This window comes from Streptomyces sp. NPDC001914 (genome assembly GCF_042891215.1).
Taxonomy (GTDB): domain Bacteria; phylum Actinomycetota; class Actinomycetes; order Streptomycetales; family Streptomycetaceae; genus Streptomyces.
In genome coordinates, this window is the sequence record NZ_JBIASW010000004.1 from 325,211 (window position 1) to 381,729 (window position 56,519).

The window sequence follows — 56,519 nt, forward strand, 5'->3', positions numbered from 1 at the left end:
GGTGTCGGGGGACACGGACTTGAACCTCCCTCAGGGGGTTCCCACCGTACCGGCGAGCGGGGAGCGCCGGTACGCCCGGCCGGTGACCAGCGCGATGCGGGGCGACGCCGCCGAGCGGCGACCGGTTGCCCAGAGGTCAGCAGCCGAGAGGCGCATTCGCATGCGCGGTTTCAGCGCCGCGGCGTAATCCTCGCGTCGCCGGATGGAAAGATCCGCGTCCGTTCTTCCATCGCTGTCTCACCTTGGTGTCTGTGCCGAGAGGCCTCGGGTGAACGGGGTGACGGGGCGCTCCAGGGTTTCGCCGTCGACGGTGATGTCGGCCGCCTCGTTGTAGAAGCACAGGAGGTTCTTGACGGGGTGCACCGCCGGCAGGGGATCCGGGTAGCTCCAGACGATGTTGGCCGGGACGGCTGCCGCGTCCCGCAACGACCAGTAGTCGGCCGTGCCCTTGTAGGGGCAGCCGGTGTGGTGGTCGGTGGGGACGAGCAGTTCCGTGCGGACGTCCTCGCGCGGGATGTAGAAGCGGGTCGGCAGGGCCGTTTCGAAGAGCAGGACCGGGCGGACGGTGTCGGCGACGAGCGTGCCGTCGATCTCGACGCGCACGTGACGGCTGCTCGCCATGGCGTCCACCCGTTTGTGGGGGTCGCGGGGGTGGATGAAGATCTCTTCCTCCTCCTCGTACCAGTGGTCGAGGCCCCGGCCGACGCGGCCGAACCACTCGAAGGAGATGTGTCCGGCGAGGTCGGCGGCGGGGAACGTCCAGGCCGCGTTCTCCACGAGCTCGCCGTCGAGCTCGAGGTCGTAGAAGACCCGCGATCCGGTGTGGGTGCCCGTCGCGGGGTTCCTCGCGGGGCGGAGCAGGTCCCCGCGGACCTCCTCGCGCGGGAAGGCGTACAGCGGGACCGGCACTCCCGGCTCCCACACGAGGACGGGGTGCCTGCTGTCGACGACGGTCACCTCGCCGCGCCGGCCGCGTACCCAGCGTGCGCTGGGTTCCCACAGAAGTCCTTCCGGGGTGGTGCGGACGGCTCGCTCGGTGGGGAATGTGCTCATGGCCGGTTCTCCTTCGGGTCCATCCGCCGTGGCCGCCGGAGCCGTTCGGGCCGCGTCGGCGACGGCGGTATCCAGTCATCCGGCCCAGCACTCACGGGTCTGCTTTTATCGGACTTGTTCAGTATCAATAGCCCACCGCGATGTCGCCTTCGGATGGTTGCCCGTGCACGGCAAGCGCGGGTTTGGCATATTGCGTACGGAGGCTGACCGCGCCGAGGTCCCGGATCGGCATCGACCTGCACGGAGCGAAGAACGCTGACACGAAGCCGCAGGCTTCTCGCACTTCCTGGGGAGAACAGTGCGCAAGGTAAGGGTCATGCGTCGTCTCGTCGGCGAGTTGGTCGCCGGTGTCGGGCTGCCCGTGCCCGCGGAGCCGGACGCGCTGTTCGACGCCTTGATCCCCCTGATCGGCGCGAGGACGGGACGGGAACTCGTCGTCCTCCGCAAGGAGTTCCCGCACCGGACGGCCAGTGGCCTCTGGCTCGATCTGCCCGACCGCGACATCATCGTGATCGACGAGCGGGCGACCCCGCTCCATCAACTGGCGATCTTCTTCCACGAGGTCTGGCATCTGCTCGACGGTGCCTGCGGCAGCCACGCCGTCGGCCGGTCCCTGGCGACCCGGATGCTGGCCACCCGGCCGGACCTGCCCGAGCTGGACGAGACCGTGCGCAGGGTTGCCGCGCGCACCGAGTTCAAGCACAACGAGGAGAGGGCAGCCGAGATGTTCGGCCTGCTGGCGGCCACGCGGTTCCGCGTCTGGCTGGAGAGCGAGCCCGGCAGCATGCCGACGGAGCGCGGGGACATCGCCGGACGCATCAACGCGTCGCTGGGAAACCGCCGCCGGCAGGTCTGAGCCCGTGGACTCCTTCGGCTACTACGTACCCGCCGCCGCCCTGTGGATCTGCTTCGCCGTGAAGCTTCCGGATCTGCGGAGGGCCTGGCGTGACCCGCTCGTCCGCTCGGTCTGCGTGGTGATCGCCGTGGGAGGCGCGGGATTCTTCTTCGCCGCTCCCCCGACGATCGCCGCGGTGAACGACATCAGCGGGATCCCGAACGCCTCGAGTCTGCTGGTGTACATCATCATCAGCGGATTCAGCGCCGCCTGCCTGCTGCTGATCGTTCACTGGCGCGGTGGCTCCACCGAGCACGTGCGGCGGGTCTCGCGATGCTGGCTCCTTGGTTACACGCTGGTCGTCGCCGTGCTGGTCGTTCTGTTCGGCCTGGGTGACGCTCCGGTGGAACGCCGCACGGACTTCGACACGTACTACGCGTCAGCGCCGTACATCGGCGAGATGATCATGCTGTACCTGATGGCGCACATGACCGCGGCTCTCGTCACCACGGTGATGTGCTGGCGCTGGGCGCTCCAGGTCCACGGCTGGCTGCGTGCGGGCCTGTGGATCCTGTGCGTCGGCTGGCTGCTGAATCTCTCCTTCAGCGGCCTCAAGCTGGCGGCGGTGGCCGCCCACAGAGGCGGCCGGGACTGGGACGTGCTCAGCACCACCTTCTCTCCGCTCCTCTCGGCCATGGCCGCCCCCTTCGCCATCGTCGGATTCCTGCTGCCACTGGTGGGGCCCTGGGCGGTCGCCACCGGACGGACCCTTGCCACGTACGTACAGCTGGGGCCGCTGTGGAACGAGCTCCGTGGCGCAAGTCCCGGCACGTCGCTGGCCGCGCCCATCCGCTGGTACGCCTCGCCCCAGGTCCACCTCACCCGACGCGAGGCGGGCATCCAGGACGGGCTGAGTCTCGTACGTCCGCAGCTCGACGACGACGTCCGCGCGGGCGCGCAGTCGGCCGCCGAAGCCGCCGGCGTCACCTGCCCGGAAGCCGTCCTCATCGGTCAGGCGGCGATGATCCGCGCGGCCTCGCGGGCCACGCACGAGGGCCGCACCCGGGCACCCCGCGTTCCCGGGGAGTCCGCCGTTCCGACCGCGCGCGCAGCTCTCATCGGGGTGTCCCGCGCCCTGCGGAACTTACCGGTGGTGGCCACGGTCGGTACGGATCCGGCGGCGCCGTCCCGTCCTGCCGTCCGACACGTCGAGGATGGCGAGAAATCACCCACATGAGCTCTTCCGCCGCCCCAGCCCCCGCACGCGTCCGGGCCGCCGTGAGCCCGTGGTCGCGCCCTGCCCGGAAGGACCGTGAGCGGTGAACGGCGGCGGTCTGGTGTTCTACGTCCCGGGTGCGATCCTGCTGATCGCCGTCGCGGTCAAACTCCCCTCGATGAGGGGGAGATGGCGGGACCCCGTGATCATGCCCAGTGGAGCGATCCTGCTCATCGGGTCCGCCGTCTGCGTGCTCTCCGCACCCCCGACGATCACCGCCGTCAACGCTTTCACCGGGATATCCAACTTCTCCGGACCGCTGGTCTACTGCGGCATGTCCGCGCTGAGCGCCTCCTACCTCGTCCTGATGATCGCGTGGCGGGGCGGGCCCCTCCCCGGACTCAGGCGGCGGATGCTCCAGGTCATCGCCCTCTACGCGTTGGTGATCACCGGGATCGTGGTGCTCTTCGGGCTGGCCGAGGCGCCCGTCGAGCGCACGCGGGACCTGGACACCTACTACGCCAATACGCCGTACATGCGCGAGATGATCCTGCTGTATCTCGTGTTCCACACCCTCGCCACCGTCACCCTGACGTGCATGTGTCTCGGCTGGCTCCGGATGGTCACCGGAATCACGCGCACGGGCCTGGCCCTCATCGTCGTCGGCAGTTGCTTCGACCTTGCCTACCAGGCGGTGAAGTACACGGCCATGGCGGCCCGTTGGAGCGGACGCGACTGGGACTTCCTCAGCACCGACGTGTCGCCGCCGCTGGTCGCGCTCGCCGGCGTCCTTGTCGCCTCCGGCTTCGCGCTGCCCCGCCTCGGCCCTCCGCTCGCGGACAACGTGCGTGCCTGGAACCGCTACCGGCTCCAGAAACCGCTCTGGGCGGAGCTGCGCGAGCTGCGCGGTTCCGCGACGGCGGAGTTCCGCTGGTGGACCTCTCCCGTGGTGCGACTGACCCAGCAGGAGATCACGATCCTCGACGGCGTCCTGGCCTGCGGGCCCTACCTGGACATGGACATCCGTGACGCCGCCTACGCCGAGGCACTTCGCCAGTCGGCCGCTCCGGCCGGGTCCGGGCCCGCACGACAGACGGTGCTGGAGGACGCGAGGGTGGTGGCGGACGCCGCCATGCTCGCCGCCGCCCGCATTTATGTGACGGCACGTCACAACACCTACCTCGCAGCCGAGGCGGGTCTCCTCAAAACCGTGGAGCGACCCCACACGAGGGTGCGGCTCGCCCGCGCCATCGGGACCTCACCCATCGTCGCGGCAGCCCGCCGACGCGCGGCGCTGCAGGACGTGCGCCAGGAGTGATCCCAACAACCCTGCACGTGAAGGTACGTTGTCCCCCCACAGCTCGAACTTCTGTGCTTCTGGCGGCAACCGTCTGTCAGGAGCCCTCCCGGCCGGACGGCCGCCAGAAAGGGTGCTTCCGCCAATGCCCGAGAGAACGTCCGGTCGTCGGCCTGCCGCTCTCGTGATCGGAGGAGGTATGACCGGCATGCTCGCGGCGGCCGTACTCTCCGACCACGCGGATGTCACGGTCATCGAGTCCGACGTCCTGCCCAGGCTGCCCGCCCCGCGCAAGGGACTCCCCCAGGCCCGCCACGCGCACCTGCTGTGGTCGGGCGGGGTGCGGGCCCTGGAGGACCTGCTGCCCGGCATCACGGACCGGCTCGTCGCCCGCGGTGCCCGCCGCGTGCCGATCATGTCGGGCATGGTCAGCAAGGCACCCTCCGGGCAGTGGTTCCGGCGGTTCGAGAACGCCCACCACGTCAACCTCGTGTGCAGCCGCGACCTGCTCGACGCGACGATCCGCGCCGAGGTCCTCCGGCGGCCCCGCGTGAACCTGCGCGAGCGGACCGAACTCCTCGCCCTCGAGGGCAGCGCGGATGGCGTGACCGGGGTACGCCTGCGTGATGCCGAGGGAGCGGCGGCCCTCTCGGCCGACCTCGTCGTCGACGCCACCGGACGCGCGAGCCGCGCACCGGTGTGGCTGACCGACCTCGGCCTGCCGCCGGTTCAGGAGAAGGTCGTCGACGCCGGGGTCGGCTATGCGAGCCGGATCTACCGGGCCCCCGCGTCCACGGGCGAGGACTTCCCCATCGTCAACGTGCAGGCGGACCCCACACGGCCGCCGGGCAGGGGAGGCATCATCCTTCCCATCGAGGAGGGCAAGTGGCTCGTCACGCTCTCCGGCAGCCGAGGAGGCCGGCCCAGCCGCGACAACGCCGAGTTCGTGGCCTTCGCCCGCTCACTCCCCCATCCCGTCATCGGTGACCTCCTCGCCGGGGCGGAACCGCTCACCGACGTCGTCACCACCCGCAGCACGGCCAACAAGCGCCGCTACTACGAGAAGCTGCCCGGCTGGCCGGCCGGCTTCGCCGTGCTGGGGGACGCCATCGCCGGATACAACCCGGTGTACGGACACGGCCTGACGGCGGCCGCGCAGGGTGTCCTGGAACTCAGGAAGGTGCTCGCGCGGCATGCCATCGCCTCCCCGGAGACGGCCAGGCACATCCAGCGTCGCGCGGCACGCCCGGTGGGGCAGGCCTGGGACCTCGCCGTGGGCCAGGACGCCCTCTACCCGGGTGCCACGGACGAGGCGCCGAGCGGACTGGAACGAGCCGCCGCCAGATTCATCGACCGCGCCGTCGACGCCGGGGCGCGCGACCCCCAGGCCCTGCGGGTACTGCTGGACGTCATGAGCATGGAGCGGCCACCGGTCCGGCTCCTCGCGCCCGACATGCTCTTCCGTGTCTTCCTCGGCCGGAAGCTGCCCCTGCTGGACGGCCCCCCGCTGACCGAGGCCGAACGGAAGGCCGCGGGTCTCTGATCCCTCTCGGGCGCTAGTGTGATCATCATGGCTGAGTGGGATCTACGGCCGGCGTCGCTCCGAGACGTCGAGGCGGTGGTCGAGTTGCGTGCCGTGGTGATGCGGCCGGATCTGGAGCGGCTCGGGCGCTACGACCCGCACCGGGTGCGCCAGCGGCTGCGGGACGCGTTCGACCCGTCCCACACCTGGGTGATCGAGGTCGCCGGCGCGTTCGCCGGGTCCGTCGCCCTGCGCCCGGCGGAGGACGCCCGTTGGGTCGAGCACTTCTATCTGGCACCCGAGCTTCAGGGGTCCGGTATCGGCTCGGGCGTACTCGGCGAACTCCTGGAGCGGTGTGACCGCGCCGGTGTCCGGGTCCGGCTGAACGTACTGCAGGGCAGTCCGGCCCGGCGGCTGTACGAGCGCTGCGGGTTCACCGTCGAGTCGGAGGATCCGGTGGACGTGTTCATGGTGCGCGAGCCCGGGCCGGTGGGCGAGCCCGGGCCGGTGGGCGAGCCCGGGCCGGTGGGTGGGTCCGTGCCAGTGGGTGGGTCCGTGCCGGTGGGCGAGCCCGGCTGACCGAAGCGGCCACGTCGGGCCCGTATGCCCGTCCCGTCCCCGACCGGATCCCCGACCGGATCCCTGGCCGGGTCCCTGGCCGCATCCCTGGCCGGACAGGCGTCCGGCCTGTGCCGGGCCGTCCGGCACGGAGCAGGCCGTTCGGCTCCCCCTCGGTAGGGCCGACCGGCCCTACTCGGTCCCGTCCCGGGGAGGGACCATGGCTGGATGTCCCAGGAAGACACATTTCACGAACTCGACCGGCAGGAGTGCATCCGCCTCCTGGCGAAGGTTCCGGTCGGCCGCGTGGTGTACACCCGGCAGGCCCTGCCCGCGGTCCTTCCGGTCAATTTCTGTCTGGACACGGACGACTCCGTGCTGCTGCGCACCTCGTCGGAATCGGAGCTCGTCCGCGCGATCGACCGCGTCGTGGTCGCCTTCGAGGCGGACGAGTTCGACGCGGAGACCCGGTCCGGGTGGAGCGTGGTCGTCACCGGCCGCGCCACCGTGGTGACCGACCGCGCGGAGCAGGAGCGGTTGTCGCAGGCCGGCCCGGCCTCCTGGATGCCGCTGCGGAGCGCGGTGTTCGTCAGGATCGAATCCGAGATGGTCACCGGACGCGAACTCCGGGGACCGGCGTGACGCGCTGACCCCGGTCGGGCCCACACCTACGGCCACCCGCCTGTGGCCTCGCCACAGGCCAGCCCCCTCGTGTGCCACCTCATCGCTGCGACCAGTCAGCCCCCTGTGCCCTGTCACCACTGCGACCAGCCGACCCCGCCTGCGCCATCTCACCGCCGCAGCCGGGCCCCACCCGCCCCCTCGTCCCGCCCACCGCCGGCGCCAGGCCGGTCAGATCCTCGTTCCGCCTCGCCACCCACAGACCTAGCTCCCCCTCGACCCGCAGCCCCCGGAACCCGCCTCCGCATCCGGTACGGGCCCCGCGTCGGCGCGGGGTGTGTGGCCGCCGTCGGTGCCGTAGCCGAAGCGGATCAGTGCCTGCGGGCGGCACCGCCGCTTCTCCCCGGCCGTCGCAGCCCTGAGGTCCGGCCACTCCATCGCCTGGTGCAGTACCGAGGTCCGCACCCCGTGCCGGGTCGCCGTGAGCAGGACGCGCTCCAGTGCCTGCCCCGCCCTCAGCCAGTCCTCCCGCCAGTCGTACGCGGTCCACAGCAGGCCCACCTGGGCGTGGCGCTCGAAGCGCAGGGCGGGCAGTCCGGGCACGGGCAGCCCGGCGGTGAAGTCGCGGACCGGCATGCGGCCGGACGCGTCCCGCGCACCCAGGGCCGTGACCGGGATGCCGTACGAGCCGTCGCCGCCCGGCGCGGTGATCCAGGAGCGTTCCTCGTCCGCCCGGGCCGGGTCGGCGGCGTTGCGGGCCTCGGCGGCCTGCGTCAGGCGCAGCAGGCGCCGGGTCCCGATGATGTCCGGCACCTCCAGGTGCGCGCCCTCGGCCCGGGCCGAGCTGATCATCTCGTAGGCGATCGGTTCGGGCACGGGGCGGCCGGTGAAGGGCATCCTGCTCGTGTGGCGCCGCTGGACCTCGTCGTACAGGTCGCGCAGCGGCAGCCGCGCGTCCGCGGCCGGCGTCGTGAGCTCTACGGTGGCCAGCAGGTCCGGATCCTGCGGAACGGGGCAGAGCACGACGACCGGATCCCAGCCGAGGTGCTCGGCGGCCACGCGGAGGTTGAAGACGGCCGCCCCCACCGACAGGTGCTGGGCGCGCAGCCGGGGATCTGCCCTCGGCAGCCGTCGTGCACGGTCGAGACGGACCTTGATCACGCCGGTGTCCGGATCCAGGCCGAACCGCCAGGGTTGAGTGTTGTGGATCGATGGCGCCGCCACCGCCGCGGCCAGCAGGGTGCGCACCGTCGCGGCGTCGACTTTCCGGGTCTGCATCGAGACTCCTTCGCACGGTGGATCGGTCCCTGAAGGCATGGTGCCCGATGGGTCCGCCGACGCCAGCGTGCAACGGGAGCCGCACCTCATCCGTCGGCCGACCGGGTCCGGAACAGGGGCCGTTCGTCCCCGATCCTGCCGGACGCAGGGGCCCGAACGACGGTCAGGCAGGGACCGCCGGACCAGATACCCCGAGATCGGCGCCACCTAGTGTCACGGCCATGGAGAACGATCATCGAGTTGGCCGCTCGGCGGACAGCGCACCGGCCACGACCGTGACCCGCGCGTCGGGCACCCACCGGCGAACGGGCCTGGTGATGCTCCTGACCGGAGTCATCGGCTGGCTCGCCTCCTTCCGGCTGACGGTGGACGACTGGCGTCTGCTACGCGATCCGGCCTACGTGCCCCCGTGCAACATCAGTCCGGTCGTGAGCTGTGGCAGCGTCATGTCCAGCTCTCAGGGCAGCGTGTTCGGATTCCCAAACATGCTTATCGGGCTGGCCGCCTTCGCCGTGGTGGCCGCTCTGGGCGTCGCCGTCCTCACCGGCGCCCGGCTGCACCGCGGAGTCTGGCTGGCGCTGAACGCCGCGACCTTCGCCGGGGTGGTGTTCGTCCACTGGCTGATTACGCAGTCGCTGTACGAACTGAACAAGATCTGCCCCTACTGCGCCGTCGTATGGGTCGCCACGATCGCGCTCTTCCTGTACGTCACCTTGCACTGCCTGGAACAGGGCTTCCTGCCGGCGCCGAGCCGGGCGCCGGTCGTCCTCCGGGACACACACGGCATGCTGCTGGGCGCCTGGTACGGGGTGATCGCGCTGCTGGTTCTGACACGGTTCTGGCCGTACTGGAGCAGCCTGTCGTGACCGGCGACCGGGACACCGCGATCAGGCCTCAACCGCGGTGCCGACGTCCTAACGGCCGGTTCGTTCGGGGATCTCCGGAAGAACCTTCTCGGCGATGCCGAGGAGGGCACTGTCGTTCGGGAGGGCTCCCGACTCGCTCCACACGGTGATCTCGCAGTAGCCGCCTCGGTCGTCATGGTCCAGGGCCACGGACAACGTCCTGGCCAGGGGCCCCTGTTGGACCGGACCGCCGGATCCGCCGTCACCCCCGAGGTTGATCTCGAGCTTCATGGTGTGGTCCGAGGAGAGGACCGCGGACCGGCCGCGTACCTTGAGCGTCTTGACGTCGCTCTCGTTCCCGAACTTCATCAGCTTGACGTACTGGTCGATGGACAGGTCGTTGTACGTGGCCGAGACGTTCACCGTGTACGTGTCGAAGCCGACCTCGGTCTCCGGCACGGCGACCTTTCCATCCGTCAGAGGTCCGGTGTTGTTGCTGCTGGAAGCGGTGGTCGCCTTCTCACCAGGGGTTCCAAGAAGCTCGGCCAGGTAGGGCCTGTTGACCGCCTTGCACAGTTCGTCACCGGTCACGGGCTTGGGCTTCTTCTTGAAGGGCTTCGGCAGTTCCTCGTGGGTCTCTTCCGGACACGAGGCGGGCTGCGGGGTGTTGTCGCCGGACGGCGCGAAGCGTGGGGCCAGCCACAGCGCCGCCCCGAGCGCACCGAAGATGGCCAGGGCGGCGACGGCCTGGCCCCATGCGTTGTGGTCCTTCTTCGGAGCACCCGGACCGGGACGCGCCCCCGGCGCGGCCTGGACCTGTGTCTGTGTCTGTGTCTGTGTCTGTGTCTGAGACGTCGCCTGCGGCTGGGCCGGAGCCACACCGTCGGCCACCGCCCCGTCCCCCGAGGCTGCCGGACTCGGGTTCCGGCGCGCACGCAGGGCCCGGATCACCCCGTGGACACGTATCGCGGTGAAGACGAGGAACACCACACCGAGACCGGCCGCGACCAGATCATGATCGGTCACGGCGAGATACATGATGCGTATGCCGAGAACGGATCCGATCGCGATGAGCAGCGGCTCGCGGACCCAGAACGGCAGGAGACGGATGAGGAAACCGAGCATCCGGCGATCTCATCAGGCCAAGATCACATGCGCCATGACGGAGGCCACAATTCCGGGCATGTACAGGACGAATCAAGCGGGAGTCACCGAGAACGAGCAGCACGTGCGGCTCGTGGAGTCCGGCGGTGGGATGCTGGGATCATTACGGACGTGACAACGCCGCGGAACCCTCACGTCGGACTCGACGGCCTCGGCGCGGCGACCCGTACCCCCCGAAGGAGACACCACGCCGTGGACGGCAACGTCTGGGACACCATCGGTCAACTCGCCCGTCGCTTCGAGGAACACGACACCGCGCTCGGCCTGGCCCGGGAGGAGCAGTGGAGTCTGCAAGTGCTCAAGATCGCCGAGGAGACCGGGGAGGCGTCCCAGGCGGTCATCGGAGCGCGTGGCACCAACCCCCGCAAGGGGACCACGTCGTGGGAGGAGGCTCACGCGGAGGTCGCCGACGTGGCCATCACGGCCCTGGTCGCCCTCGCCCGCATGCGCCCGGACGACGCCGCGGAGTACCTCGACCGTCATCTTGCCGCCAAGTCGGAGAGGTTCCTCTCCCTCGGCCCCGCGGCGGTGCCGGCCTCGACGGAACTCTCCTGAGCAACCGCCGGGCGACGCCGGCATGAGCACCCGCCCCAGGTATCAGGAGGGCGTCAACCCGCGGCGGCGGTGAGGGCTCCGAGCGCGCTGGACTGAGTGCGCCAGTCGGTCTGGTTGGGGAGGGTGCCGGCCCAGCGTTCACCGAGCGCGTTGAAGGAGCTGCGGTCCTGGGCCCACAGTGTGTCCGCCTGCTGCTGGACGTAGCTCTGGTAGGTACTGGAACCGGTGGCCTTCGCCAGGTCGGCGAAGTTCCGCATGAAGATGCCCTTGAACTGTTTCTGGTTGTCGTCGCAGGACGCCGAGCCGACGTCGCAGGACTCGGTGAGCACGCCGCCCCGGGTGAGCGGCGGGCTGCCGATGGCGGCGTCGGCCAGGGTCCGGGCGGTGGTCAGCAGCGCACCGTCCCCGGTCGACTTCCACAGCTCGGTGAAAGCGCCGATCGCCAGTCCTTGGTTGTAACTCCACACGGTGCCGCCGTTGTTGGCGCAGGTGGAGGTGAGCCCGTCGTTCACCAGCCCGGAGGAGTTGATCATCCCGCTCGACCTGTACCAGGCCGCGGCGGTCCTGGCTCGCTGAAGCCATACCGTGTCGCCCGGGATGCGCTGATGGAGCGCGGTGGTCAGCCAGAGGTACTGGCCGTTCGTGACGGCGTTCTTGTAGGTGCGTTCCCGGTCCCACCACACGCCGCCCCCGCAGGTGCCGGGGTCCCAGTACTGCTGGACGTAGCCGGCGATGGTCACGGCCTCGCCGAGATAGCGGGAGTCGCCGGTGTAGTCGTACGCGTCGATCCAGGCGATGGCCCACCAGCCCGAGTCGTCGATGGAGCGGCTGATGAAGTGTCCCTCGATCGCGTCCGAGCTGCGGACGCCGGCGGCGAAGGCGCCCTTGTTCTGCTCGTAGGTGCGCGCGACGGCCCAGTCGTAGTCGTGCGTGCCGGTCGTCCTGGCGAAGTCGACGAGCGCGGTGAGGGTGGCGGCGGAGTTCCACCAACTGCTGGGCCACCAGCCGTTGTAGGGGTCGTACGAGGACATGAGCGCGTCCGCCGCGGCGCGTGCCCGGGTCGGCACGGGCCTGGCCCACGCGGTGCAGCTCCCCTCCTGGTGGCCGGCCTCGCGGCCGCACGCGCGGACCGCACCGCCGTAGAGCAGGCCGCGCGGATCGCGGGTGGCGTACATCGTCGTGCGGGTGCCTGCGGCTCCCTGCGGGACGGCGGTGCGGCCGAGGGAGGAGCCGTCCGGCCAGGTCGAGCCGCCGTTCCACGAACGGTCGAGCCAGACTTCGTCGCCGCCGGCACCGGACTCGACGCTCGCCCAGGCCATGGAGTTCTTCTGGTCGACGTGCAGGCGGATCGTACGGCCGTAGAGGGTGGTGGACGGCACGGGCTGGTCGTCGCCGGCCGCCTGACCCGCGTCGGTACGGTCGCAGAGCCTGTCGCAGACGGTGGGGTAGGCCCAGGCGGTGCAGCCGACGGCGGCGGCGTCGCCGCAGGCCCGGACCAGCCCGCGCCGGTGGTTGCGGGGATCGGTGATGTTGTACATCAGGGTCCGGGTGCCGGTCCAGGTTCCCGGAATGGCGGCCTTCCCGAGGAGTCCGTCCCAGGTGGCGCCGCCGTCCCAGGAACGGTCGAGCCACACCGAGTCGCCGGTCACACCGGCGTCGATGCTGGCCCACACCATGTCGTCCGCGTCGGAGACATGCAGTTCGAGGCGCCGGCCGTTGAGGTTCTTGGTCGGTACCGGGAAGCTCTCCTGCCTCGCCAGTGAGGGGTCGAGCGTGTCACAGGCGAGTGCGCACACCTGGGTGGCGGCGGCCGCGGGCGACGCGGCCGGGACGACTGCCGCGCAGGCGAGAACGGCCGCCATGAGGAACCCGATGAACCGTGAGCCGACAACGATGTCGGCGCTGCGCAAGGACACCGGAACTCGCCTCGATTTCACGATGGAGGATGCCGGGGACGGCGGGCGTTGTGCGGGGCCGACGACCCTGTGGCGAGCCGTGCGGGCGGCGGTCGGCGTGGTCCGTACCTTCCTCGGGGCAGTGAAGCGACATGGCGCGTCCCTGTCAATGCGGCCAACAAGGCTTTCCCGTGCGGCAGTTCAAGGTGGCGGCGACCGAGACCTGGACCCTGCACAGACCGCCCCCGTCACCGTTCGAGCGCGGGTCGCCCCGGCGAACCCGACCGTCGTCGAGCTGAACTGCGGGAACTCGGGGGAGCCTTGCCCGCGCCGAGGCCAGACGGTGCGCGCGCCGAGAACGCCTTACCATCACCTCCCATGCTCACCATGATCTCCACTGTCGGGCTGGCGTTCCTCGGCTACCTGGCGACGTACGCCAACGGCCTGCGCCTCACCCAGCGGCAGGCCCGACTCGACCGGGTCAACGCGCAGTTGAACCACTTCTACGGTCCCCTGTTCGCGCTGATGGAGTCCAACAGCCGGATCTACGACACCTTCTCGGCGACGTACGCCCGCGAGGACGGCCGGGACCCGTTCGACCACGACATACCACCGACCGAGGGGGAACTGGCCCAGTGGCGCACCTGGGCCACGAGCGTGTTCATCCCCAACATCCGGGCGATGCGGGACGTGGTGGTCACCAGGGCGGACCTCCTCATCGAGGAGGAGATGCCCGAGGCGCTGCTGCAGCTCTGTGCGCATGTCTCCGGCTATGAGATCACCGCCGCGCGCTGGGCGCAGGGGGACTTCGCGGAGCATCTGTCAGTGGTGCACTTCCCCGGCCGCGGGGTGCGGGAGTACACCACCGACCGGTTCACACGGCTGAAGAGTGAGCAGGCCAGGCTGTTGGGGAGCGGTTCCCGTCGGTCGCGCCGATGACGGCGGGCAACCCGCGGCCGATCGCACTAGGGTCGTGGGACATGACCGTGCTGCAAGGCGCCACCGTCACTCTCCGGCCCACCCTCCCGGACGACGTCCCCGCACTGGCCGCCATCCGGGCCACGCCCGAAGTACGCGCACGATGGCGGGGCGGGGACGATCTCGCGGCGGAGATCGCGGCCGATCTCCAGGACCCCGACACTCGATGCCTGACGGTGGAGGACGGCCGGCGGATCATCGGAATGATCCAGTGGCACGCCGAGGAGGATCCGGACTACCGGCACGCCGGCATCGACCTCTTCCTCGATCCCGCGGCGCACGGCAGGGGCCTGGGCACCGACGCGGTACGGACCTTGGCCTGCCATCTCATCGACGTCCACGGCCACCACCGCCTCACCATCGACCCGGCGGCCGACAACACCGCGGCGATCCGCTGCTACTCCAAGGTCGGCTTCCGTCCGGTCGGCATCATGCGGCGCTATGAGCGTGGCCTGGACGGCAGTTGGCACGACGGCCTCCTGATGGACCTTCTGGCCGACGAGGTGGTGCGCTGATCGCCGAGCGCCGACGACCGGACTGTACAGGCGCCCACGACCCAGGATAGCGTCGCACTGACGAGAATTCTCGTCAGTGCGACGCTATTTGTTGTTCAGGGGGAGCCATGACACAGGCACTGCTCGCCGGGCGATATCGGCTCAAGGACGTGCTGGGGCGCGGCGGCATGGGGGTCGTCTGGCGCGCGGAGGACGAGCGGATCGGCCGGCCGGTCGCGCTGAAGGTGCTGCCGTCCGCGTACGGTGTGCCGGCCGCGCAGGAACGGCTCGCCTCGGAGGCGAGAGCGCTCGGACGGATATGGGACCCGCGCGTGGTGGCCGTACTCGACTACGGGCAGGACACGGACGGGACCGTGTTCGTGGTCATGGAACTGGTCGCCGGACACACGCTGGACCGGGCCGCCGACGGTGCGTCGGTGCCCCTGATCCTGGACTGGGCCGGACAGATCTGCCGGGCGCTGGAGGTCACGCACGCGGCCGGGCTGCTGCACCGCGACATCAAGCCGGGCAACGTGATGGTCACCCCCACGGGGACCGTCAAGCTCCTGGACTTCGGCATCGCCCGGTTCGTCCGGGAGCCAGACACGGCACAGCCGCTCACCCTGGCGGGCCAGGCCGTCGGAACGCCCGCCTATATGGCGCCCGAACAGCTCGGCGCGCCCGGGACGACCGACGGCAGGGCCGATCTGTACGCCCTGGGCTGCGTGCTGTACGAGCTGCTGACCGGAGCCAGGCCCGAGTGCGGCGGCCTCTACGAGAGGAAGCTGCCGCCCCCGCCCTCCCTCCACTCCCGCGAGCCGCTGCCTCCCGAGGTCGACGGGCTCGTCCTCGCGCTGCTCGCGCCGGACCGGGCGGACCGGCCCGCCGACGCGGGAGCGGCACGTTCCCTGGTCGGGGCCGCGATGGACGCGTGGATCAGGACGAACGGTCCGGCCGGACCCGGGTCCGGCGCACCGGTGCGGTCCGAGGAGAACGGCGGTGGCGCCGGGGGCGTGCCTGGTGTCCCTTCCCCGTACGACCCGACCGTCCTCCTGGACGTGGAGGCGCCGTCACGCGGGCGAAGCTCCACGGCCCGGACCCGGGTCATGCCGATGCCCATGTCCGGTCTCGACCGCGTTCGCGAACTGGCCGACTGGCAGCGTGGACACCAGGAGGCCTGCCGCGACCCTCGCACGCCCGCCGTCAAGGAACTGCGCCGCCTCGTTGAGGAATTGGCCTACCTCCCCGGAGACCTGCTGGCCCGCGTCGACCTCTCCGACCTGAACCTCGACAGCGCCGTCCTCATCCGAGGGAGGCTGGCCGGAGCCCGGCTGGCGGGCACACAACTCTCCTTCGCCCTCATGCCGTTCGCCGATCTGCGGGAGGCACACCTCAGCGGCGCGGACCTCGCTGGCACCTACCTCGGCTCGGCGGACCTGTCGGGCGCGGACCTGTCGGGCGCCCAGCTCTACACGACCCACTTGACGGAGGCGAACCTGGCAGGGGCGCGCCTGACCGAGGCCAACCTCCTGTCCGCGATCCTCTCCGACGCCGACCTGTCCGGCGCCGATCTGCGCGGCGCGGTCCTGCACGGCGCCTCGCTCCGCGCGGCACGTCTGAGGGGCGCCGACCTCTCGGGCGCCGATTTGCGGGGCGCGGACATGGCGGGTGCCGACCTGAGCGGTGCGCACTGGTCCGTCGAGACGTGCTGGCCGTTCCCGTCCCCCGCCCTGCGAAAGCTGTCGTACACCTCCCAGGCACCGGGCGGCTTCGTCCTGCCCGACCCCTGCACGTCACCGAAGCTGCGCCGACTGCTGGACGGCGATGTCAGCAGGTCGGTCTAGCATCGGCGCATGGCTCTTCGGAAGCAGGCCCTACCGCCGAGACCGCTCAAGGCCGGCGATGTGGTGAGCGCTTATTCACGCCGTCTTGAGAATTGGACGGCGGCGCAGATCGTGCGACTCGACGCCGATTCACAGACGGCGGCCGTGCTCGAGCTGGACTGGTCGGGCCCCGAACCGTCGTCCGTGGCCGACCTCGGCGACGTCGCCCCGCTCCGGCTGACCCACCACTCGTGGAACGGGGCCCTGTCCTACTGCAACCACACATGGGTTCTGCCCCGCAGTCACAAGGTCATCGGAGTGCTGCCCCTGCTCCATGACGAACCGTCGAATTCCTGGGCCTTGACATGGTGTCTGGGTGACCAGCTCACCCGGCAACGACGTTGGGACAACGGCCTCCGCAACGAGGCGGTCGAAGCCTGGAAGTCGGAGTACACCGGGGAGGCGGTCAATGAGTTCCTCGACCGGGAGACAGCACCGCGGTCGGAGATCACGCACTTGACGATCAGGGACATCGACTCCCTCGACTGCACCCGGCTCGTCCGGCGCTTCCCCGAGGTGGTCACGCTCAACCTGCGCGGGCGCATGGGTCTCCTGTCCGCCGCGGGCGAGCTGAACAAGCTCTCCTCCCTCCAGGAGATCGCCGTCGCCGACCTGTTCGGGATGGCCGGGGAAGACCGTCTTCGTCCGCGGTGCGTGCCGAAGCTGGAATCGCTGGACGTCTACAGCATCCCCGCCGCGTACGCCTCGGCCACGCGCAAGGCCTGGCGGAAGGAAGTCGCGGCGGGCACCTATGTGTCCGTCCTCCGTGCACGTAAGCCGGAATGGGTCGAGGAGAATCGGAACAACCCGTTGCGCGACTGGGACGGGCGCGAACACATCGGCGCCGCTGTCTACAAGCGAGCCGTCACGCAGTACAAGTCGACACGGAAGGCGGTCCTCCAAGTGTTCGCCGAGGAATCCTCGGTCGTCCGCTCGACACGCATGGCGGAGATCGGGCGTGCCTACGGTGAGACGTTCAACCAGCTCGACCGCCGATCGGGCTGCATCGAGACGGTCGAGCGCGAGGAGCTCTTCGACGCCCTCGATCACCTCATGAACGAGGTCGAAAGACTCCACGGCGGCAGCTCCGACGGCGCCCGCGTCGACCTCGTCTCAGGAGTCGAGTCCGTCCGGGACTGGTAGCACGCAAGGGGCTCGGGCGCGCTCCTGACGGGCTTTGGGCCACCTGTGGCACCACGACCGCCGCATCCACGCGGACTCCGTCGGCTTCCGCAGGACATCCCCCGTCGATGCCGCTCAACGTGCCGAGTCCGAGGGAGCCAATCTATGCGTACCGCTCGAACAGGGCGGCGATGTAGTCCTCGAGTCTGCTGGTCAGAACGGTCGGGGTCAGATCTGTGCGGCCGAGTTCGTGCCAGGGGACGGCGACCTTTTCCGCGTCGGGGGCGAAGGCCAGGGCGTCGATGAGCCGCCAGTACAGGTGTGCCGCGCTCCGGTCGGCCAACTGCCCTCCCGCGGCGAGGTAGCGGTCCGCGAAGCTCATGCCCAGGGGGACACCGTGCAGCAGGGTCAGGGCTGTCGAGCAGTGGGCCACGTCGAGGTCGGCCGGTCCCCACGAGGTCTCCACCCAGTCGACGACACCGCTGACGCGTACGTCGTTCCCGTCGCCTTCGAAGAGAACATTGCCGGGGTGGAAGTCCCTGTGCAGGAAGCAGGGTCGGTGACGCGGAGGATCCTGCCGGATGACGTCGACGGCCCGGTGCCACAGCTCCGGCCGCGCCGTGGACTCGGGGAGCGTCACCCGCTCCGGTGAGGTCCAGGCCTGCCAAGTCCGCGGCCGTGCCGCCGCGGGGACCTCGATCCGATGAACGCGCAGCAACTGCGCGGCCAGCAGATCCGCCCGGCGCTCGGCACCTCGGTCGTCCAGACGCACGGACCCGGGGAGCAGTGACATCAGCAAGGACGGGTGGCCGCAGTGCGTGCCGGACGGGTCCACGTCCACGAGTCCGGCCGCGGGCACACCCGTGTCCGCGAGCAGACGCAGAACCGTCGCTTCGCGGGACAGCAGGCCGTCCGCGTGCCGCAGGTAGAAGGGCTTCTCGAAGGACCGCAGGACGAGGGCCCGTTGGCCGTCCGGACCGGAGATCCGGAGCCTGCGCATGTGCGAGGTCCAACCGCCTCTCAGACGCTCGGCGGCTACTATCCGCTCCCCCGGGGCGAGTCGCTTCTCCACCCACGACCGCGTCGCGCCCCATCCTCGCGCCTCGAGTCCGTCCCCGGCTCGACCGCTGCCCTCATCCTTGATCACAACGGGAAGGCTACCGACCTCACCGGCGGCGAACCCCGGCAAGCGCCCTTCGGCCTGGAGGTCGCGGAGGTCGGGCCGTGTGACATGAGGTCAGGCGTCGTGAGGGGCGTGCGGTTCATTGGAGAGCAGGTCGTCGGCGTGGCCGTCGAGTGCGTGCTGCATGTCGGCGGAGCGGGGCACCATGGTCTTCTCGTAGGCCCGTACGGCGTCGTCGACGGTCTCGTGGCGGGCGATGGCCAGGGCGAGTTCGCAGGCGTCGAGCATGGCGAGGTTGACGCCGACACCGAGCGGGGGCATGAGGTGGGCGGCGTCCCCGAGCAGGGTGACGGTGGGGTCGTGTTCCCAGGTGTGAGGGACGGGGAGTGCGTACAGCGGGCGGTCGACGTAGAGGCCGTCGTTGTCACTGAGCATCCGCCTCAGCCGGGGGGACCAGTCACGGTAGCGATCGAGGAGGACGTCCCGGATGCCGACCGTGTCCTCGACGCCGAGGCCGGCCGCGGCGATCCAGTCGGCGGGGGCGCGCTGGATGACGTAGACGCGGATGTGGTCGCCGCTGCTGCGCTGCGCGAACAGCCCGCGCTCGCCGTCGGCCGCGGCGGCACTGCCCTGGCCGACGAGTGCGGCGATGTCGGGGTGCCGGTGCTCGACATCGTGGAACCACGCCTCCAGGAAGCTGATCCCGGTGTACTGAGGGGTGGCGTCGGACACGGCGCGGCGCACCTTGGACCAGGCGCCGTCGGCGCCGATGACGAGATCGGCCTCGATGCTCGTGCCGTCGGTGAAACGCAGCAGGCGCGGCCCCTGGGAGGGACCGTCGACGGACCTCAGGGTCTGGCCCCAGCGCACGGTGCGGGGCCGGAGGGAGTTCAGGAGAAGGTCGCGCAGCTGTCCGCGGTCGATCTCGGGCTTGAAGCGCTCGCCCCGCTCCGGGAGGTGGTGGAAGCCGATCGTGCCCGCCGCGTGGTCGAGTTGGCGCATCTCCTGCCCTTCGGGGCGGGCGAGGCGGAAGAAGTCGTCCAGCAGTCCGGCCTCGCGCAGGGCGATCTGGCCGTTGTCCTCGTGCAGATCGAGCGTGCCGCCCTGGTTGCGCGCCTCGGGGCCGGTCTCGTGGTCGTGGACGGTGACGTCGATGCCGTGCCGCTGGAGGATGCGGGCGCAGGTCAGACCGCCTGGACCGGCTCCGATGACGGCGATTCGGGGGGTGCGTCGTTCGGTGTTCATGGTGGTGCTCCATTCGCGGGAAGGGGATCGACCGTTGGACACGGCGGATCGCTCCGTTCGGAGGGGAGAGGGTGCGCATGCCGGGCCGGGCAGTGCCTCGCGGCCACCACACCAGAAAAGCACACCGGATACATAAGTGCAACGACTCAACTTTTTAATCGAGTCAACTAGTGGTGTAGATTAGTTTCATGCCCGAAGCCAGTCGCCGGAGCGATGACGCCCCCGCCCCCGTCGGACGCCGCGAGCGCAAGAAGGCGGCCACCCGCCAGGCCATCGCCGACGCCGCCCTGCGCCTGTTCCTCGAGCGCGGCTACGACGACGTGGGCATCCGCGAGATCGCCGACGCGGCGGACGTGTCGACCACCACCCTGTTCAAGCACTTCCCCGTCAAGGAGGCACTGGTCTTCGACGAGGAGGCCGACATGGAGGCCGACCTGCTGGCCGCCGTACGCCGGCGGGCTCCGGGCCAGTCCATCCCGAACGCCCTGCGGGCACACGCGCTGCGCCACCGCAGAGCGGGTGCCGACAGTGATCCCCGCTTCACGACCTTCCTCGACCTGGTGAACAACACCCCGGCCCTGCGCGACTACCACCAGGCCATGTGGCTACGCCACACCTCCGCGCTCGCCGAGGTGATCGCGGAAGAGAGCGGGCTTCCCGCCGGCGATCCGGCCTGTACCGCCCTGGCCCACTTCGCCCTCGAAGCACCCCACGCCGCCCGCGGCCACGACGACCCTCACGAGGTCATGACGAGGGCTTTCGACCTGCTCGACCGCGGGTGGCGCGATCTCACCTGAGACGGGGGCGGCTGCATCAACCCGGGGCGAGCCTCATGGCTGCGCCTGCCCGGTGGCCCGGCGCTCCGGTTCGTTCAGCTTTCCGAAGGGGACGTGCACGCTGGGCGTGCTGCGGGCCGTGCCGGTCACATGGCCGACCTGGTCGTCGAAGAAGATGTGCGGCTTGAGAACCTCCATGATCGTGCTCTTGTTTATGCCGCCGAGGAAGAAGGCGTCGTTCACGGTCACGCCCCAGTTCTTCAGGCTGCGCACCGGGCGTTCGTGAGCGGGGGCGGCGCGGGCGGTGACGAGGGAGACGTGCACGCGCATCCTGTAGCCGGCGTCTTGCGCCCGTCGTTCTTCTTCGCGCCGCTGGAGCCGGTTGACGCCCGCGAGGAAGTCGCGCAGCGGGCCCGGATCGTGCGGGGTGGCGGCGTTCGCCGATTCATGGAAGCGGAAGTCCTCGATACCGCCCGCCTGGTAGATCTGCTCCGCGGCGTCGTCGGCGAGGACTCCGTCGAAGTCGAAGGCGATGCGCAGGTCCTGGTCGTCGCCCTCGTCGGCCGCGGACGGCCCGAGCACGCGGCCGGCAGGAAGACCGAGCGCGACGGCCTCGCGGACGTCGTCCTCGTTCGCGGAGAGGAACAGGGACATGTTCAGGGCGGGCATGAAGGGGTAGGGCGAGCGGCCCTGCATGAAGACGGCCCGGGAGATGGGCAGTTCGTAGGACTGAATGGACCTCATGACCCGCAATCCGGTGTCGGGGTCGTTGCGGGACAGGATGATGACCTCGACCAGGGGGTCATCGGGTGAGAGGTCGTTCAGTGACAACAGCCTGCGGATGAAGGGGAAGGCCACGCCTTTGCCGAGCCTGTCGTCCAGGTGCTCCTCCTGGTGGGCGCGGTAGACCTCCTCCCCCTGGTCACGGAAGACGGCATCCGCCTCCGCGAGGTCGAACAGTGCGCTGGAGGCGACACCCACGACCAAGCGGTTCTCGAGTCCGTAGACGGCCACGTCGTACCCCCCGGCACCGGTTCGCACACGCCCCGAAGATGCTAAATCACCGCGCTCCACGCGGCGAGGGCCGACGGCGAGCCCGGTGATGCGAGCCGACGCGCAGGCGTGCCGGCCGGCGCCATGGATCACGGCGTGAGCCAGGCGTCCCGGCCGGCACGATGGATCACGGCGTGAGGAGGCTGCCGGGGTGCGATGCCCGCCGACGCTGTGCGAGCCGGGTGAGCAGGCTTGTGCGCTGCTCCTCGTCCGTGGCCAGGGTGAGCGCCGTCCACGCCATGGCCAGACCGCCGTCGAGGACGGCCCTGTCCGCTCCCGCGCTGGTGCCGTAGCGGGTGAACTCGGGGTTGTGCATGATCGTGTCGCCGCAGTCGTAGCCGATGGAGGGGTGGATGGTGGGGACGACATGGGAGACGTTGCCCATGTCGGTGGACCCCGCTCGCAGCGAGCTCGGGGTGTCGTCGATCACGCGCCCGAGGCCGGCGGCGGCGGCCCGGTAGGCGGCGGAGAGGGCCAGGTCCTGTCGCAGGTCGGCGTAGTCGTTGCCGACGGCTTCCAGGGCGAGTTCGGCGCCGGTGGCGTGCGCGCCGGCCTCGAAGCAGGCACGTATGCGGGCCTGCAGTTCGGCCAGGTCTTCCGCGGTGGCCGCGCGGCAGTCGTAGTCGGCGGTGACGTGTGCCGGGATGACGTTGGGTGCGTCGCCCGCGTGGGTGACGACTCCGTGGACGACGCCGTCGGGGATCATCTGCTGGCGGTACGCGCTGATCGCCACCTGCGCGACCAGCATGGCGTCGGCGGCGTTGACGCCCCGGTGCGGCATGGCGGCGGCGTGGGCGGCACGGCCGGTGTAGCTCACCTTCCAGCTGCCGATGGCCAGGGACGTCATGCCGACCGCGTCCGCCGGTGCGGCGTGCACCATCATGGCGGCGGCCACGTCGTCGAAGGCTCCCGCCTTCAGGAGGTCGACCTTGCCTCCGCCGTACTCCTCGGCCGGTGTGCCCAGGAGCTTCACGGTGAGGCCGAGTGCGTCGGCGACCGGTGCCAGGGCGAGAGCGGCTGTGACGGCCGCGGCACCGTTGACGTTGTGTCCGCAGGCATGGCCGATGCCGGGGAGCGCGTCGTACTCGGCGGTGAGCGCGACGACGAGGTCTCCGGTGCCGGCGGTGGCCTCGAAGGCGGTCTCCAGGCCGTGGGCGCCGCGTCGCACCTCGAACCCGGAGGCTTCGACGAGGTCGGCGATCTTCCGGGCCGACTTGTGCTCCTCGTAGGCGAGTTCGGGTTCGGAGTGCAGGCTGTGGCTGAGGGCGATGACGTCGTCCCGGCGTCGGGTGACGACGGCGCGGGTGTGTTCGCGCAGGGTTTGCCGGCTCAACTGCGTGTCCTTTCTCGGGGATTGTCAGGCGGGGCGGGTGGCGGGCCGGTAGAGCAGGGAGGCCGCGGCACCGGCGAGGGACACCGCGATGCACACGCTCCAGCAGGTCGCGTAGGCGGAGTAGCGGGGCAGGGCGGCGCCCGCCGGTGTGGCGGCGGCCGTGACGGCGAGGACGCAGGCCGCTCCGAGCGAGCCGCCCACGTTGATGAGCAGTTCGTTGATGCCCGAGCCGACGGCGGTCTGCTCCTTGGGGACCGATTCGACGGCCAGGGTCCGTGTGGCCTGCTGGAGCACGCCCGCGCCGAGACCTGCCACCGTCTGGCAGATCAGGTAGGGGGTCAGGGAGTCGTGGAGGGCGAGAGTGGACAGATAGCCGGCGGCCATGAGCAGGGAGCCGGTGACGAGGGTGGCCCGGTCACCGATCCGGGCGGCCAGCGCCGGTGAAGCCGTCGCCGCGATGCCGGTCGCGGCCAGTGCGGGGATCATCGCGAAGGCGATCTGCAGAGGGGACAGTCCGAGACCGTAACCGGCCGTCTCCTCGGGCGTCCCCATGAAGATCGCCCCGGCCACCTGAAGGCCGATCATGCAGAACGAGAACGTCGTCGTCACGATGGCCACCACGGAGACGTTGCGGCGCCGGAACAGCCTGACGTCGATCATCGGGTCGGTGGTGCGGGTCTCCACCCGTGCCCATACGGCCGTCACCAGGGCGCCGCCGGCCAGGCAGCCCAGGGTGCGCGGGGAGGTCCACTCCCAGCCCGGCATACCGCCCTGTCCGAGGCCGAGCATGATCGCGACGAGACCCGTGCAGAGCAGGATCCCACCGCGCACGTCGAGGTGACCGCCGGGACGCTCGGTCGTCTCGGGCAGCAGGGGCCAGGTCACCAGAAACGCGATACCGACCGCGAACGTGGGCACCCACAGGGCCGCGGTCGGGGTGTCGACGGAGTGGGCGACCAGGCCGCTGGCCACCCCGCCGACGCAGATGCCGCCCACCAGTGCCGCCACCATCGTGCCGATGGCGCGCCGGCTCTCGGCGGCGCTGCGGCGATTGCGCAGGATGCCGACCAGCAGCGGGAAGAAGCCCGCGAAGGCGCCCTGGAGCACCTGGCCGATCATGAGGGTGCGGAAGGATCCGGCCAGCCCGACGACCACCGAGCCGGCGAGCACGACGGCGATGTTCCAGCGCAGCACCCGGCGGTGGCCGTGGAGGTCACCGAGCCGGGAGAGCAGCGGTGTGAAAGCGACGCTGGCCATCAGGTTGGCGATGCTGATCCAGTTCAGGTCGGCGGCGGTGACGTGCAGCACGTCGGTCAGGCTGCGCAGGACCGGCGACAGGAAGCCCTGCGTGATGCCGCTGGAGAGTTCGACGAGCACGATCGAGACCAGGACGGCCACGGTGGACACGGGTGCGTGCGGGGTCGTCGGTGTGGAACGGGGTGAAGGTCTGGTGACTGCCTCGGGCATGGGCCCTACCTCTGCGGACGGCCGGATGTCGGCTGGCGGATGCTGTCCGGTAATCTGCGGTTCCTCACCGGAACCAGGCAAGAAGCGGCCGGAAGAATGCGCGGATCGGGCATCGACGTCGTCTGGCCGGCGGATTCAGGCAAGGGAGGGAGCGGGATGGCGGAATCCGACCCCACCGGTCGATCGTTCTTCGACCGTCAGGACCTGGCGATCCTGCAGTTCCTGGCCCAGCGGCCCCGCGGTTCGTTCGCCGACGCGGGCGCGCAGGTCGGTCTGCACGAACGCACCGTGGCCCGGCGGCTGGAGCGCATGCTCAGGACGGGGCAGGTGCGGTTCATCGGCGGACTGCTGGGCGAGTATCTCGGTGAGGGACTGGTCGTCGAACTGGCCGTCCGCTGCGCTCCCGGTCACTTGGACGAGGTGGCCCGCGCCATCGCCGCGCGGCAGGACGCCCGGTCGGTGGAGGTGGCCACCGGTGATCTGGTGGTCCTCGCGGAAATGCTGGTCGCCGACGAGAACAGGCTGATCGAGCTGGTCGACCGGGTGATCGGCTCCATGCCGGGAGTCCTCGACATCCATTCCGCGCTGGTCGTACGGCTCCTGCTCACCGCGGTCGACTGGGCGCCGTACGAGTCGCGGCCCACGAGGATGCGCGAGCTGGCGATGGAGGGGCGACGCCCGCCCGCCCCGATCGACGTGGACGACGTGGACAGGGAACTGGCGGCCCTGCTGGCCGAGGACGCCCGGATGTCCACAGCCGGCCTGGCGACCCGGTTGAACCTCGGGGAGTCGACCGTCCGCCGACGGCTCAACCGGCTCCTCGCCTCGCACGTCTTCCACCTGCGGCTGTTCGCGGAACCGAGCGTGCTGGGCTACCCGGTCGAGGCGCGCTTCCGGCTCCGGGTCGACCACACCCACCTCGACGCCGCCCTGCGCCACCTCGCCGGCGACCCCTCGATCCGGCACCTCGTCGTCACCACCGGAAGCGCCAACGTCCTCGGCTACAGCAGCCACGCCACCGTCGCGGACATGGACGCCTTCCACGCCCGGGCGTTCTCCGCCCTCCACGGCGTGCGGGAGGTCCAGACGGCCTTGTTGATCCGCACCTACAAGCGAGCCGGACACCTCGTGACCAAGATCCCGGTGGCGTACGCGCCTTCACCGCCGCTCCGTTGAGAGCGACGGGGCGCGAGCGCGTGGCCTCCGGTGCTCACCCCTCGTACAGGCCGACACCCCCGCCGCTCGCCGCGCGCATCAGGACGTCCGCCAGCTCCATCGGGGCGGAGAGCATCGGGTAGTGGCCGGTGGCCAGTTCGAAGAACGTGACGCCGGGCTCGGCGAGCTTGGCGAACCGGGGCAGACCGGTGCCGTGCAGGGTGCGGGCGAACTCCACGCTGAGACCGTTCGCGAGGCAGAGGACGCCGGTGGTCGGGAGCTTGAGCCAGGCGCCGGTCAGCTCCAGCGGCTCCGTGATGGTGCGAACGGGCTGCGGGGTGGCCAGCCGGTGGTAGCGCTCCAGCTCCGCCGGGGGGACGGCGTGCAGCGCCGGGATCTCCTCGGGCACCGGGACGACGCCGTCGACGGCTCGGTCCAGCAGGTCGAGCTGTGGCATCTGCGCCATCAACGACTCACCCGGCTCCGGGAACCCGGTGTCCACGAACACCACCCGGGCGACCTGGCCCGGGCGCCGGTCGGCTGCCGCGAGGGCGGGGAAGATGCCGTAGCTGTGCGCCACCAGCACGATCCCCGGGCCTTCCGCATCGAGCAGCGCCGCCACGGCGCCGGTGTGCTCGGTCAGTCCGACGCCCGCGGGGTCCTCCCCCGCCCGCTCGGCCATGCCGGGCAAGGTCACCGGAAGCGCCCGGTGCCCTCGCCCGGTCAGCTCGGCGGCCACGGCACTCCAGGCCCAGCCACCCATGAATAGTCCCGGGACCAGCAGAAACGTCGCCATCACAGACCTCCTTCGAACCATCGCGTACGGTCGGTCAGGACCGTAGGACCTCCCCCTGGGGGAGATTCCAGCCGTTTGCGACGCGCGGGCCGGACGAGGCGAGGCCCGCCGGACCTCGCTCCGCGGAACGGGGTCCGGGAGCGATCTCCGGACGGGCGTTCCCGCGGACAGGGTCAAATCCGGTGGCGTCGGTGATGTCCTGTTGCTTGGATGCCCGACGTGACTTCTGCAGACTTCGAGGATCATCCTGAGCGGGCCCTGCTGGACCGGCTCGAGGAGTACTACGACGCGGTCCCGCGCCACGGCGCACGTGCCGAGGACGTCGGGCCGCTCACCCTGTTCGTGCGGGAAGGCCGGGGCTGGCCGTTCTACGCACGTCCCAGGCGGGGGTGGTCCGGACCGCTGGAGACCTCGGACGTGCAGAAGGTCCGTGCGCGTCAGCGGGAGTTGGGGATCCCGGAGAGTTTCGAATGGGTCGCCGAGACCACGCCCGCGCTGCGGCCGGCGGTCGAGGAATCCGGACTCGTGGTCCATGAGCATCCGCTGATGGCGCTCGATCCGCACACTCCGGCAACGCCGTCGGAGGCCTCCCCCGGCACCACCTCGGTGCGGATCATGGACGTGGACGATCCGCTGCTGACCAGCGCCCTGGCCGTTCCTCACCTCGCGTTCGCCGACCCCGGAACCGCCGTCGGTCTCGTGGGGACGCCGCAGTTGGCGGACGCGATCGCCGCCTGCGTCGCCGACGGATCGGTGGAGCGCGTGGTGGCGCGCATCCGGGCGGGTCTGACGGTGGTCGCCGCGGCCGTCGAGGACGGGGCGGCCCTGTCGTCCGGACAGCACCAGCCGCTCGCGGGCGTCAGCGAGATCGTCGGCGTCGGAACGCTTCCCTCGGCCCGCCGTTGCGGCCTCGCACTCGCGGTCACCAGAGCGCTGGTGACCGACGCCAGGTCGCGGGGAGCGGACACCGTCTTCCTTTCCGCGGGTGACGACGACGTCGCGCGGATCTACGCCCGGCTCGGCTTCCGCAGGATCGGTACGGCGCTGATCGCCGAACCGGCCGAATAGCTCCCCTCCGCCCGTCCCGCGAAGCCGCTACCCCTCGCCGGCGCTTCCGGGCTCCGTGCGCCGGAGCGTCGCCAGCCAGGTGGCGGTGGCGTCGGGGCGGGCGAAGCGCAGGGTTTCGAGCGGGGCGAAGCGGGGATCGCGGGTCAGGCTCTCGATCTCCTGGCGTCGGCCGGTGTACTGGGACCAGGACCACCGGACCGGATGCTCCGGGCTCAGCCACCCCCGCCAGGTCTCCCGGTTGCCGCCGAAGAGGACCTCGCGACGGGCGGAGCGGCGCAGCGAGCGGCGCACCACACGGGGTGCGACCACGTGCCTCGGGTAGTCCAGCCACACCACCGTGTCGGCCCTGCCCCACAGGAGGTCACGGACCTCCGGACGGCCGAGGGAGTCCACCACCCACCGGGGCCCGGCGACGAGGCGCGCCACGTCCTCGGCGAACGAGCCGTTCACGGCCCAGTCGGGGCCGTCGTAGTAGAGCGCGTCCATCTCGTGGTACGCCAGTCCCAGCCGTTCGCCGAGCGTGCGCGCGAGCGTGGACTTGCCCGCGCCCGTCACCCCCACCACCAAGATCCGCTCCACAGCGGCACAGCCTATCCGGGGAAGGCGATGCCCTGGACGACGCGTCGGCGGCCCCGTTCGGCCGACAGGCCGGCCGCGGCCCGGGCGGCGTGTTCGGCGAGGTGGGCCGCCCCCCAGGCCCGTGCCGTGCGCTCGGCCAGCGCATAGGCGTCCGCCGCTCGCTGGTGTTCGCCGAGGAACCGGTGGAGGTCGGCGAGTGCGTGCGCGAGGGGCCGGCTCGCGTAGGCCGCACCGGCCGCGCCCGCGAGCTGGTCGCGCAGCGGTTCCAGGTGCCCGGTCAGTCTCACCGCGCTCGCGTGGTCCCCGACGAGCACGGCGAGCTGGGCGCGGAAGTCCAGTTCGAGGCCGTAGAGATGGTCCCGCACCGGCTCCGGTGGCACGGGTACGGCTCGTGCCTCGTCGAGTCTGCCGAGGCGGGCCAGGACCAGCGCCCGGGCCACGGAGACCGAGTCGCCGGCCGACTCGTACACGGCGTGGACCATGGGCTCGATGTCGGCCGTACGGCCCTGGAGGAGCCGCATGCTGATCAGGCCGAGCGTGCGCAGCCCGGTGGCGTGGTGGGCGCCGACCCGCTGGAGCAGGCCGTCGGCCTCCGCGTACCCGGCCTCGGCCACGTCGAAGCGGCCGCTTACGGCGGCCAGCATGGCGGAGGTCGCCGCGCCCAGCCCCTGCGCCCACACCAGGCGGTAGCGGCGGGCGAGCACAAGCCCCTCGGCGGTGTGCCGGCGCACCGCGGCGGGGTCGTTGCGGGCCGCGGCGGTCATCGCGTCGAGGTGCTCGCACACCCAGCGGTAGGCGGGCAGGTCATGGGCGTGCGCGAGGCGGCGCAGCTCCTCGGTGAGCGGGGGCCGGACCTCGGCGTGGGCCTCGTGCGGAAGCAGCCTCGCCGATGTCATCAACGCGGCGGCCATCAAGCGGGGTTCGCCGTCCGCGCGGGCCAGGGCGAGCTGGTCGCGGGCGGCTTCCAGGGCACGGGGAGCGTCCTCGCCCGCGACCGCGTCGACCAGTACCTGGAGTACTCGGGCGCGCGTGGGTCCGTCCAACTCCCCTGCCGTCGAAAGGCGTTCGAGGCGGGCCAGGGTGATCCGGTCGTAGGGGCCGTCCAACCTGCTGCGCCAGGGTGTGGGTTCGGTCCAGGCGCCGTACACGGCCGCCACCAGGTCACCCCGGTCGGCCTGTTCGGCGAGTTCGACGGCCCGCCGCCGGGTGCGGCGGGCGGCATCCGTGGCACCGGTACGGACCTGGGCTCCGAGGAGGCGCACCAGCAGCTCGATCAGCCGGTCCGGCGGCGTGTCCTCACGCGCCGCGGCGGTGTGGGTGTCGATGGCCTGCTGGATCAGCGTGACGGCGACGTCGTGCGCGTACCGCCGCTCGGCGGCCTCGGCGGCGCGCAGCGCGTAGTCGACGGCGAGGGGGGCGTCGTCCGGGCTGCCCGAGCGCGCGAAGTGGTGTGCCAACGCGGCGAGTTCACCTGGCCGGTGCAGGCGCAGCAGCCGGGCGACCCGGGCGTGCAGCCGCGCACGTCGCACCCCGGACAGGTCCGCGTAGACGGTGTCCCGCACCAGGGCGTGTACGAACCGGACGCGGCCGGGGCCCGGTTCGGCCAGCAGTCCGGCGGCCAGCGCCGCGTCCAGCCCGTCCAGGACCTCCTCCTCCGCCCCGTCGGAGGCGTCGACGAGCAGACCGGCCTCGGCCTCCAGGCCCAGTACGGCGGCGAGTTGTACGACGGCCCGGGCGGCGGCGGGCAGCAGTGCGAGGCGCCTGCGCAGCACGTCACGTACGCCCTGCGGCACTTCGGAGATCGCGACCAGGGCACCCTCGTCGGCGAGGAGGCGCGCGCTCTCCCGGACGTAGAACGGGTTCCCGCCCGTGCGTTCGGCCAGCGCGGCCACCGTCGCCGGGTCGACCGGACCTCCGCAGACCGCTTCCACCAGGGTCGCGGTGTCCTGCGGAGCCAGACCGCCGAGCGTGATCCGGTGCGGGGCGAGCGGGGCCAACTGGGCGAGGGTCTTGAGGAGATGGTCGTCCACGTCCGAGGGCCGGTACGCGGCGACGGTGAGCAGCGGGACTCCCGTGACCGCGGCGGCCGCCTCGACGAGGGCCAGTGTCTCGGCGTCGGCGCGATGCACGTCCTCCAGCACGACGGCGAGCGGCGCCACCGCGGCCGCCGTGCGGAGCCAGGCGCTGAAGGCCCGGTGCATACGGAAGCGGCCGACGGCCGCCTCGGCCCCGGCGGGGACGGCGGCGCCGTCCGACTCCCGCAGCAGGACCGCCAGTTCGTCCGGGGCGGCCGGGGGCACCTCGCGGGCGAGCGCGCCGAGCGCCTCCACCCAGGCCCAGGCGGGCGGAGCGCCCTCGTACTCGGGACAGCGCCCGATCACCACCCGCCAGCCGGCCCGCGTCAGCCCGGCGGCCACCTGGCCGAGGAAGGCCGACTTGCCCGCACCCGCCTCGCCGGTGACCAGCACGAGACCCCCGCGCTGCCCGGCGGCCCGGGCCGCCGCCTCCAGGGCGCTCAACTCCGCACCCCGGCCGACGAACAGGCCGGACCCGGCGGACGGCGGCGCGACACGGGCGGGGGCCGCGGTGGGCCGCGCGGCGGGCGGCACGGCAGGTTGCACGGCGAGGCCCGCGGACGGCACGGCAGGCGCCACGGCCCGGCCCGCGGACGCTGCGGTTGGCGGCGCGGCCAGACTCGCAGGCGCTGCGGCAGGCGGCACCTCCAGGCCGGCAGGACGAGTGGCAGGCGGCACGATCAGGGCCGCGGGTGGTGCGCCAGGTGGCACGACCATGCCTGCGGGTGGTGCGCCAGGCGGCACGACCATGCCCGCGGGTGGTACGGCAGACGGCACGACCAGGCCAGCAGGTTGTGGGACAGGCGGCGCGCCCAGGGCCGCGGACGGTGTGGCAGGCGGCACGGCCAACGCCGCGGGCGCTGCGGCAGGCCACCGAGCGAGCGCGGCGGACGGTGCGGCGGACGGTTCCGGTGTCGCATCGCGCAGGACGTCGAGCCGTCCGGTGAGCACGGCCCGTTCCAAGTCCCGCAGTGCGGGGCCGGGATCGCAGCCGATCTCGTCGCGCAGTACGGCCGCGGCACGGCGCAGGGAGGCGAGCGCGTCGGCCTGCCTGCCACACGCCCATTGGGCCAGGGCCAGCAACCGCCAGCCCTCCTCCCGCAGCGGGCCGGCCTCGACGAGACCCTGTGCGTCGTGCACGGCCTGCGCGGCCCGGCCGGTGGCCAGATCCGCGGCGACGGCGCGCTCACGGGCCTCCGCGCGCAGCCCGTCGAGCCGGGCCACCTCGGTGGCGGCCCAGGGTTCGTCCGCGTGCCCCGCGAAGGCCGGCCCCCGCCACCAGCCGAGCGCCTCGGCCAGCAGCGCCCGCGCCTCCTCGGCCGGAGCACTGCGGGCCCGGCCGACCCAGGCCTCGAAGCGCCACGCGTCCACCGCGTCCCCGGGGAGCCTGAGGGCGTACCCGGGCGGGGCGGTGACCAGAGCGGCGGCCGGGGTGCGCGGCGGCCGCCCCGGCTCCAGACAGCGCCGCAGGTTCGACAGATAGGCGTGCAGGGACACCAGCGCCTTGGCCGGCGGTTCGCCCCGCCACAGCGCGTCCGTCATACGGTCCACGGGTACGACGCTGCCCCGGGCGGCGATCAGCAGCGACAGGACGGCGCGCTGACGCGGAGCGCCCAAGGCGACCGGTGTCCCGGCGACTTCGGCGCCCAGCGGACCCAGGACTCGCAAACGCAGCACGCCCGCGGAATTTACCCGAGACCTGCGCCCGTTCCGTCAACGGACGATAAACGCGCACCGCTCCGGGCTCCAGCCGCGCACGGCCCCGGGACGCATCCGTGCCCGCGGGTCTCCAGCCGGGGCACCAGCCGTTTGCGCCAAGCCGGGCGCCAAGTGAACGCCAAGCGGGACGCGTGACGCTGGGGCCGCCTTGACACCCATCTGATCGTTGGAGCAAGTGAGCATGTCCGTCAACAGCAGCCACGGCGTCTCTTCCACCGCCGAGCGTCCTCATACCCACGAAATGGTCGTGGTGCACCGGGTGTTCCGCCGCGAGTCGGCCACACTGCCCGTGCTGGTGCGGGCCGTTCCCGAAGGGGACACGGCCCGAGCGGCGCGGATCGCCGGGGCGTTGCGGGACTACGTCATGGGCCTGCACCACCATCATCACGCCGAGGACGAGCTGATCTGGCCGTTGTTGCGGAGGCGTGCCCCGCAGGACGACGAACGAACGGGCCGGATGCAGGCCCAGCACGCGGAGATCGACCGCACGCTGACGACCGTCACCGAATGGCTCCCCGTGTGGGAAAGGTCCGCCGACCCGATCTCCGGGGAGGAACTGGCCCTGGCCCTGGACGCGCACCGCGCGGCGCTGCTGGTCCATCTCGACGAGGAGGAGCGGTCGGTGCTGCCGCTCGTCGCGGAGCATCTGACCGTCCCCGAATGGGACTTGGTCGGCGAGCGGGGCATGGAGGGCATACCCAAGAGCAAGCGGATGCTGGCGCTCGGGGCGATCCTGGAGGAGGCGACGCCCGAGGAACAGGCCTACTTCCTGGGCCGGGTTCCGCTGATCGGACGGCTCCTGTGGCGGGCCCTCGGCCGACGCCAGTACGCCGCGTACCGTCGCGCCCTGCGTGCCCCGCTGGCCGGGGAGTAGCACGATGCCTCTCCTCGACTCCGCCCCGCTCGACGTCCTGGACGCCTACCGGACCTGCGAGTTCGCCACCCTGGGCCGGGACGGCACCCCGCTCGCCTGGCCGACGGCGGTGCGGCGCCGGCCGGACGGGACGCTGCTGCTGAGCACGTCCCTGGCGTTCGCCCAGAAGGCACTGAACATCCGCCGGGACGGCCGTGTCGGGCTGCTCTTCTCCGACCCCACGGGCAGCGGTCTGAAGGAGCCCCGGCAGATCTTCGTCGGCGGGCACGCCGAGTGCCCGGACGAGATCATGACGGGCCCTCAGGGCGCCGAGGACTACTGGCGGATGCTGTTCGAGCGGCAGCCGCACAGCAGGTCCTACGTCCTTCCCCCGCTGCGCCGGATGATGGACTGGTACTACCTGCGGCTGCTGATCACCGTGACCCCCGAACAGGTCGTGGTGCGGCCACCGTTGTCCGCTGTGACGCGGGCGGCGCCTCCGGGGGACGGACCGCTGCCCCACTCCGCCCTCCCCGGCGCCGCGCTGCTCGCGCGCTACCCCACGGCCGTGCTCGCCGCCCGTGACATCACGGGCGCGCCGGTGCTGGCGCGGACCCGCCCCGTGCCCGTCGACAGTGGCTTCGCCGTGGACGTGCCGGCCGACTGCGCGGCCGTTCCGGGCCCCGCCTCCCTCCTGGTGCACCGGCACGACGAGCGTCTCAACAACATGCACAACGCGCTCGTACGGGGCGAACTGCGGGTGACGGACGGCGCGTTGCTGCTGGTCCCGTCGAGCGTGGTGGAGCCGATGGGCTCGGGCCGCGCGAGCGAGGCGGTGTCCGTACTGCGCACGACCCGCCGGGCCACCGCCCGCTACCTGCGGCACCGCGGTCTCGACCGGCCCCAGGTGCGCTGGCAGGACTTCCGGTCCCTCGCCCGCCAGGCGCGCCGGGGCGAGGGAGGCTGACCCGCACGCCGCACGCGTCGGGGCGAGGGAGGCTGACCCGTACGTCTGCGCGGTAGGCACCGGTCCACGCCTGTCCCGGGCAGCACCTGAGAGGCGCACCTACGCACCTCCACGGCTGCCCGGGACGGGTACGCGGCCGGCCACGACCTCGCCTTCCCTCAGGCCCCTTCAGCAGCGGTCGCCGACGACGGCGTCGCGCTGTCCGTGACACGGCGGGCCCGCGTGATGCCCCATCCCACCAGCGTCGCGGTCACGGCGGTGAGCACCAGGCCGGCCCAGGTGACCGCCTCGCGGAACTGCGCGGTCTCGTGAGCACTCCAGTCCGCCGTGGTGAGGTCGCCGGTGTAGAGGGCGGCGAGGATGGTCCCGCCGACAGCGATGCCGATGCCGGTGGTGACTTCGCCCGCGGTGTCCACCAGCGCCGATCCGATGGTGGTGCGGTTGAGCGGGAGGCCCCGCATCACGTTGGTCCCGGCGACGACGCCGACGACGCGCATACCGGCGGCGACGAGCACGAGGGCGAGAGCGACCCATACGTAGCCGAGGCGGCCCAGAAGCCCGTAGACGGCGAGCCCGCATACGACGGCTCCCGCGCCGAGCCGGGCGGCCTGGTCGAGGCCGACGCGTGTGACCAGCGGACCGATGAGCGCACCGCCCGCGATGAGCACGGCGACCTGCGGCAGCAGGCCCAGAGCCGCCTGCGCGGGTGTCCAGCCCCAGTCGAGCTGGAGTTGGAGGGTCACGAGGTAGCCGAGGCCCGCGGTCGCGAGGCTCGCGGCGGCCTTGAACGCCAGCCCGCTCGACACGAGGGGGTGGGCGATGAGTTCGAGGTCGAGCAGCGGGTGGCGGGCCAGGCGCTGGCGGACGACGAACAGCACGGCCGACATGGCGGCCGCCGCGGTGGTCAGCCACGGGAGAAGCGACGCGGTACCCGCGTCGACGAACAGCGTGGGTGCGACGAGCGCCAGGGCGATCGTGGCCGTGCCGAGCAGGGCACCGGAAACGTCGACGGGGTCCCGGTGCAGTTCGTCCGCCCTGTCGGCGGGGATGCCGCGTCGAATGCCGGCGAACGCGAGCGCGGCGATGGGCACGTTCACCAGCAGCAGCATCTGCCACGGGGCGAACGCGAGCACGAGGCCGCCGGCCGTGGGCCCGATCGCGAGTCCGACCAGCCCGACGGTCGAGATCAGCGTTGTCGCACGGACGCGGAGCGCGTCCTCGTCGAACAGGCGGAACGCCAGGGCGAGGGAGCCCGGCGTCGTCATCGCGGCCGCGACGCCCATGGCGGCGCGGACCGCGATGAGTTGGTCCGCCGTCGTGACGAACGCCGTCGCCAGACTCGCCCCGCCCAGCAGCACCAGTCCGACTTGCATGACCTTGCGGCGGCCGACCCGGTCCGCCAGGGCGCCGAAGGCGAGCATCAGTCCGCCGAACACCACCGCGTACACGCCCGTGACCCACTGGAGCACGGTCGTCGATGCCGACAGCTCGCGGCCGATGGTGGGCAGCGCGACGTTGAGGATCGAGTTGTCGAGCATCTCGAAGAGGAACACCGCCGACAGCCCCGCGAGGGCTGCCCCCGCTTCGCGGAGGGAACGTGGCGGACGAGAGGCTTCCTCGATGGGGGGACCGGCCTTCTCGACGGCTCCAGGACGACGGACTGTCATTGCGCACTCCTTCGGTGTGAAGAAGTGGCGGCCCGTCCGGTACCGCGTGTGCGCGCCTGGTCTCCGGTCCGTCGACCTGCGTCGATGTGCTGCGGTGACCACGCGTTTCTACTTCCGGTGCTCCGACAGTACACCCCGCCCGGAGAGCACGTCACCGCGCGCTGCCGGCCGGCAGACTCACCGGCGGCCCCTTGTCACCCCCCGATTTCTGGGGGATTCACTCGGTTCTGCGAGCAGGGCATCGTCCTGGGTGTGCGCCGGACCACGGGGCACCCGCCCGGCAGCGCGTCGCCGGCGAACAACAGGGGGAAATGATGATGAAGAGGGTCCTGCCGCGTCGCGGCGCCGTCGTCGCGGCACTGAGCGCCGGTGTGCTGTTCCTGGGGGTCGGGAGCGCGTCCGCCGCGAACGCGCTGATCCCCGTCTCGGGAGACAGCGCCGGCGTCTTCAAATCTCCGCACACCCGGAGCGGCAAGGTGGGAGTGCCGGACCTGAGGTTCGGCGACGCCATCGTCGCCGACTGCTGGGACCGCGGTGACAACATCAGCAACCGCGGAAACGTCTGGTACCACACCGTGTCCGAGCGGTACACCGCCACCACCGGTCAGGAAATCTTCGTCACGGGGTGGACCTACGGGGCGTACGTGGACGGCAACGAGGCATTCCACGACGGAGCCGTCCCGGAATGCTGACGGAATGACCCAGGTCGCCCGGTCCGTGGCCACTCAGGACCGGGCGACCGCACGGAAGGGATGGGAACGGAAACTTCCAATTCCGATTCTCCGATTGCTGCCGCATACGCGCCAAGGAGTGTCACCTCTCGGCCAACGTATCGGGAATGCGTACTCGCCGAACGGCGCGGATCCACACTCCTTCCATGAATCCGGACGTGGAACGGACGGCCCGCTCTCTCGCGCCCGCGGTCGCGGAAGCCACGACAATCCCTGAACTGGGTGCGGTGATCTCACGGCAGATCGCGGAACTCGTACCGCACGACGGATACATGCTGAGAGGGGTGGACCCGATCACGGGCGCGGCATGCTTTCTTACCAAGGAACATGGTTATGCCGCTTCATTCTATCGTGAACTGGAATCCGCGGAAATCCTGGGGCACGGGCAACACACCTTGACCGCGCTGGCCGGACGGGGCCGGCCCGTCGCGGTCCTCGATTCCGACCCACCGCGGGGCCGGCGCGGTATCCGCCACCAGGAGTTCATGAAGGCGACCGACGTCGGCAGCGAGTTGCGGGCCGCTCTGACCCTGAGGGGTTTGACCTGGGGTTTGCTGGTCCTCCTGAGGGAAAGCGGCGGCATCCCCTTCTCGGCGGCCGACGGGGTGAACGCCGGCCGGCTGGCCGGACCCCTGGCGCAGGCGCTGAGGCATTACGTCGCCGGTCGTTTCCTGCGCCCTGTGCGCAGCGCTCCCCCGCCCGGAATTGTGGTGATCGACAGCAGCGACACGATAAGGGCGGTGACCCGGACGGGTCATGAATGGGTGAGCAAACTCGTCCAGGACGCCGAGACGGCGGACGAGAGCGAGATATTCGCCCATGTCTGGAACATAGCCCTCATGGCACGACAGCCCGGCCGTCAGGCGCTGAGCCGTATCCCCGGCCCTGACGGCTGGATCGTGCTGGAGGCCCAGCGGCTCGAGGAATCGGACCTCGGAGGCGTCGCGGTGACCATCCAGTCCGCCTCCTCCGACGTACTGCTGCCCGCCGCGGCCGTTCTGTACGGGATCACTTCACGCGAACAGGAGGTGATCCGGCGGGCTCTCGACGGGCTGGCCGTGAAACAGATCGCGCGCAGTCTGAATCTTTCCCAGCACACCGTCAACGACCATTTCAAAGCGATCTATCGAAAGACGGGTGTCAACAGCCGCGAGGAACTCCTGTCGAGCCTTTCCCGATGACCCCGCCGTCCCGCGTCGGCCTCGCTCGTCAACCGCGGGGCAGGAAGATCCGGGACAGTGCGGCGGTTGCCGCGAGGAGTGCGGCGACGGCGAGGAGACCGACGCGCATGCCCGGCAGGGAGAAGTCCCCGCCGGAGCCGGCGAGCAGGCCGCCGAAGAGGGCGACGGCGAGCGCCCCGCCCGTCTGGCGGAACGAGTTGAGCAGGCCCGACGCCGTCCCCGCGCGCTCTCCCGGCACGGCGTCCATCAGCAGCGCGGTCAGCGCCGGCACCACGAGCGCCCCTCCGATGCTCAGCGGCAGCAGCAGGATCAGCACCATCCGCACAGGGGTGTCCGCGGCCAGCGGCACCATGGCCAGCATCGCTCCGGTGAAGACCAGCTGACCGGCGACGATCACCGCCCGCCGCCCGATCCGTTCCGCAAGCCGCGGCGAGACGAGGTTGGTCGCCGTGACCACCGCGGACATCGGGACGAACATCAGCCCGGCCTCGATCGCCGACATTCCGCGCAACTGCTGGTAGTACAGGCCGAGAAGGAAGATCCCGCCGTAGAAGGCGGCGTTGACGGCGAAGCCGACCGCGAGCGGGACGGCCACCCGGCGATCCGTCAGCATGGTCAGCGGGACCATGGGCCGACGGTGCCGGGCCTCCACGACGACGAAGGCGCACCCGGAGGCCACGGCGAGCGCGGCGGCGGCCGCCACGGGACCGCTGGTCCAGCCCAGGTGGCCGCCCTCGATGACCGCGAAGGCCAGCCCGGCCAGGGCCAGTACGGCGGTGAGCTGGCCGCCGACGTCCACCGCGGCGGGGCGGCGCACGGAGCGCGGTACCCGGACCAGCAGGCCCAGGATCACCGCACCGACCGGGAGGTTGAGGAGGAAGACCGACCGCCAGCCGGCGGAGTCGGTGAGCAGGCCGCCCAGCACCGGACCCGCCGCCATCGCCACCGAACCACCGACGGTCCACAGCGCGATGGCGCGGGCACGTGCCCGGGCGTCGTCGTAGGCCTGCCGGATGAGGGCCAGCGAGGCCGGCATCACGATCGCGGCCGCGCCGCCCTGCGCCACGCGCGCGGCGACGAGCACGCCGATGCCGGGCGCCAGTGCGCAGCCGAGGGAGGCGAGGGTGAACAGTGCCACGCCCCAGGCGTAGGCGCGGCGGGCGCCCGCACGGTCGGCGAGGGCACCGGCGGAGATCATCAGGGCCGCGAACATCAGGGTGTACGCGTCCACCACCCATTGCAGTCCGGTCATCCCGCCGCTGAGGGACGTACCGATCGCGGGCAGGGCGATGTTGACGGCCGAGACGTCGATGGTGATCACCGTGAAGCCGAGGAGCGCGGCGATCAGGGCGGTGCCGCCGCTCCGCGGCGCGGTGGGTGCGCCGACGGGCAGCACGTCCGGTGGGGATCCGTGCCGCTGTCGTCGCCGGGGTGCGGCGGTCGACGACGGCAGCACCTGGTCGTGGGTCGTCGCGGTGGCCGCGGACGGGGCGGGGGTGCGCATGGGTGAACTCCTCGGCAGGCAAGGGGAATCGGCGGTGGATCGGGAGAGTCGGCGGGCGGCACCGGACCGTCGGGGCCGCGGTCCTGTGCCTCGCACACCCTGGGCCCCGGCGGTCGGGCCGCCCGCTTCGGGATCGACTCTCCGCCTTCGCGCGCCGGTTCGGGAGACCGGCCTGTTCCGGGGTACGGCGTTCCAGGGTCCGACAGGGCCCCCCACGTTTCCCGCCCACCTGCCAGAATGGGCCGAATGGCAGCGACAGACGCGCGGGGCACCGAACTCGGCAGATATCTGAAGGCCCGCAGGGCTCAGGTCCGCCCGGAGGACGTCGGCCTCCCTGCCGGCGCGGGGCTGCGCCGCACTCCCGGACTGCGCCGGGAGGAGTTGGCCGCGCTGGCGGGAGTGAGTGTCGACTACTACATCCGGCTGGAGCGTGGCCGGGAGGCCAATCCCTCGCCCGCCGTCGTGGACGGCATCGGGCGTGCCCTGCGGCTGCGCGGCGACGGTTACGAACGCCTCTACGAGCTGGTGGAGTTGGCGTCCGGACGGGTGGGTGAACTGCCCGCCTCCTCCGATCACACGGTTCGCGACTCGGTGCTGCACATGCTGGAGTCGATGAGTCCGCTCCCCGCCTACGTGGTGAGCCGCTTCAACCGTGTACTGGCCGCGAATCCGCCCGGCCGGCGGCTGCTGCCCGGCCTCTGGGACTGGCCCCGGGAGCAACGCAATCTCACCCGGTACCTCTTCCTCCACCCGGTCGGCCGGACGCTCTACGAGCCGTGGGAGGAGACGGTCGCGCTCTCGGTGGCCCATCTGCGGGCGGTGGCCGGAGCGGACCCGGACGACCCCGAGCTGACCACGCTCGTCGGTGAACTGGTCCTCAAATCAACCGAGTTCGCGCGACTCTGGGAGCGGTACGACGTCTGCGAACGCGGCGGCGGGCAGAAGTCCTTCCGGCATCCGAGAGTCGGTCCGATGACCCTCACCTACGAGGTCATGCGACTGGCCCGGACGGGCGGCCAGCGGATGGTGGTCTACCAGGCACCCCCCGGCACCCCGGACGAAACGGCCATGCTCCACCTGAACACCCCGGACGACCACCCACAACCGGTGCACCCACACCACCCGTAACCGACCGGCACCCCACGCCCGACCGGCACCCCCTCCCCGACCCATGTGCCGGGACCATGCGCCCTGGCCAACCCAGGGCCCCGGTTCTACGATGCGCTCGTGGACGGGGCCACCTTCTTGAATGTGCTGGCCATCTCGATCTCTGTGTTCGCCGTGCTCGCCTCGATGTGGTTCGGCGCACGGCAGGTGCAGATCGCCCGGCAGGCGAACTACATGCCCGCCCTGATGGACCTGCTCGCCGAGTTCCGGTCCGCCGAGCTTCACGATCAATACATCTACGTTCTCGGCGATCTGAACAGGGATCACACGCCGGACGGGGGCCTGCGAGGCCTGTCACCTCACGCGAAGTCGGCGGTGTACAGCGTCGCCTACTTCTTCCAGACGCTCGCCGGCCTGTACGCGCTCGGTGTCATCGACGAAACCGCCGCCAGCATGATGGCACGGGCCCGGATCACGAAGGTATGGGAAGCCATCGCACCGTTCGTGGAACGGGAACGACAGTTTCCCGATGTCGATCCGAACCTCCTCAGCCTCCTGCAGGCCTATGCAGCGGTCTCCCAGCGGTTCAACGCGCCCTCGAACGAGGAACTCGTCTGGGCACGGTGGCACGAGCGGCACTCCCGGTTCCGGCATCGCTTGTTCGGGCGTCGCCGCCGCTGACAGGGGGCGGAAAATTCCTGGTCAGGTCCGGTGGGATGGTCGATGCTCGGGGGATGATCTCTCGTGGGTTCGCTGTTCGGTTGGTCGGGGCTCAGCTGGGTCGTGACGAGCGGCGAGAGCTGGCGGTGCACGGGAGGGCCGTGCGGGCGGCCGTCTCGGGGGTGACGGAGCACGAGCTGGGGTGGATCGTCGCCTGGCAGTCCGAGGAATTCCTGCGTACGGGGGACTCACGGCACGCCCTGGTCGGCACCGGGCCCTACCTGGTGGACAAGGAGGACGGCAGTCTGCACCGGATCGCGGTGGTGGACGCGGTCACCGGAGCGTGGGAGCACGACTACCGCACGCGCGTGAAGGGTCAGCACATACCCGGGCCGGTCGACGAGCTGCACGACGAGTTGCGGGCCGTCGCCGGCACGCGAGGCCGGCTTCACGCCCTGCGCCTGCTGCGCCGGCACGTCCCGGCGTTCGGCATCGGCGACGCCGCGGCCTACGTGGACGCGTTGCAGGGTGGTCTGGAGCCACCGGCCGCTCTTCTCGCCCCGGTCGCGGCAGCCCTCCCCCTCGACACCCCGTCGGCCGCGTTCGGCGTGAGTACGGTCACCGGGCCCAACTCGCCCACGGACGAGCCGTTTCCGTCCCCGACGCTGCCGGGCGTCCCGCCGCACCGTCGCGGGCGGACCGCCCGGCGGTACGGGCGGCGGTTGCTCGGCACGTTTCGCGAGGTCTCCGCCGAGTACGAGGACGCGCTGAGCATCCATGAGTTCACCGCTCCTGAACCACGGCCGCATGAAGCGGAGTTGGTCGCCTACCTGCGCGGTGCCTCCGTTCTGACCGAGTCCGGGTCGATGGACTGTGACGTGCTGCTCGGCGACGGAACCACGATCGGCGACGTCTCGGTGCAGAGCGACGGAACGTGGTTCTGGTACTCCGGCCTGGCCCACTACGTGGAGACCTACCACCTGGCACTGGACGAGCGTTTCCTCGCCCATGCCGCCGCCCGGGCCTGGAAACCACCCCGGCTCGGCCTCGCGGAGCTTCTCCGCCTGGAGGAGGGGCACTTCGACGAAGTCTGCTCCGGTTCCGGTTCCGGCTCCGGCTCCGGCTCCGGCTCCGGCTCCGGCTCCGGCGGTTACGAACCGTCGGCGTGCACCGCGTACACGTAACGCTTGTTGACGTACTCGCCCACGTTCCAGATCACGGACTCGCTGAACGACCACTTGGACGCCCCGCTGCTGTGGTAGCTGAGGTCCTCGCACCCGATGACGAGGTCGCACACCGCGCTCGCCGTCGAGCCTCCGGAGGTGAAGGTGCGCAGTGTCCCCTTGCTGGAGGGGCCGTTGCTGGCGGAGAGGTAGTGCTTGGTCTGGCGGGACACCACGCCCTGGATCTTCTGCTGGCCGACGGTGACGGCCTCCGTCGCGGTGAGCGAGGCGAGCTGCCGGTCGGTGTAGTCCAGGTCCCAGCGGACCACCTTGGGCGTAGTGGTGGAGACACCGGTGCCGTTGAAGGTGCCGTCCGTGTAACTGACCGTGCCGGACAGCGAGTACTCGCTCACGACGAGGCTGTCGGGGGTGCTGGCGCGGTCGAGCCCGATGGCCGTGTAGCGCAAGTACTTGCCCGCGTTGTCGTAGGCACGGCTCTGCGGCAGGACGTACTGATACCCGTACCCGTAGTACTGCCCGTCGGTGTGCAGACCGCACACGTCCTTCTCGGTCAGCGGCACCTTGAAGAGCGTGTTCAGATCGAACACCCGCAACCCCTTGTAGGTGTCCACCACATAGAGCAGGTTGCCGTACCACATGATGCCGCCCGCGTGCTTGCGGATCGGGTTGAACGAGAACTCGCCCGCGGCGGTCTTGACGGGCTCGACCAGCAGGACGTGCCGGTACTTCGGCGCGGACTCGTTGTTGTAGTTCACGAACGTGAGCCGCAGGCCCTTGTCGAGCGCGTACTTGGGCTTCGGGGTTCCGTCGGGGTTGGTGTCACCGTCGGGGTTGTCCTCGAAGTACCAGGAGGCGAGGACGACGCGGTCGGTTCCGGCGTCGGGATAGGTGCCGTCGCCGTACGCGTCCGCGCTGGTGGTGACGCCCTGCGGAATCCAGTAGTCGACCTCCTGGTCGTCGGAGTCCCAGGCGAAGCCCGTCTGGAACGCCTCGGACGTGCTGGGGGCGCCGGTGAGATGGGTGGCGCTGCGGTTGACGTCGGCGATGACGGCGGTCGCGTCCACGGCGGGCAGCTTCGTCGCCAGTCCCGCGGTCAGATCGGCGAACTCGCCGTAGCCGTTGGAGGTCCGGGCGGTGAGGGAGAACTGACCGGCGTCGATGGTGGCCGCCTGTGCCGGAGAGGCGGAGAGAACGCTGCCCGCGGCTCCGACGAACGGGGCGGCGGCCATTCCCTTGATGATCGCTCTGCGTGTCATGGTCACAGCAAGGGAAACTATTGCTTTCTTGATCAACGGCGCAAGGCGTCCGCAGGGAGAACGTCCGGGGCCACCAAGCCGCCGGGTATCCGGCCCACCGGGCATCAGACCCGCGATCGGGGGTACTCCCGCAGAGAACCCCCGCACCGGAGGAGCATGATGTTCGAGGCAGGCGACATCCGAGAATGGCGTGGTCACGACGTGGTGGACCCCGACGGCCACAAGATCGGCACCCTGGAGTCCGTCTACGTCGACACGGCCACCGACGATCCCTCCTTCGCCACCGTGACCGTGGGCCTGCCCACGCGCCGTCGTCTGGTGTTCGTACCCCTGGACCGCGCGACCGTCGGCCCCGGCTACCTGAGGGTCGCCCACGACCGGAGTCTGGTGAAGAGCGCCCCCTCCATCGACACGGACGGCGTGCTGCCCGCGACGGACGAGCCGGAGGTCTTCGCACACTACGAGCTCAAGTACACGCCGGGCCTCCAGGGCGAGCGCCGTCTCGCCCGCCGCTGATCCGTCCCGAGAGCCGCCGGGAGAACCGATGAGCTTGTTCCTGTTCCTGATCCTCGTGGCCATCGTGCTGGGCCTCGTCGGAGTCGCCGCCCACGGGCTGTTCTACCTGCTGATCATCGGCGTCGTGGTCCTCGTCGCCGACCTCGTCTACGCCGGCATGCGGCTGCGCCGCGGCGGCCGGAAACAGCGCGTCGCGCGATGAACGCGGCACCCGTCCCGGCCGGCGCGGCCCGGTCATGGCGGCCCGGCGGTCACCCGCCCAGGTACGGGCTGTAGAGCGCGGACAGGAAGCGGGTGACGATCACCTCGCGGGTCGTCGCCGGGAGGGCGTCGAGCAGACGGTTGACCGGGGCCATCCGGGCCGCGTTCTCGCCGCTCAGGTCGACGCCCGCGGCCGGCAGCAGTGCCGCGAAGGACGCGTTGTCGAGTTCGGTCAGATCGACCTGCCCGAGCAGGTCGACGATGTCCGCGGGCGGCGTCGGGGGCCCGAGCGGACGGACGGCGTCGACGCACTCGCGCAGGACGGCGAGCAGGTCCTCGACCCCCCGCTCGCTGACCCCGGTGAGCGTCAGGTGCAGGTTGGCCGGCAGGCCGTCGAGGCTGAGCTGCGGCTGGAGGAAGAAGCCCCGGGCGCGGGTCTCGTCGGCGAGGGCGAAGAGGTCGAGCGGGGTCCCGGCCGCGGGGTCGGTGCCGATCGCGACGAGGGTGGCCTCCGGGGTGCCGAGGACGGTGAGACCGTCGATCTCCTCCACACCACTGATCAGCCGGCGGGTCGCGGACAGGGCGGCGCGGCCCAGTTCGCGGTAGCCGTCGGCGCCGAGGGCCTGGAGCGTGGCCCAGGCCCCGGCGAGCGGTCCGGCTCCCTTGCTGCTCTGGATCGTGGAGTTGACGACGCTGTAGCCGGGCCAGGTGGCGCAGGCGTAGTAGGCGTCGAGGCGCAGCGCCTCGTCCCGGAACAGCAGGACGGAGGCGCCCTTGGGGGCGTAGCCGAACTTGTGCAGGTCGCAGGAGAGGGAGGTGACCCCGGGGACGGAGAGGTCGAAGGGCGGCACGGGCGCGCCGGCCTCGGCGAGCCAGGGCAGCAGCCAGCCCCCGACGCACGCGTCGACGTGGCAGGGGATGCCGCGGGCGGCTGCGTCGGCGGCTATCTCGGCGACGGGGTCGATGACGCCGTGCGCGTAGGACGGGGCGGAGGCGACGACCAGGACCGTGTTCTCGTTGCAGAGTTCGGCGATCGCGGCCGGGTCGGCGCGGTAGGTCTCGGGGTCGACCGGCGCGCTGCGCACGGTGACCCGGAGATATCTGCCCGCCTTGTGGAAGGCCGCGTGGGCGGTGACGGGGACGACGATCTCCGGGGCGAGGACGTCCGGGCGGGCGTCCCGGGCGGCCTTCACGGCAAGGATGATCGACTCGGTGCCGCCGCTGGTGAAGATGCCCGGGGTGGTGTCGTCGCCGCCGAGGCGGGCGGCGGTCGCGCCGACGACCTGGCGCTCCAGCGTGACGATGCTGGGGAAGGCGGTCGGGTCCAGGCCGTTGACCTCCATCATCGTCAGGTAGGCCTGTTCGGCGGCCTCGCGCACTTCGGGACGGCCGCTGTCGTAGACGTAGGCGGTGGTGCTGCCGCCCCGGGTGGGCAGGTCGGCGGCGGTGAGGACGGCGAGTTCGGCGAGGAGGTCGGCGCCGGAGCGGCCCGTCTCGGGCAGGCCCGGGTGGGCGGCCGGGGCACCGGTGGCGGTCTGCTGGGGAGTCGTCATGAGGGGGTTTCCGTTTCTCGCACGGCGCGGCGGCGGCCGTAGGCGCGCAGGGCGGGCAGGGAGAGCAGCATGAGCAGGGCGGGTACGAGGCTGAAGCCGAGGAGGATGCCGGTTCGGGCGGTGGCGGTCTGGGCGACCGGGTGGTCCAGGGTCGAGGAGACGAAGCCGGTGGCGGCCAGGGCGATCGAGTAGGCGCCCGGTCCGGCCGCGAGGCCGACGGTCTCCCCCGCCGTCCACAGTCCGGTGAACGCGCCCGACTGGACCTGTCCGGTCCTGGCCGTGTCGGCGTGCACCGTGTCGGGCAGCAGGGCGAGCGGCAGGACCTGCAGGGCGGCGTAGCAGATGCCGAGCAGCCCGCAGAGCGCGAGGGTCGCGGCGACCGCGACGGTTCCGCTGCCGCTGCCGGCGGCCGGGAGCAGGGCCGCCGCGCCGAGGGCGTATCCGCAGGTGGCGACGGTGAGGCAGCGCAGCCGTCCCCAGCGTCCGGCGGCCCTGGCCCAGAGCGGGACCGCGACGGCGCTGGGTGCGACCAGGCAGACGAAGAGCATCGAGGTCAGTCCGTACCCGCCGAGGCGGTAGGTGGCGACGTACGGCGCGGCGGCGAGCATGATCGCGACGGCGGCGGCCTGGAGCACGAAGGAGAGCAGCAGCGCGAAGAAGGCGCGGTTGCCGCGTGCGGTACGGAAGGCGGCGACCAGGCCGAGGGGTTCGGGTCCGGGCCGTGAGCGCACCCAGCGGGTACCGAACGCGGGCACCAGCAGGACCGCCGCGATGACGAGGCCCACGGTCAGGCCCATCGTTCCGTACCCCGTGCGGCCTCCGCCCGCGGCGTCGACCACGAGTGGTGCGGCTCCGCCTGCGACGAGGATACCCAGGGTCAGGAAGACGATCCGCCAGACCATGATCCGGGTGCGGACGGACGGTACGGAGGACATCTCGGCGGGCAGGGCGACGTAGGGCACCTGGAACAGTGAGAAGGCGCTGGCCGCCAGGACGAAGGTGACCGTCACCCAGACCGCCGCGCCCGTGCCGGTCATCGGGGACAGGAACATGGCCGCGAACGAGGCGGGCAGCGCGAGCCCGCCGGCGACGAGCAGCCGGGTCCGCCGGCCGGTGCGGACGGCCTCACGGTCGCTCGCGGCCCCGACCACCGGGTTGAACACGGCGTCCCAGGCCTTGGGCAGGGCGACGACGAGTCCGGCGATGCCGGCGGGGACGCCGAGGGCGTCGGTCATGAAGTAGAGGAGCAGCAGGCCGGGGACGGTGGAGAAGACGCCGGTGCCGACCGAGCCGAGTCCGTAGACGAACAGGCGTCGCCGGGTGATCTCGCCGACGGTGTCCGGGGGGACGAGGGCGGTCGTCATCCGCGCTCCTGGTCGCGCGGCTGCGGGGCCCCGAGCCCGAGGTCACGCAGGACGAGGGAGCGCAGGTGGGCGCGGAAGCGCGGGACCTGGGCGCGGATGCCCGAGCGGCAGAAGCCGTGGGTGCTCCAGAGCACCGTCCAGACGGTCATCTCGACGTCGGCGGGCTCGGCGGACTTCACGGAGGGGACGGCCTCGCGCACGGTGTCGGTGACCGACTCGATGAGCGGCCGCGCGTAGGCGGCCTCCAGGTCGGCGAACTCGGCGGCGTCCGACAGCCAGCGGCGCATCCACAGGGCCGGGATGTGCGGCTGGTCGAGACAGAAGTCGAGGTAGTGGTCGACGAGACCGGTGACGGCCGCGGCCGGGTCGGTGGGCGCGAGCTCCCGGAACGCGGCCAGCGCGTCCGTGAGCACGCGCTGCTCGGCGAGGTGGGCGCGGAGCATGACCTCGCGGTAGAGGTCGGGCTTCCCGCCGACGTGGTAGGCGACGGTGGCCATGTTCAGCCCTGCCTCGGCGGCGATCCGCCGGGTGCTCGTGCCGTCGTAGCCGTGGTCGGCGAAGAGGGTGGTGGCGGCCGCGATGATGCGTTCGCGGCTGGCGTCGGAGGGCGGTGGGGCGGGGGCCGGTGAGGCGGGTGGCGAGTCGGGCATGGCGGGGAGGATATGCCGTCGCGACTCATCGATCAATCGATTGATGGAGACGATTTCGTATGCGTCGCGAAGACCGATCCCTCGGGGGCGTGAGCCACTCGACCTGCGCACCGCCTGTGACGCACTGCACAGAGAAGAGGCCAGATTTTACCCAGCAGAATGATCAAAGGGGCCGCGGCGTCCGTACCCCCTGTGAAATCTGATCGATACGTCAGGAGCATCATGCCGGTCTCACGCAACGTGGCAGGAACGGTCTTCGTGGGCGGCGCGGTGGCCCTGACTCTCACCGCCCTGGCCTACCCGACCATGCTCGGGTACCAGACGACGTCCAGCGCGCAGACCCGCGTCATCGCCGACACCCAGTGGGGCCCGCTCACCGAGGCCGACCGTGACTTCGTCGTCAAGGTGCGCGCGGCCGGACTGTGGGAGTACCCCTTGGGCGAGATCGCGCTGAAGAAGGGTTCCACCGCGGCGATGCGGGAGGCCGGCAAGCATCTGATCGTGGGTCACGCCCGCCTCGACGAGCTGGACCGCAAGGTGGCCATCCAGCTCAACATCACACTGCCCAACCAGGCGTCTCCGCAGCAGCAGCAGTTCGTGGCGACCTCCTCGGCCCTGAGCGGCAAGGAGTTCGACAAGGTCACCGCCAACATCCTGCGCGTCACGCACGGTTCGATCTTCTCGGTGATCGCCAAGGTGCGCGCCACCACCAACAACTCCCTCGTACGGGAGCTCGCGAACCTCGCCAACGACACGGTCCTCGACCACATCACCATGATGGAGAAGACCGGCACCATCGACTTCCCGCAGGTCCTCGCCCAGCAGACGGCCCCGCCCACCCTCCCCAAGGACCAGCTCACGCCGCCCCCGCCGCAGCCCGGCGCCCCGATCGTCATCCTCACCCCGCGCCCCGACCTCAAGGTGAACACCAACAGCCCGACGCCCAGCCCGACGATCGGCTGACCTACGCGGCGGACCCGGTGCGCGGGCGCGCGGTCCGGCCGGTCACCTGTCGTGGACCTCGGCGTCCGCCGCCAGGCGCAGTCCGGCCGCGGCCAGGAAGTCCGCGAGCCCGATCCGGCCCCCGTCGGTCCCGTCGTCCCAGCGCGTCCGGAGTCTCGACTCCGGACCGTCCCAGCTGTCCGTGTCCGCGTCCGGATGCTCCTCGACGCTCCCTTCGCCGTGGCGGTACCGCAGATACAGGTACGTACTGACCCCCGGTCGTCCAGGCGTCCCACTGCGACGGAAAGCCCCCGCAGGTCCGCACGACCCGTGCGACGGTCACGTCTTGTGCGGCGAGAAGTTCCCTCGATTCGGTCACCTGTCGATGCTCGCCGGCCGCCGTGGCCGGGGCAACCGGATTCGCGCGTGACCGGCGGGGCGTGCCGGACCGCGAGGGTCAGCCCGGGCGGACGGACCGCCAGGCGTTGTGGTGCAGGACCTGGTCCAGGGGGCGCCTCGGGCCCGGGCGGAAGGCGGTGCGCAGGGGGTGGGCCGTGGGCAGCAGGGCGCCCTGGCGGACCGTCGGCGGCAGGCCCAAGAGGTCGGCGACCTCCTGTTCCCGGTCCAGGTGGACCGTCGTCCAGGCGGTGACCAGGCCGCGGCTGCGGGCGGCCAGCGCGAAGCTCCACGCGGCCGGCAGCAGCGAGCCCCACAGACCTGCCTGGTTGCCCGGGGGCAGCCGTCCGCCGGGCACTTCGAGACACGGGATGACGAGGACCGGCACCCGGTGCAGCCGGTCGGCCAGCGCCCGGGCGCCGGTGAGGACCGAACGCGGGGCCTCGGGCAGTCGCGCCAACCGGTCGAGACCGGCCGCGTTGCGCTCGTAGAACGCGGTCCGGTACACCTCGGCGACCTTCGCCCGGACACGCGGGTCGGTGAGCACGATCCAGTGCCAGTTCTGCCGGTTGTTGCCGTTCGGCGCCTGCAGGGCGATGCGCAGACAGTCCTCGACCAGGGCCGGTTCCACCGCCCGGTCCAGGTCGAGTCCGTAGCGCACGGACCGCGTGGTGGTCAGCAACTCGTCGCAGGTCAGGGAGAGTTCGCTGGTCACGGCAACAGCACCGCCCGGACGGCCAGCACCAGATGGGTGGTCACGACGAAGGCGATCGCCGCGGGCATCGGCCACCCGCCACGCCCGGCGGCCAGGAACCGCCGGGTACCGTGGGCGGGCAGGACGGCCGCCAGGCAGGGCAGCAGCGCCGGCGGACCGTGCGGAGCGAAGAGCACGACCTCGCAGACGACGGCACCGGCCGCGAAGCCGGCCGTCACCGCCGCGGCCCGCCTCGCACCGAGTCCGGTCGAGTACAGCCGGGCTCCGGCCGGCGCCTCCCAGGCGGTCTTCCGGGCGAACTCGAAGTGCAGGAAGACGCAGGCGCACAGGACCAGCAGCACGGCACCGCGCCAGTCGGCGGTGACGGCCCCGGCGGCGACGAGCGACCCGTAGACGTAGACGCCGAGGAGCAGTTGGACCGGGTAGGTGACCGCCAGGCCGAGCAGCGGACGGTCGCCCAACGCGGGGGACAGTCGTTCCAGCAGGGCGAGGAGCAGCCCGTATCCGAGGGCCGCGAGGATCAGAAGTGCGGCGGCCGCAGAACGGGCCGCGTTCAGACCGGTCACCACCAGGGTGATCACCGCCATCGCGACGCGCAGTTCGGCCGCGGTGACCGCTCCGGTGACGAGGGGCCGGTCCGGGTGGTGGACACGGTCGTGGGCCAGGTCCTTCTGTTCGTCCAGCATCCGCAGGAACAGCAGGGCCAGTACGACGCTGACGACCCGGATCGCGGTCCCGCCGGAGGGACGCCAGGCCGTGCCGGTCCCGGCAACTGCCGTGCCCTCCAGGGCGAGAACCCACAGCAGTCCGTACGTGACGTAGATCTGCGGCCGGAACCTGCGCAGCACGAACCGGCCCAGTCGGGCAAGGACGTGCGGGGCGACGGCGGTTGTCGCTCCGGAGGCCTTCGGGTCGCCTCCGTCCCGGTTCGCCGCGGCCGAACTCATGCGGCCCTGTGGGCGGTCGGCGCGGCGAAGCCACGCGCGGGTCCGGTGTCCGCGTCCGCGAGTCTGATACGGGCCTCGGCGGCCAGGGCGCCGGGCTGGCGCAGGGTGCACTCGACGTCCGCGCCCGGCAGGGCCGGAGCGGTCCGGCACTCCAGCGGCAGATCCATCTCGGCGAACCGGCGGAACCGCGCGGTCAGGGCGACCGGCAGCGGGCTGGGTGTGCGGACGGTCCCGGCGGACACACAGGCGCGCAGGGCGAGTTGACGGAACGCCTCCAGCTCCAGCATGCCGGGCACGTGGTCCACCCAGTGGTCGTAGAGGGTGGGGTGATCGGTCTCGGCGATCAGATGTGCCGTGTGGGTGCCGTCGGACTCGGTGCGCGGCGGTGAGATGACCGTGTTGGCCGGGGTGCGGCGGCCGACGAGCGCGGGCTCGGCGTGAGGTCCGCGCAGTGCGACGGGCACGGCGGGCAGACCGAGCGCTCGGCGCTGTCCGGCCCGCAGCCTCTTCCAGTCCCCCGGCGGCATCCAGGAATAGTCGATGCGGGCCAGCAGGGCCCGGCGGCCCCCGATGGTGAGAGCGAAGCGGAGCCGCAGGCCCCGCACCGTGGCCCTGGTCCGGAACCGCCTCTCGATCCGGGTGGCGAGGACGGCCTCGGTGGGCCGGTCGCCCCGGGTGAGGGCGCCGGGGTCCGGCACCTCGAACTCGACTTCCCGGAGGAGGAACTTGTGGCCCGGCCGTACACCGAGGTGACGGTGGGCCACCACGAAGATGCCCTGACGGCAGGCTTCGAGGAGCAGGAAGGGGTCGAGGCGGTCGCCGGGGCCGAGGGTGTCGTCGTAGAAGGCGTGACGGCTCGGGAAGCGCGCGGCCAGCAGCATCTCGTCCTCGCCCCGGCTCTCGGCATCGGTCAGGAAGACCTCCGCGACCGCCGAGCGGTGCACCAGTTCCTTGGGGAGTGTCCGGGTGAACTGCATGGGCCGCTCCTCACTTGGCGGTGGCGCGGACGGTTTCCAGGTGGCGGCGCCAGGTGTCGGCGTCGGCTCCGTCCAGAACGGGAGCCCGGCCGGGCTCCCGCATGGGAAGCACCTTCGAGCCGACGATGACGGTGTCCCAGCGATCGAGGTCGATGCCCAGGCGCCAGGCGCTCTCCAGCAGCGTGCGCGGGTCGTCCGTGGGATCGGCGCCTCGATCCCGGGCCACTGCCTCGCGCAGCCGGGCGACGGCGGGGCCGAAGTCGAGGTCGCGGGGCTCGGCGGCGGCGTACAGCAGACCGGCCAACTCCCGTGCGTGCGCCGTGCGGTCCTCGTCGGCGAGAGCGGAGCGGAACAGGCGGTCGCGCTCGGACTCGTCGAAGTGGACGGCCAACTCGCGGAGCACGTCGGCGGGTTCGTCGGGGGTGTGCACCAGGTTCAGCAAGTAGCTGTAGCGGCCGAGGAGATGACGGAGCTGGCCGGGCCTGCGGGCGTCCGGGTCCGTGGGGCCCTTGAGCCGGGTGAGTTCGACGGAGGCGGGCACGTCCAGGTCGTGGACGGGGCGGACGAGGAGCACGAGGGCGTCGGCGTCCTCCAGGAAGAGAGCGGCCAGCCTCCTGCGGTAGGGGGTGGCGAGGTTCCACTGGAAGTACCAGAGAGAGCGGATCATGGTGCGGGTCAGCCGGGTCACGGCCGCGCCGACGATCCTGAAGCCCTGTCCGGCCAGCCAGTCCACGGCAGTCTCCAGCCGCCGGGCCACGACGGCGTCGGGCTTGAGGAGCAGCAGCGCGTGCCGGTGCGCGAATCCGGTGATGTCAGCGGTGTGAGCGGCGAGTTGACCGTGGCTCTCCTGGTAGTAGGTGTCGGCGCCGTACAGCCGCTGCTTGTCGGGGTGGCACGTCAGCAGCGGCGGTACGGGTATGCCGTACGAGGTTCGTGTGCGCTGGGCGGTGGTCATCGGTGGGTGCTCCCGTCGGGTCGGGACTGCGGCCGGCTCCCTGGGCGGGGGCGGACCGAGATAGCCGGTCGCGAGGCAGTGGTCGAGGAGGCGGCGCAGGTACGCGTGCGCGCCTGTCGGGGGCGGGCGGTGGCCGAAGGCTTCGGCGTGGGTGGCGTCGAAGCGGACGCGGCGCCGGAAGTAGGGGGCGTACAGGGAGACGACCCGGTCGTAGTAGGGCCGTTCGCGGCCGGGCAGGGCCGTGGCGGAGAACGCGGACGGGGGGACGAAGCGCGGCACGTGGAGGGACGGGTACTCGGCGAGGACGTCGGACATGTCCCGCAGGGTCAGTTCATGGCCGACCGCGTGCAGCGTGCGGCCCTCGGCGTCCTGGAAGCGGGTGGCGGCCTCGGTCACCAGATCGGCGACCCGGTCGACCGGGACCAGGTCGAGGACGGCGTCCAGGTGGCCGGGGACCGTGCGCACCAGGCCCCTGGTCAGCACCCTGAGCACGGGGTAGATGGTCTTGAGGTCGCGGACCCGGCCGGTGCGACTGGCGCCCGTGACGATGCTCGGGCGGACCACGGTGACGGGCAGTCCGTCCGCGGCCGCCTTGCGGACCAGGGTCTCGGCGGCCAGCTTGCTCTTCTCGTAGTCGTTGCCGGGGCGTTGACCGAGGTCGAGTTCGTCCTCGTACGCGATGCCGTCGCGTTCGCCGCACACGTAGGCGGTGCCGACGTGGACCAGCGGGGTGCGGGCCGCCAGAGCGACGCCCAGGACGTGCCGGGTGCCCTCGACGTTGACGCGCTCGTAGCGGCCCGGCGGCAGTCCGAAGTCGGTGACGGCGGCGCAGTGCACGATCCGGTCGGCGGTGGCGGCGAGCCGCCGGTCGGCGCCGCTCAGCCCCAGGCCGGGGCGGGTGATGTCGCCGGTCGTCCGGATGAGCGTGCCCGGGCCCGGGGTGAGCTTTCTGCCGTTGTTGCGGACGAGGTCGGCGTTGCGGTGCAGCACGGCCAGGACGGTGTGGCCCGCGGCGGTGAGCCGGGCGGTCACCTCGGCGCCCACGAAACCGCTGGCGCCGGTCACCAGCACGGTCATCGGAGCGGACACCGGTGTGCCGGACGCCCTCGGGTGCGATGCGGCGAGGCCGGGTGCCGTGAGGTCGGCGGCCTTCGGACGGGAACCCTCGGGCTCGGCGGCCTTCGGGCGGGACGCCTCGGGTTCGGGGTTCATCGGATCGGACATCGGTGGATCCTCCGCACGGAACGTCGGGTGGGATGCTCGGGCGCCCGGCGCCGTCACCGGGCCTGATGGGGCTGGGCCCCGTTGCCGGCCAGCAGGTCGCGGGCCTCCTCGATGGGCAGCTCCGCGCCGAGGTGGGCGCCCATGCGCAGCCAGTCGTGGCCGAGCTGCAGCGTGGCCCGCCAGGTGTACGCGGACTCGAACGAGAGCGGGAAGGAGTCGGCGCCCACGGCACCGCGTACCCGGGCGATGAAGCGGCGCAACTCCGCGCGGAGGGCGTCACCGTCCTCGGCCGACTCCACGTCCCGCCCCAGCAGTTCCGCGGCCTGCGCTCCGATCGGCCCGGTGGCGGCGGGAAGCAGGTCCATACGGCGTACGAGGTCGGCGTCGGCGGGCAGCGGATTGACCCCGTGGGCGCTGAACAGGCCCCGCAGCGCGGCGTGCACGGCGCGGCGCGCGGTGAGTTCGGCCACCCGGCGCTGGCCGCGCTGCAACGCTCCGGTCAGGTCCTCGACGGCGTTCTCGACGACGACGTTGGACCACACCAGGGCCATGGCGGCGGCCGCGAACCGGTCGGCGGGCAGGGGCATCAGGTCGACCGAGCGGGATCCGCCGACGGCCGCGCCGCGCACCGTCAGCAGCGGCTGGACGGTGGAGGGCGGCGGGGTCAGGGGACCGGGCGGGGCGGCGAGTGGGAGCGCGGGGGTGACGGCTCCGCCGCCCTTCCAGGCGAGGCGGACCAGTCCGTACCGCAGGAAAGCGGCGAGCAGCGGGCCGGGGTCGGTGACGCCGGTGGCGGCGCTGTCGCTCAGCACGCGGGGCAGCGGCCTGCCCAGGACGAGGGAGCGCCAGACGGCTCCGGCGTCGGTCCCGAGGGCGAACACGTCGCGGCGGCCCCGCACGACGTGGATCCGTTCGCCGGTCTGCCAGGTGGTCACCTGGGCGACGCGTTCGACGGTGAGCCGCTCGGGCCGCCGGGGGACCATGGTGAGTCCCAGGTCCTCGGCGAAGTCGACGCAGGCGGTCAGATGGGCCCGGGCCGCTTCGGTGTCGCCGGGCGGGACGGCGGCCGATTCCAGCTCCCAGTAGCGGTCGCGCACGTCCGTGCGACCCGCCCGGTCGAGCTGCATGGACAGCCACTTGGGTTCGAGATAGGTCTCGCCCAGAGTGGCCGCCCAGGACTTGACGCTCTGCACGAGCGCGGCACGGGTCCAGTCGACCGCCTCGTCGCTCTCGCCGAGGCACTGGAGGGCCGTCGCGTGCCGCAGGGACTGCCGCGCCCGGTGCGCCCACCAGTCGGCGGTGATCCGGCGGAACCGCTCGACGGGCATCAGCGCCTTCACCTCCTCGATGAGGGCGTGGCCGCGCAAAGGGTGGCTGTGCAGGACCCGCTGGCAGCGGTTGAGGAGGTCCTCGGAGAGCCGGCCGGGCCGTCCGGCTGCTTGCTCCACCGCCGCGAACTGGTCGGCGAGTCGGCGCACCGAGCGGGTGCGGATCTCGACCCGCCTGCCGTCCACGAACAGCAGGGACGGCATGGTCGGCAGCTCGTCGTCGAAGCGGCTCACGAGCAGGAAGTCGATGTCGGAGGAGGGGTTGCCGAACCCCTCGGCTATGGACCCTTCCAGGGTCACGGCCCATTCGGTGTCCGGGGGGAGTTCGGCGAGGGACTTGTCGAGCAGGTCCTGCAGCCGTTCCTCGGTGAGAATCACGGGTGCGTCTCCGTTCGGGGGCTGTCCGGGTCGGTGGCCGGACCGCCGTGCGGCGGGTCCGCGAGTCCGGCGGCGGGGCCGGCGGTGGGCGGGTCGGCAAGTCCGGCGGCGGGATCGGCGGTGGGCAGGTCCGCGGGTCCGGCGGCGGGATCGGCGGTGGGCGGGGCGGCGAGGACGGTGACCGTGCCGGCGGCGCCGTCGACGCGCAGTCGCGTGCCGGTGCGGATCTCGGTGGTGGCCCCCTTGACCTGGACCACGGTCGGAATGCCCAACTCCCTTGCCACGACTGCCACATGGGTCAGCGGACTGCCTCGTTCGATGACGAGGGCAGCGGCCGAGGGCAGCGCGGTCACCCATCCCGGGTCGGTGCGGTAGGTGAGCAGGACGCCACCGGTGAAGTCGCGCGGGGTGTCGGTGACCACGGCGGGCCCTTCGGCGACGCCGGGGCAGCAGGGGACGCCGCTCAGTTCGCGGGCACCGCTGGGGGCGGCCGGGCCGCCGCTCCAGCCTGCCCGTTCGAGGTTGCCCGACCAGTACGGCGCGCCGCGGGTGGTGAAGCGGGACGGGGCGTGCAAGGCGGCGTCGGCCGTCTGCTGCCGGCGGCGCAGCACGACGAGGTCCCGCAGCTCGGTGTGGGAGATCATCCCCTCGTAGGCGCCCTGGATCTCTTCCAGACGCAGGAAGAAGACGTCCTCCCAGTCGTCGATGGCGCCGGCGCGCGCGAGATCGCGGCCGAGGGCGCGCAGCATGCGCTTGGCCGCTCCGAAGGCGCGGGTGCGGCAGAACCTGAGCCGTTCCCGGTCGGCGAGCGCGGTGCGGGCCTTGCCGCGCACCCGTTCGTACACCAGGCGCCGCGGGCGGCTCAGGTGCTGATCGAGGTAGCTGTCGGCCTCGGCGCCACGGTCCGGTGGGCCGCCGCCGTCGCCGGTGTGCGGCAGGAACTCGCGCAGCAGGGTGAAGACGCCCGCCGGGTTCTCCCGCAGGTCGGGGACCTCCAGCTTGAGTTCGTCGGGGCTGCGGTAGCCGTAGTCGGCGATGTACGCGTCGACGGACCGCACGAAGCCCGTGCACCCGGCGTCGAGCAGTGCCTGGCGGGCCTCGGGGTCGGGAGTGCGTTCCAGCAGGGCGAGGATCCCGGCGTCGGCTCGCGCCTCGGCCGCCAGCTCGCGCAGGGCCCAGACCGGTTCGGCGGACTCGACCGCGCCGCCCGGGGCCGCCGCGGCCCAGGTGAACCATTCGGGCGCCTCCGGCAGCCATCGGCGGGTGAGGAGGGCCAGGAGTCCGACGGAGAGCAGGATCGTGGCGTCGAGGGTCTGCATCGGGCCCCATTTCTCGATGAGTTCCCGTTGCAGCCGCCGGAATCGGCGGTAGGTCTCGTCCCCCGGCAGTGCGTCGTAGTCGACGTTGTTGAATACCGTGTACGCGCGATAGAAATCTCGATGAAACGTGTCGACGGATTTTCGGATGGTGAGAAATCTTCCGGCAAAGATGACCGTACGTGTCAGGCGTGCCGCGCGGTCGCGCAGCCCGGGCCGGGGCGTGAACGGGTGAAGCGTGT

Annotated in this window: 50 protein-coding genes (2 of these 50 running past the window's edge); 25 read left to right on the forward strand and 25 right to left on the reverse strand. The window is 71.6% G+C overall.

Annotation, left to right across the window (positions count from 1 at the left end):
• A protein-coding gene (locus ACFYYF_RS14040) for a MerR family transcriptional regulator (protein WP_388775076.1) crosses the window boundary here: on the reverse strand, positions 1-15 show its beginning. It extends 897 nt beyond the left edge of the window; the window shows 15 of its 912 coding nt (coding positions 1-15); its start codon is at positions 13-15; its stop codon lies beyond the left edge, outside the window.
• A 222-nt stretch (positions 16-237) separates the two neighbouring features.
• Positions 238-1,053 (reverse strand): DUF427 domain-containing protein, encoded by an 816-nt coding sequence (locus ACFYYF_RS14045; RefSeq protein ID WP_388775078.1) that lies wholly within the window; start codon positions 1,051-1,053, stop codon positions 238-240.
• 316 nt (positions 1,054-1,369) lie between these two features.
• Here ACFYYF_RS14045 and ACFYYF_RS14050 point away from each other — a divergent pair, with 316 nt between their 5' ends.
• From ACFYYF_RS14050 to ACFYYF_RS14075, 6 genes are all read left to right on the forward strand, one after another.
• Positions 1,370-1,909, forward strand: a complete 540-nt coding sequence (locus ACFYYF_RS14050) for a toxin-antitoxin system, toxin component (RefSeq protein WP_388775081.1) — start codon at positions 1,370-1,372, stop codon at positions 1,907-1,909.
• Between the two features lie 4 nt (positions 1,910-1,913).
• The gene (locus ACFYYF_RS14055; protein WP_388775083.1) at positions 1,914-3,125 is read left to right on the forward strand and encodes an MAB_1171c family putative transporter; all 1,212 of its coding nucleotides are present in this window, start codon (positions 1,914-1,916) and stop codon (positions 3,123-3,125) included.
• An 82-nt stretch (positions 3,126-3,207) separates the two neighbouring features.
• A complete protein-coding gene (locus ACFYYF_RS14060) occupies positions 3,208-4,422 on the forward strand; it encodes a hypothetical protein (RefSeq protein ID WP_388775086.1) in 1,215 nt (404 codons plus the stop codon).
• A gap of 124 nt (positions 4,423-4,546) precedes the next feature.
• Positions 4,547-5,944 (forward strand): FAD-dependent oxidoreductase, encoded by a 1,398-nt coding sequence (locus ACFYYF_RS14065; RefSeq protein ID WP_388775088.1) that lies wholly within the window; start codon positions 4,547-4,549, stop codon positions 5,942-5,944.
• Positions 5,945-5,971: 27 nt separating this feature from the next.
• Entirely contained in the window at positions 5,972-6,502 is a 531-nt protein-coding gene (locus ACFYYF_RS14070) for a GNAT family N-acetyltransferase (RefSeq protein ID WP_388775091.1), read from the forward strand.
• Between the two features lie 207 nt (positions 6,503-6,709).
• The gene (locus ACFYYF_RS14075) at positions 6,710-7,123 is read left to right on the forward strand and encodes a pyridoxamine 5'-phosphate oxidase family protein (protein WP_388775094.1); all 414 of its coding nucleotides are present in this window, start codon (positions 6,710-6,712) and stop codon (positions 7,121-7,123) included.
• Between the two features lie 243 nt (positions 7,124-7,366).
• Here ACFYYF_RS14075 and ACFYYF_RS14080 read toward each other — a convergent pair whose 3' ends face one another.
• Positions 7,367-8,380, reverse strand: coding sequence for an Acg family FMN-binding oxidoreductase (locus ACFYYF_RS14080; protein ID WP_388775097.1), 1,014 nt, complete (start codon positions 8,378-8,380; stop codon positions 7,367-7,369).
• Positions 8,381-8,601: 221 nt separating this feature from the next.
• On the opposite strand from ACFYYF_RS14080, the gene ACFYYF_RS14085 reads away from it, so the two are divergent.
• Positions 8,602-9,246, forward strand: a complete 645-nt coding sequence (locus ACFYYF_RS14085; RefSeq protein WP_388775099.1) for a vitamin K epoxide reductase family protein — start codon at positions 8,602-8,604, stop codon at positions 9,244-9,246.
• A gap of 48 nt (positions 9,247-9,294) precedes the next feature.
• On the opposite strand, the gene ACFYYF_RS14090 is transcribed toward ACFYYF_RS14085, so the two are convergent.
• Positions 9,295-10,350: a DUF6215 domain-containing protein gene (locus tag ACFYYF_RS14090; RefSeq protein WP_388775102.1), complete on the reverse strand. Its 1,056-nt coding sequence runs from the start codon at positions 10,348-10,350 to the stop codon at positions 9,295-9,297.
• Positions 10,351-10,581: 231 nt separating this feature from the next.
• On the opposite strand from ACFYYF_RS14090, the gene ACFYYF_RS14095 reads away from it, so the two are divergent.
• Positions 10,582-10,944, forward strand: a complete 363-nt coding sequence (locus ACFYYF_RS14095; RefSeq protein WP_388775105.1) for a MazG-like family protein — start codon at positions 10,582-10,584, stop codon at positions 10,942-10,944.
• A 53-nt stretch (positions 10,945-10,997) separates the two neighbouring features.
• On the opposite strand, the gene ACFYYF_RS14100 is transcribed toward ACFYYF_RS14095, so the two are convergent.
• A complete protein-coding gene (locus tag ACFYYF_RS14100) occupies positions 10,998-12,860 on the reverse strand; it encodes a glycoside hydrolase family 76 protein (RefSeq protein ID WP_388775108.1) in 1,863 nt (620 codons plus the stop codon).
• A gap of 357 nt (positions 12,861-13,217) precedes the next feature.
• Here ACFYYF_RS14100 and ACFYYF_RS14105 point away from each other — a divergent pair, with 357 nt between their 5' ends.
• From ACFYYF_RS14105 to ACFYYF_RS14120, 4 genes are all read left to right on the forward strand, one after another.
• Positions 13,218-13,778, forward strand: a complete 561-nt coding sequence (locus ACFYYF_RS14105; protein ID WP_388775111.1) for a hypothetical protein — start codon at positions 13,218-13,220, stop codon at positions 13,776-13,778.
• 41 nt (positions 13,779-13,819) lie between these two features.
• Entirely contained in the window at positions 13,820-14,332 is a 513-nt protein-coding gene (locus ACFYYF_RS14110; protein WP_388775114.1) for a GNAT family N-acetyltransferase, read from the forward strand.
• A gap of 107 nt (positions 14,333-14,439) precedes the next feature.
• Positions 14,440-16,155: a serine/threonine-protein kinase gene (locus tag ACFYYF_RS14115; RefSeq protein ID WP_388775117.1), complete on the forward strand. Its 1,716-nt coding sequence runs from the start codon at positions 14,440-14,442 to the stop codon at positions 16,153-16,155.
• Positions 16,156-16,164: 9 nt separating this feature from the next.
• Positions 16,165-17,337 carry a hypothetical protein gene (locus ACFYYF_RS14120; RefSeq protein WP_388775120.1) on the forward strand — a complete coding sequence of 391 codons (1,173 nt, stop codon included), beginning with the start codon at positions 16,165-16,167 and terminating at the stop codon, positions 17,335-17,337.
• A 142-nt stretch (positions 17,338-17,479) separates the two neighbouring features.
• On the opposite strand, the gene ACFYYF_RS14125 is transcribed toward ACFYYF_RS14120, so the two are convergent.
• Positions 17,480-18,463, reverse strand: coding sequence for a phosphotransferase family protein (locus ACFYYF_RS14125; RefSeq protein ID WP_388775123.1), 984 nt, complete (start codon positions 18,461-18,463; stop codon positions 17,480-17,482).
• Between the two features lie 90 nt (positions 18,464-18,553).
• The gene (locus ACFYYF_RS14130; protein WP_388775126.1) at positions 18,554-19,684 is read right to left on the reverse strand and encodes an FAD-dependent oxidoreductase; all 1,131 of its coding nucleotides are present in this window, start codon (positions 19,682-19,684) and stop codon (positions 18,554-18,556) included.
• 188 nt (positions 19,685-19,872) lie between these two features.
• On the opposite strand from ACFYYF_RS14130, the gene ACFYYF_RS14135 reads away from it, so the two are divergent.
• Positions 19,873-20,481: a TetR/AcrR family transcriptional regulator gene (locus ACFYYF_RS14135; protein ID WP_388775129.1), complete on the forward strand. Its 609-nt coding sequence runs from the start codon at positions 19,873-19,875 to the stop codon at positions 20,479-20,481.
• A gap of 33 nt (positions 20,482-20,514) precedes the next feature.
• Here the strand turns inward: ACFYYF_RS14135 and ACFYYF_RS14140 are convergent, their stop codons facing one another.
• From ACFYYF_RS14140 to ACFYYF_RS14150, 3 genes are all read right to left on the reverse strand, one after another.
• Positions 20,515-21,474 carry a 5'-nucleotidase gene (locus tag ACFYYF_RS14140; RefSeq protein WP_388775132.1) on the reverse strand — a complete coding sequence of 320 codons (960 nt, stop codon included), beginning with the start codon at positions 21,472-21,474 and terminating at the stop codon, positions 20,515-20,517.
• Between the two features lie 166 nt (positions 21,475-21,640).
• Positions 21,641-22,846, reverse strand: coding sequence for an amidohydrolase (locus ACFYYF_RS14145; RefSeq protein WP_388775136.1), 1,206 nt, complete (start codon positions 22,844-22,846; stop codon positions 21,641-21,643).
• A gap of 24 nt (positions 22,847-22,870) precedes the next feature.
• Positions 22,871-24,313, reverse strand: a complete 1,443-nt coding sequence (locus ACFYYF_RS14150; protein WP_388775138.1) for an MFS transporter — start codon at positions 24,311-24,313, stop codon at positions 22,871-22,873.
• A 156-nt stretch (positions 24,314-24,469) separates the two neighbouring features.
• Between ACFYYF_RS14150 and ACFYYF_RS14155 the strand changes: the two genes are divergently transcribed.
• Positions 24,470-25,489, forward strand: coding sequence for an Lrp/AsnC family transcriptional regulator (locus tag ACFYYF_RS14155; RefSeq protein ID WP_388775141.1), 1,020 nt, complete (start codon positions 24,470-24,472; stop codon positions 25,487-25,489).
• Between the two features lie 34 nt (positions 25,490-25,523).
• Here the strand turns inward: ACFYYF_RS14155 and ACFYYF_RS14160 are convergent, their stop codons facing one another.
• The gene (locus ACFYYF_RS14160; protein ID WP_388775144.1) at positions 25,524-26,264 is read right to left on the reverse strand and encodes an alpha/beta fold hydrolase; all 741 of its coding nucleotides are present in this window, start codon (positions 26,262-26,264) and stop codon (positions 25,524-25,526) included.
• A gap of 210 nt (positions 26,265-26,474) precedes the next feature.
• Here ACFYYF_RS14160 and ACFYYF_RS14165 point away from each other — a divergent pair, with 210 nt between their 5' ends.
• A complete protein-coding gene (locus tag ACFYYF_RS14165; RefSeq protein WP_388775147.1) occupies positions 26,475-27,332 on the forward strand; it encodes a GNAT family N-acetyltransferase in 858 nt (285 codons plus the stop codon).
• A gap of 27 nt (positions 27,333-27,359) precedes the next feature.
• On the opposite strand, the gene ACFYYF_RS14170 is transcribed toward ACFYYF_RS14165, so the two are convergent.
• Both ACFYYF_RS14170 and ACFYYF_RS14175 read right to left on the reverse strand, forming a co-directional pair.
• Positions 27,360-27,911 carry an adenylate kinase gene (locus ACFYYF_RS14170; protein WP_361680011.1) on the reverse strand — a complete coding sequence of 184 codons (552 nt, stop codon included), beginning with the start codon at positions 27,909-27,911 and terminating at the stop codon, positions 27,360-27,362.
• Positions 27,912-27,922: 11 nt separating this feature from the next.
• Entirely contained in the window at positions 27,923-31,528 is a 3,606-nt protein-coding gene (locus tag ACFYYF_RS14175; RefSeq protein WP_388775722.1) for a BTAD domain-containing putative transcriptional regulator, read from the reverse strand.
• A gap of 358 nt (positions 31,529-31,886) precedes the next feature.
• Here ACFYYF_RS14175 and ACFYYF_RS14180 point away from each other — a divergent pair, with 358 nt between their 5' ends.
• Both ACFYYF_RS14180 and ACFYYF_RS14185 read left to right on the forward strand, forming a co-directional pair.
• Positions 31,887-32,579, forward strand: coding sequence for a hemerythrin domain-containing protein (locus ACFYYF_RS14180; protein ID WP_388775149.1), 693 nt, complete (start codon positions 31,887-31,889; stop codon positions 32,577-32,579).
• 4 nt (positions 32,580-32,583) lie between these two features.
• On the forward strand, positions 32,584-33,525 hold the full coding sequence (locus tag ACFYYF_RS14185) for a pyridoxamine 5'-phosphate oxidase family protein (RefSeq protein WP_388775151.1): 942 nt from the start codon (positions 32,584-32,586) through the stop codon (positions 33,523-33,525).
• Between the two features lie 158 nt (positions 33,526-33,683).
• Here the strand turns inward: ACFYYF_RS14185 and ACFYYF_RS14190 are convergent, their stop codons facing one another.
• Entirely contained in the window at positions 33,684-35,192 is a 1,509-nt protein-coding gene (locus ACFYYF_RS14190; RefSeq protein ID WP_388775154.1) for an MFS transporter, read from the reverse strand.
• 311 nt (positions 35,193-35,503) lie between these two features.
• Here ACFYYF_RS14190 and ACFYYF_RS14195 point away from each other — a divergent pair, with 311 nt between their 5' ends.
• Together ACFYYF_RS14195 and ACFYYF_RS14200 are read left to right on the forward strand one after the other, a co-directional pair.
• Entirely contained in the window at positions 35,504-35,884 is a 381-nt protein-coding gene (locus ACFYYF_RS14195) for a hypothetical protein (RefSeq protein ID WP_388775157.1), read from the forward strand.
• A gap of 185 nt (positions 35,885-36,069) precedes the next feature.
• On the forward strand, positions 36,070-37,104 hold the full coding sequence (locus ACFYYF_RS14200) for a helix-turn-helix transcriptional regulator (RefSeq protein WP_388775159.1): 1,035 nt from the start codon (positions 36,070-36,072) through the stop codon (positions 37,102-37,104).
• A 28-nt stretch (positions 37,105-37,132) separates the two neighbouring features.
• Here the strand turns inward: ACFYYF_RS14200 and ACFYYF_RS14205 are convergent, their stop codons facing one another.
• Positions 37,133-38,608, reverse strand: coding sequence for an MFS transporter (locus ACFYYF_RS14205; RefSeq protein ID WP_388775161.1), 1,476 nt, complete (start codon positions 38,606-38,608; stop codon positions 37,133-37,135).
• Positions 38,609-38,854: 246 nt separating this feature from the next.
• On the opposite strand from ACFYYF_RS14205, the gene ACFYYF_RS14210 reads away from it, so the two are divergent.
• From ACFYYF_RS14210 to ACFYYF_RS14220, 3 genes are all read left to right on the forward strand, one after another.
• The gene (locus ACFYYF_RS14210; protein ID WP_388775164.1) at positions 38,855-39,736 is read left to right on the forward strand and encodes a helix-turn-helix domain-containing protein; all 882 of its coding nucleotides are present in this window, start codon (positions 38,855-38,857) and stop codon (positions 39,734-39,736) included.
• A 99-nt stretch (positions 39,737-39,835) separates the two neighbouring features.
• The gene (locus ACFYYF_RS14215) at positions 39,836-40,396 is read left to right on the forward strand and encodes a hypothetical protein (protein ID WP_388775167.1); all 561 of its coding nucleotides are present in this window, start codon (positions 39,836-39,838) and stop codon (positions 40,394-40,396) included.
• An 80-nt stretch (positions 40,397-40,476) separates the two neighbouring features.
• Positions 40,477-41,559: a YrhB domain-containing protein gene (locus ACFYYF_RS14220; protein ID WP_388775169.1), complete on the forward strand. Its 1,083-nt coding sequence runs from the start codon at positions 40,477-40,479 to the stop codon at positions 41,557-41,559.
• On the opposite strand, the gene ACFYYF_RS14225 is transcribed toward ACFYYF_RS14220, so the two are convergent.
• Positions 41,526-42,815, reverse strand: a complete 1,290-nt coding sequence (locus ACFYYF_RS14225) for a hypothetical protein (protein WP_388775171.1) — start codon at positions 42,813-42,815, stop codon at positions 41,526-41,528. The two genes, ACFYYF_RS14220 and ACFYYF_RS14225, sit on opposite strands and share 34 nt — an antisense overlap.
• Before the next feature lie 159 nt (positions 42,816-42,974).
• Here ACFYYF_RS14225 and ACFYYF_RS14230 point away from each other — a divergent pair, with 159 nt between their 5' ends.
• Both ACFYYF_RS14230 and ACFYYF_RS14235 read left to right on the forward strand, forming a co-directional pair.
• Complete coding sequence (locus tag ACFYYF_RS14230) at positions 42,975-43,331, forward strand: PRC-barrel domain-containing protein (protein WP_361680529.1); 357 nt, start codon at positions 42,975-42,977, stop codon at positions 43,329-43,331.
• A 28-nt stretch (positions 43,332-43,359) separates the two neighbouring features.
• Positions 43,360-43,533, forward strand: a complete 174-nt coding sequence (locus tag ACFYYF_RS14235) for a hypothetical protein (RefSeq protein ID WP_365481604.1) — start codon at positions 43,360-43,362, stop codon at positions 43,531-43,533.
• Positions 43,534-43,582: 49 nt separating this feature from the next.
• On the opposite strand, the gene ACFYYF_RS14240 is transcribed toward ACFYYF_RS14235, so the two are convergent.
• The 3 genes from ACFYYF_RS14240 to ACFYYF_RS14250 are packed head-to-tail and all read right to left on the reverse strand — an operon-like array spanning position 43,583 to position 47,099.
• Complete coding sequence (locus ACFYYF_RS14240) at positions 43,583-45,085, reverse strand: pyridoxal phosphate-dependent decarboxylase family protein (protein ID WP_388775174.1); 1,503 nt, start codon at positions 45,083-45,085, stop codon at positions 43,583-43,585.
• On the reverse strand, positions 45,082-46,449 hold the full coding sequence (locus ACFYYF_RS14245; protein WP_388775177.1) for an MFS transporter: 1,368 nt from the start codon (positions 46,447-46,449) through the stop codon (positions 45,082-45,084). The genes ACFYYF_RS14240 and ACFYYF_RS14245 overlap by 4 nt, the downstream gene beginning before the upstream one ends.
• Complete coding sequence (locus ACFYYF_RS14250) at positions 46,446-47,099, reverse strand: TetR/AcrR family transcriptional regulator (protein ID WP_388775179.1); 654 nt, start codon at positions 47,097-47,099, stop codon at positions 46,446-46,448. The genes ACFYYF_RS14245 and ACFYYF_RS14250 overlap by 4 nt, the downstream gene beginning before the upstream one ends.
• Before the next feature lie 222 nt (positions 47,100-47,321).
• Between ACFYYF_RS14250 and ACFYYF_RS14255 the strand changes: the two genes are divergently transcribed.
• Entirely contained in the window at positions 47,322-48,062 is a 741-nt protein-coding gene (locus ACFYYF_RS14255) for a DUF4142 domain-containing protein (RefSeq protein ID WP_388775181.1), read from the forward strand.
• Between the two features lie 436 nt (positions 48,063-48,498).
• On the opposite strand, the gene ACFYYF_RS14260 is transcribed toward ACFYYF_RS14255, so the two are convergent.
• The 6 genes in view from ACFYYF_RS14260 to ACFYYF_RS14285 are tightly spaced (at most 53 nt apart) and all read right to left on the reverse strand, a layout consistent with a single transcriptional unit that may run on beyond the window.
• Positions 48,499-49,152 carry a nitroreductase family protein gene (locus tag ACFYYF_RS14260; RefSeq protein ID WP_388775183.1) on the reverse strand — a complete coding sequence of 218 codons (654 nt, stop codon included), beginning with the start codon at positions 49,150-49,152 and terminating at the stop codon, positions 48,499-48,501.
• Positions 49,149-50,099 (reverse strand): hypothetical protein, encoded by a 951-nt coding sequence (locus ACFYYF_RS14265; RefSeq protein WP_388775185.1) that lies wholly within the window; start codon positions 50,097-50,099, stop codon positions 49,149-49,151. The genes ACFYYF_RS14260 and ACFYYF_RS14265 overlap by 4 nt, the downstream gene beginning before the upstream one ends.
• Positions 50,096-51,076, reverse strand: coding sequence for a ScbA/BarX family gamma-butyrolactone biosynthesis protein (locus ACFYYF_RS14270; RefSeq protein WP_388775189.1), 981 nt, complete (start codon positions 51,074-51,076; stop codon positions 50,096-50,098). Before ACFYYF_RS14270 ends, ACFYYF_RS14265 begins: the two co-directional genes overlap by 4 nt.
• Positions 51,077-51,086: 10 nt before the next feature.
• Positions 51,087-53,255, reverse strand: coding sequence for an SDR family oxidoreductase (locus ACFYYF_RS14275; protein WP_388775192.1), 2,169 nt, complete (start codon positions 53,253-53,255; stop codon positions 51,087-51,089).
• A 53-nt stretch (positions 53,256-53,308) separates the two neighbouring features.
• On the reverse strand, positions 53,309-54,961 hold the full coding sequence (locus ACFYYF_RS14280; protein ID WP_388775194.1) for a hypothetical protein: 1,653 nt from the start codon (positions 54,959-54,961) through the stop codon (positions 53,309-53,311).
• On the reverse strand, positions 54,958-56,519 hold the 3' portion of the coding sequence (locus tag ACFYYF_RS14285) for a phosphoenolpyruvate synthase (protein WP_388775196.1). Its footprint extends 1,315 nt past the window's final position; the window shows 1,562 of its 2,877 coding nt (coding positions 1,316-2,877); the start codon falls outside the window, past its right edge — the gene reads right to left on this strand; it ends in the stop codon at positions 54,958-54,960. The genes ACFYYF_RS14280 and ACFYYF_RS14285 overlap by 4 nt, the downstream gene beginning before the upstream one ends.

Bases quoted from the DNA above. Each gene is read 5' to 3' on its own strand.
- ACFYYF_RS14275 (WP_388775192.1), bottom strand. From the start codon at position 53,255: ATGTCCGATCCGATGAACCCCGAACCCGAGGCGTCCCGCCCGAAGGCC.
- ACFYYF_RS14150 (WP_388775138.1), bottom strand. From the start codon at position 24,313: ATGCCCGAGGCAGTCACCAGACCTTCACCCCGTTCCACACCGACGACC.
- ACFYYF_RS14235 (WP_365481604.1), top strand. From the start codon at position 43,360: ATGAGCTTGTTCCTGTTCCTGATCCTCGTGGCCATCGTGCTGGGCCTC.
- ACFYYF_RS14175 (WP_388775722.1), bottom strand. From the start codon at position 31,528: ATGACGGACGCGCTGTGGCGGGGCGAACCGCCGGCCAAGGCGCTGGTG.
- ACFYYF_RS14205 (WP_388775161.1), bottom strand. From the start codon at position 38,608: ATGCGCACCCCCGCCCCGTCCGCGGCCACCGCGACGACCCACGACCAG.
- ACFYYF_RS14255 (WP_388775181.1), top strand. From the start codon at position 47,322: ATGCCGGTCTCACGCAACGTGGCAGGAACGGTCTTCGTGGGCGGCGCG.
- ACFYYF_RS14130 (WP_388775126.1), bottom strand. From the start codon at position 19,684: ATGAACACCGAACGACGCACCCCCCGAATCGCCGTCATCGGAGCCGGT.
- ACFYYF_RS14230 (WP_361680529.1), top strand. From the start codon at position 42,975: ATGTTCGAGGCAGGCGACATCCGAGAATGGCGTGGTCACGACGTGGTG.
- ACFYYF_RS14080 (WP_388775097.1), bottom strand. From the start codon at position 8,380: ATGCAGACCCGGAAAGTCGACGCCGCGACGGTGCGCACCCTGCTGGCC.
- ACFYYF_RS14160 (WP_388775144.1), bottom strand. From the start codon at position 26,264: ATGGCGACGTTTCTGCTGGTCCCGGGACTATTCATGGGTGGCTGGGCC.
- ACFYYF_RS14135 (WP_388775129.1), top strand. From the start codon at position 19,873: ATGCCCGAAGCCAGTCGCCGGAGCGATGACGCCCCCGCCCCCGTCGGA.
- ACFYYF_RS14070 (WP_388775091.1), top strand. From the start codon at position 5,972: ATGGCTGAGTGGGATCTACGGCCGGCGTCGCTCCGAGACGTCGAGGCG.
- ACFYYF_RS14110 (WP_388775114.1), top strand. From the start codon at position 13,820: ATGACCGTGCTGCAAGGCGCCACCGTCACTCTCCGGCCCACCCTCCCG.
- ACFYYF_RS14270 (WP_388775189.1), bottom strand. From the start codon at position 51,076: ATGCAGTTCACCCGGACACTCCCCAAGGAACTGGTGCACCGCTCGGCG.
- ACFYYF_RS14200 (WP_388775159.1), top strand. From the start codon at position 36,070: ATGAATCCGGACGTGGAACGGACGGCCCGCTCTCTCGCGCCCGCGGTC.
- ACFYYF_RS14195 (WP_388775157.1), top strand. From the start codon at position 35,504: ATGATGATGAAGAGGGTCCTGCCGCGTCGCGGCGCCGTCGTCGCGGCA.
- ACFYYF_RS14085 (WP_388775099.1), top strand. From the start codon at position 8,602: ATGGAGAACGATCATCGAGTTGGCCGCTCGGCGGACAGCGCACCGGCC.
- ACFYYF_RS14115 (WP_388775117.1), top strand. From the start codon at position 14,440: ATGACACAGGCACTGCTCGCCGGGCGATATCGGCTCAAGGACGTGCTG.
- ACFYYF_RS14065 (WP_388775088.1), top strand. From the start codon at position 4,547: ATGCCCGAGAGAACGTCCGGTCGTCGGCCTGCCGCTCTCGTGATCGGA.
- ACFYYF_RS14265 (WP_388775185.1), bottom strand. From the start codon at position 50,099: ATGAGTTCGGCCGCGGCGAACCGGGACGGAGGCGACCCGAAGGCCTCC.
- ACFYYF_RS14090 (WP_388775102.1), bottom strand. From the start codon at position 10,350: ATGCTCGGTTTCCTCATCCGTCTCCTGCCGTTCTGGGTCCGCGAGCCG.
- ACFYYF_RS14075 (WP_388775094.1), top strand. From the start codon at position 6,710: ATGTCCCAGGAAGACACATTTCACGAACTCGACCGGCAGGAGTGCATC.
- ACFYYF_RS14120 (WP_388775120.1), top strand. From the start codon at position 16,165: ATGGCTCTTCGGAAGCAGGCCCTACCGCCGAGACCGCTCAAGGCCGGC.
- ACFYYF_RS14245 (WP_388775177.1), bottom strand. From the start codon at position 46,449: ATGACGACCGCCCTCGTCCCCCCGGACACCGTCGGCGAGATCACCCGG.
- ACFYYF_RS14045 (WP_388775078.1), bottom strand. From the start codon at position 1,053: ATGAGCACATTCCCCACCGAGCGAGCCGTCCGCACCACCCCGGAAGGA.
- ACFYYF_RS14225 (WP_388775171.1), bottom strand. From the start codon at position 42,815: ATGACACGCAGAGCGATCATCAAGGGAATGGCCGCCGCCCCGTTCGTC.
- ACFYYF_RS14185 (WP_388775151.1), top strand. From the start codon at position 32,584: ATGCCTCTCCTCGACTCCGCCCCGCTCGACGTCCTGGACGCCTACCGG.
- ACFYYF_RS14050 (WP_388775081.1), top strand. From the start codon at position 1,370: ATGCGTCGTCTCGTCGGCGAGTTGGTCGCCGGTGTCGGGCTGCCCGTG.
- ACFYYF_RS14190 (WP_388775154.1), bottom strand. From the start codon at position 35,192: ATGACAGTCCGTCGTCCTGGAGCCGTCGAGAAGGCCGGTCCCCCCATC.
- ACFYYF_RS14165 (WP_388775147.1), top strand. From the start codon at position 26,475: ATGCCCGACGTGACTTCTGCAGACTTCGAGGATCATCCTGAGCGGGCC.
- ACFYYF_RS14155 (WP_388775141.1), top strand. From the start codon at position 24,470: ATGGCGGAATCCGACCCCACCGGTCGATCGTTCTTCGACCGTCAGGAC.
- ACFYYF_RS14250 (WP_388775179.1), bottom strand. From the start codon at position 47,099: ATGCCCGACTCGCCACCCGCCTCACCGGCCCCCGCCCCACCGCCCTCC.
- ACFYYF_RS14180 (WP_388775149.1), top strand. From the start codon at position 31,887: ATGTCCGTCAACAGCAGCCACGGCGTCTCTTCCACCGCCGAGCGTCCT.
- ACFYYF_RS14240 (WP_388775174.1), bottom strand. From the start codon at position 45,085: ATGACGACTCCCCAGCAGACCGCCACCGGTGCCCCGGCCGCCCACCCG.
- ACFYYF_RS14105 (WP_388775111.1), top strand. From the start codon at position 13,218: ATGCTCACCATGATCTCCACTGTCGGGCTGGCGTTCCTCGGCTACCTG.
- ACFYYF_RS14210 (WP_388775164.1), top strand. From the start codon at position 38,855: ATGGCAGCGACAGACGCGCGGGGCACCGAACTCGGCAGATATCTGAAG.